General features: G+C 68.0%; 58 protein-coding genes and 11 pseudogenes (1 of these 69 cut by a window edge). 31 read left to right on the forward strand and 38 right to left on the reverse strand.

Annotation, left to right across the window (positions count from 1 at the left end):
• Positions 1-110: 110 nt before the first annotated feature.
• On the reverse strand, positions 111-566 hold the full coding sequence (locus ACFV8T_RS37635) for a nucleoid-associated protein (RefSeq protein ID WP_385336324.1): 456 nt from the start codon (positions 564-566) through the stop codon (positions 111-113).
• 791 nt (positions 567-1,357) lie between these two features.
• On the opposite strand from ACFV8T_RS37635, the gene ACFV8T_RS37640 reads away from it, so the two are divergent.
• On the forward strand, positions 1,358-1,723 hold the full coding sequence (locus tag ACFV8T_RS37640) for a hypothetical protein (protein ID WP_385336326.1): 366 nt from the start codon (positions 1,358-1,360) through the stop codon (positions 1,721-1,723).
• 328 nt (positions 1,724-2,051) lie between these two features.
• Here ACFV8T_RS37640 and ACFV8T_RS37645 read toward each other — a convergent pair whose 3' ends face one another.
• Positions 2,052-2,387 (reverse strand): hypothetical protein, encoded by a 336-nt coding sequence (locus ACFV8T_RS37645; protein ID WP_385336328.1) that lies wholly within the window; start codon positions 2,385-2,387, stop codon positions 2,052-2,054.
• 707 nt (positions 2,388-3,094) lie between these two features.
• Here ACFV8T_RS37645 and ACFV8T_RS37650 point away from each other — a divergent pair.
• The 3 genes from ACFV8T_RS37650 to ACFV8T_RS37660 are packed head-to-tail and all read left to right on the forward strand — an operon-like array spanning position 3,095 to position 5,097.
• Entirely contained in the window at positions 3,095-4,036 is a 942-nt protein-coding gene (locus tag ACFV8T_RS37650; protein WP_385336330.1) for a DUF6192 family protein, read from the forward strand.
• Entirely contained in the window at positions 4,033-4,533 is a 501-nt protein-coding gene (locus ACFV8T_RS37655; protein ID WP_385336332.1) for a hypothetical protein, read from the forward strand. Before ACFV8T_RS37650 ends, ACFV8T_RS37655 begins: the two co-directional genes overlap by 4 nt.
• A gap of 15 nt (positions 4,534-4,548) precedes the next feature.
• Positions 4,549-5,097 (forward strand): hypothetical protein, encoded by a 549-nt coding sequence (locus tag ACFV8T_RS37660; RefSeq protein WP_385336334.1) that lies wholly within the window; start codon positions 4,549-4,551, stop codon positions 5,095-5,097.
• 344 nt (positions 5,098-5,441) lie between these two features.
• On the opposite strand, the gene ACFV8T_RS37665 is transcribed toward ACFV8T_RS37660, so the two are convergent.
• From ACFV8T_RS37665 to ACFV8T_RS37680, 4 genes are read right to left on the reverse strand one after another with little or no spacing between them, the layout of a single operon-like run.
• Positions 5,442-6,842: a hypothetical protein gene (locus ACFV8T_RS37665; RefSeq protein ID WP_385336336.1), complete on the reverse strand. Its 1,401-nt coding sequence runs from the start codon at positions 6,840-6,842 to the stop codon at positions 5,442-5,444.
• The gene (locus ACFV8T_RS37670) at positions 6,839-7,660 is read right to left on the reverse strand and encodes an AAA family ATPase (RefSeq protein WP_385336338.1); all 822 of its coding nucleotides are present in this window, start codon (positions 7,658-7,660) and stop codon (positions 6,839-6,841) included. Before ACFV8T_RS37670 ends, ACFV8T_RS37665 begins: the two co-directional genes overlap by 4 nt.
• Positions 7,654-8,478, reverse strand: coding sequence for an AAA family ATPase (locus ACFV8T_RS37675; protein WP_375880080.1), 825 nt, complete (start codon positions 8,476-8,478; stop codon positions 7,654-7,656). The genes ACFV8T_RS37670 and ACFV8T_RS37675 overlap by 7 nt, the downstream gene beginning before the upstream one ends.
• Complete coding sequence (locus tag ACFV8T_RS37680; RefSeq protein WP_385336341.1) at positions 8,475-10,049, reverse strand: Mu transposase C-terminal domain-containing protein; 1,575 nt, start codon at positions 10,047-10,049, stop codon at positions 8,475-8,477. The genes ACFV8T_RS37675 and ACFV8T_RS37680 overlap by 4 nt, the downstream gene beginning before the upstream one ends.
• Positions 10,050-10,831: 782 nt before the next feature.
• On the opposite strand from ACFV8T_RS37680, the gene ACFV8T_RS37685 reads away from it, so the two are divergent.
• The 5 genes and pseudogenes from ACFV8T_RS37685 to ACFV8T_RS37705 all read left to right on the forward strand — a co-directional run.
• Positions 10,832-10,981, forward strand: coding sequence for a Scr1 family TA system antitoxin-like transcriptional regulator (locus ACFV8T_RS37685; RefSeq protein WP_385336343.1), 150 nt, complete (start codon positions 10,832-10,834; stop codon positions 10,979-10,981).
• A gap of 135 nt (positions 10,982-11,116) precedes the next feature.
• Positions 11,117-11,626 (forward strand): RICIN domain-containing protein, encoded by a 510-nt coding sequence (locus ACFV8T_RS37690; RefSeq protein ID WP_385336345.1) that lies wholly within the window; start codon positions 11,117-11,119, stop codon positions 11,624-11,626.
• A 244-nt stretch (positions 11,627-11,870) separates the two neighbouring features.
• Complete coding sequence (locus ACFV8T_RS37695; RefSeq protein ID WP_385336347.1) at positions 11,871-12,377, forward strand: RICIN domain-containing protein; 507 nt, start codon at positions 11,871-11,873, stop codon at positions 12,375-12,377.
• Positions 12,378-12,768: 391 nt separating this feature from the next.
• Entirely contained in the window at positions 12,769-13,521 is a 753-nt protein-coding gene (locus tag ACFV8T_RS37700) for an IS6 family transposase (protein WP_385336348.1), read from the forward strand.
• A gap of 69 nt (positions 13,522-13,590) precedes the next feature.
• Positions 13,591-14,202: pseudogene (locus ACFV8T_RS37705) on the forward strand (integrase core domain-containing protein); the annotation flags it as partial.
• Between the two features lie 93 nt (positions 14,203-14,295).
• Here the strand turns inward: ACFV8T_RS37705 and ACFV8T_RS37710 are convergent.
• The 5 genes and pseudogenes from ACFV8T_RS37710 to ACFV8T_RS37730 form a co-directional block, all read right to left on the reverse strand.
• On the reverse strand, positions 14,296-15,168 hold the full coding sequence (locus ACFV8T_RS37710; protein ID WP_351266533.1) for a universal stress protein: 873 nt from the start codon (positions 15,166-15,168) through the stop codon (positions 14,296-14,298).
• 146 nt (positions 15,169-15,314) lie between these two features.
• Positions 15,315-15,503, reverse strand: a pseudogene (locus tag ACFV8T_RS37715) (IS1380 family transposase); the annotation flags it as partial.
• A 76-nt stretch (positions 15,504-15,579) separates the two neighbouring features.
• Positions 15,580-16,247: pseudogene (locus tag ACFV8T_RS37720) on the reverse strand (IS6 family transposase).
• A 350-nt stretch (positions 16,248-16,597) separates the two neighbouring features.
• Positions 16,598-17,017, reverse strand: coding sequence for an ankyrin repeat domain-containing protein (locus ACFV8T_RS37725; protein ID WP_351268444.1), 420 nt, complete (start codon positions 17,015-17,017; stop codon positions 16,598-16,600).
• Positions 17,018-17,038: 21 nt separating this feature from the next.
• The gene (locus tag ACFV8T_RS37730) at positions 17,039-17,344 is read right to left on the reverse strand and encodes a hypothetical protein (protein WP_385336350.1); all 306 of its coding nucleotides are present in this window, start codon (positions 17,342-17,344) and stop codon (positions 17,039-17,041) included.
• A 203-nt stretch (positions 17,345-17,547) separates the two neighbouring features.
• On the opposite strand from ACFV8T_RS37730, the pseudogene ACFV8T_RS37735 reads away from it, so the two are divergent.
• Positions 17,548-17,676, forward strand: a pseudogene (locus ACFV8T_RS37735) (IS5/IS1182 family transposase); the annotation flags it as partial.
• A gap of 21 nt (positions 17,677-17,697) precedes the next feature.
• On the opposite strand, the gene ACFV8T_RS37740 reads toward ACFV8T_RS37735, so the two are convergent.
• The 3 genes and pseudogenes from ACFV8T_RS37740 to ACFV8T_RS37750 form a co-directional block, all read right to left on the reverse strand.
• On the reverse strand, positions 17,698-17,820 hold the full coding sequence (locus tag ACFV8T_RS37740; RefSeq protein WP_385336355.1) for a hypothetical protein: 123 nt from the start codon (positions 17,818-17,820) through the stop codon (positions 17,698-17,700).
• Between the two features lie 34 nt (positions 17,821-17,854).
• Entirely contained in the window at positions 17,855-19,138 is a 1,284-nt protein-coding gene (locus tag ACFV8T_RS37745) for a transposase family protein (RefSeq protein WP_385336357.1), read from the reverse strand.
• Positions 19,110-19,409: pseudogene (locus ACFV8T_RS37750) on the reverse strand (IS5/IS1182 family transposase); the annotation flags it as partial. The pseudogene ACFV8T_RS37750 and the gene ACFV8T_RS37745, both read right to left, overlap by 29 nt.
• A 61-nt stretch (positions 19,410-19,470) precedes the next feature.
• Between ACFV8T_RS37750 and ACFV8T_RS37755 the strand changes: the two are divergent.
• Positions 19,471-19,944, forward strand: a complete 474-nt coding sequence (locus ACFV8T_RS37755) for a GNAT family N-acetyltransferase (RefSeq protein WP_385336455.1) — start codon at positions 19,471-19,473, stop codon at positions 19,942-19,944.
• Positions 19,945-20,218: 274 nt separating this feature from the next.
• On the opposite strand, the gene ACFV8T_RS37760 is transcribed toward ACFV8T_RS37755, so the two are convergent.
• Positions 20,219-20,593: a sigma factor gene (locus ACFV8T_RS37760; protein ID WP_385336359.1), complete on the reverse strand. Its 375-nt coding sequence runs from the start codon at positions 20,591-20,593 to the stop codon at positions 20,219-20,221.
• The gene (locus tag ACFV8T_RS37765; protein ID WP_385323304.1) at positions 20,590-20,958 is read right to left on the reverse strand and encodes a YciI family protein; all 369 of its coding nucleotides are present in this window, start codon (positions 20,956-20,958) and stop codon (positions 20,590-20,592) included. The genes ACFV8T_RS37760 and ACFV8T_RS37765 overlap by 4 nt, the downstream gene beginning before the upstream one ends.
• Positions 20,959-21,158: 200 nt before the next feature.
• Between ACFV8T_RS37765 and ACFV8T_RS37770 the strand changes: the two genes are divergently transcribed.
• A complete protein-coding gene (locus ACFV8T_RS37770; RefSeq protein ID WP_385336361.1) occupies positions 21,159-21,803 on the forward strand; it encodes a dihydrofolate reductase family protein in 645 nt (214 codons plus the stop codon).
• A gap of 345 nt (positions 21,804-22,148) precedes the next feature.
• Here the strand turns inward: ACFV8T_RS37770 and tpg are convergent.
• Positions 22,149-22,442 (reverse strand): annotated as a pseudogene (tpg, locus tag ACFV8T_RS37775) (telomere-protecting terminal protein Tpg); the annotation flags it as partial.
• Positions 22,443-22,478: 36 nt separating this feature from the next.
• Here tpg and ACFV8T_RS37780 point away from each other — a divergent pair.
• On the forward strand, positions 22,479-22,724 hold the full coding sequence (locus ACFV8T_RS37780) for a hypothetical protein (protein WP_385336363.1): 246 nt from the start codon (positions 22,479-22,481) through the stop codon (positions 22,722-22,724).
• A gap of 17 nt (positions 22,725-22,741) precedes the next feature.
• Complete coding sequence (locus tag ACFV8T_RS37785) at positions 22,742-23,644, forward strand: hypothetical protein (RefSeq protein WP_385336365.1); 903 nt, start codon at positions 22,742-22,744, stop codon at positions 23,642-23,644.
• Here the strand turns inward: ACFV8T_RS37785 and ACFV8T_RS37790 are convergent.
• Positions 23,634-24,005, reverse strand: coding sequence for a VOC family protein (locus ACFV8T_RS37790; RefSeq protein ID WP_385336367.1), 372 nt, complete (start codon positions 24,003-24,005; stop codon positions 23,634-23,636). The two genes, ACFV8T_RS37785 and ACFV8T_RS37790, sit on opposite strands and share 11 nt — an antisense overlap.
• A 238-nt stretch (positions 24,006-24,243) precedes the next feature.
• On the opposite strand from ACFV8T_RS37790, the gene ACFV8T_RS37795 reads away from it, so the two are divergent.
• The 3 genes from ACFV8T_RS37795 to ACFV8T_RS37805 all read left to right on the forward strand — a co-directional run bounded on the left by ACFV8T_RS37795 (position 24,244) and on the right by ACFV8T_RS37805 (position 25,784).
• The gene (locus tag ACFV8T_RS37795; protein WP_385336369.1) at positions 24,244-24,684 is read left to right on the forward strand and encodes a hypothetical protein; all 441 of its coding nucleotides are present in this window, start codon (positions 24,244-24,246) and stop codon (positions 24,682-24,684) included.
• Between the two features lie 104 nt (positions 24,685-24,788).
• Positions 24,789-25,052 (forward strand): hypothetical protein, encoded by a 264-nt coding sequence (locus ACFV8T_RS37800; RefSeq protein WP_385336371.1) that lies wholly within the window; start codon positions 24,789-24,791, stop codon positions 25,050-25,052.
• Between the two features lie 126 nt (positions 25,053-25,178).
• Positions 25,179-25,784: a chloramphenicol phosphotransferase CPT family protein gene (locus tag ACFV8T_RS37805; protein WP_385336373.1), complete on the forward strand. Its 606-nt coding sequence runs from the start codon at positions 25,179-25,181 to the stop codon at positions 25,782-25,784.
• 126 nt (positions 25,785-25,910) lie between these two features.
• On the opposite strand, the gene ACFV8T_RS37810 is transcribed toward ACFV8T_RS37805, so the two are convergent.
• From ACFV8T_RS37810 to ACFV8T_RS37830, 5 genes and pseudogenes are all read right to left on the reverse strand, one after another.
• The gene (locus tag ACFV8T_RS37810) at positions 25,911-26,294 is read right to left on the reverse strand and encodes a hypothetical protein (RefSeq protein WP_385336375.1); all 384 of its coding nucleotides are present in this window, start codon (positions 26,292-26,294) and stop codon (positions 25,911-25,913) included.
• Positions 26,295-26,692: 398 nt separating this feature from the next.
• Entirely contained in the window at positions 26,693-26,971 is a 279-nt protein-coding gene (locus ACFV8T_RS37815) for a hypothetical protein (protein ID WP_385336377.1), read from the reverse strand.
• Between the two features lie 84 nt (positions 26,972-27,055).
• The gene (locus ACFV8T_RS37820; protein ID WP_385336379.1) at positions 27,056-27,334 is read right to left on the reverse strand and encodes a hypothetical protein; all 279 of its coding nucleotides are present in this window, start codon (positions 27,332-27,334) and stop codon (positions 27,056-27,058) included.
• Between the two features lie 214 nt (positions 27,335-27,548).
• Positions 27,549-27,897 (reverse strand): annotated as a pseudogene (locus tag ACFV8T_RS37825) (hypothetical protein).
• Between the two features lie 6 nt (positions 27,898-27,903).
• Complete coding sequence (locus ACFV8T_RS37830) at positions 27,904-28,038, reverse strand: hypothetical protein (RefSeq protein WP_385336381.1); 135 nt, start codon at positions 28,036-28,038, stop codon at positions 27,904-27,906.
• Positions 28,039-28,315: 277 nt separating this feature from the next.
• Between ACFV8T_RS37830 and ACFV8T_RS37835 the strand changes: the two genes are divergently transcribed.
• Complete coding sequence (locus ACFV8T_RS37835; protein ID WP_385336383.1) at positions 28,316-28,663, forward strand: hypothetical protein; 348 nt, start codon at positions 28,316-28,318, stop codon at positions 28,661-28,663.
• 49 nt (positions 28,664-28,712) lie between these two features.
• On the opposite strand, the gene ACFV8T_RS37840 is transcribed toward ACFV8T_RS37835, so the two are convergent.
• From ACFV8T_RS37840 to ACFV8T_RS37855, 4 genes and pseudogenes are all read right to left on the reverse strand, one after another.
• Positions 28,713-28,937, reverse strand: coding sequence for a hypothetical protein (locus ACFV8T_RS37840; protein WP_385336385.1), 225 nt, complete (start codon positions 28,935-28,937; stop codon positions 28,713-28,715).
• On the reverse strand, positions 28,937-29,524 hold the full coding sequence (locus ACFV8T_RS37845; RefSeq protein ID WP_385336387.1) for an RNA polymerase sigma factor: 588 nt from the start codon (positions 29,522-29,524) through the stop codon (positions 28,937-28,939). The genes ACFV8T_RS37840 and ACFV8T_RS37845 overlap by 1 nt, the downstream gene beginning before the upstream one ends.
• Before the next feature lie 182 nt (positions 29,525-29,706).
• The gene (locus tag ACFV8T_RS37850) at positions 29,707-30,507 is read right to left on the reverse strand and encodes an alpha/beta fold hydrolase (protein ID WP_385336457.1); all 801 of its coding nucleotides are present in this window, start codon (positions 30,505-30,507) and stop codon (positions 29,707-29,709) included.
• Between the two features lie 32 nt (positions 30,508-30,539).
• Positions 30,540-31,451, reverse strand: a pseudogene (locus ACFV8T_RS37855) (IS256 family transposase); the annotation flags it as partial.
• A 173-nt stretch (positions 31,452-31,624) separates the two neighbouring features.
• On the opposite strand from ACFV8T_RS37855, the gene ACFV8T_RS37860 reads away from it, so the two are divergent.
• The 3 genes from ACFV8T_RS37860 to ACFV8T_RS37870 are packed head-to-tail and all read left to right on the forward strand — an operon-like array spanning position 31,625 to position 34,622.
• Positions 31,625-32,704: a tyrosine-type recombinase/integrase gene (locus ACFV8T_RS37860; RefSeq protein ID WP_385336389.1), complete on the forward strand. Its 1,080-nt coding sequence runs from the start codon at positions 31,625-31,627 to the stop codon at positions 32,702-32,704.
• Positions 32,701-33,030 carry a helix-turn-helix domain-containing protein gene (locus tag ACFV8T_RS37865; protein ID WP_385336391.1) on the forward strand — a complete coding sequence of 110 codons (330 nt, stop codon included), beginning with the start codon at positions 32,701-32,703 and terminating at the stop codon, positions 33,028-33,030. The genes ACFV8T_RS37860 and ACFV8T_RS37865 overlap by 4 nt, the downstream gene beginning before the upstream one ends.
• Positions 33,027-34,622 carry a hypothetical protein gene (locus tag ACFV8T_RS37870; RefSeq protein ID WP_385336393.1) on the forward strand — a complete coding sequence of 532 codons (1,596 nt, stop codon included), beginning with the start codon at positions 33,027-33,029 and terminating at the stop codon, positions 34,620-34,622. The genes ACFV8T_RS37865 and ACFV8T_RS37870 overlap by 4 nt, the downstream gene beginning before the upstream one ends.
• Positions 34,623-34,673: 51 nt before the next feature.
• Here the strand turns inward: ACFV8T_RS37870 and ACFV8T_RS37875 are convergent, their stop codons facing one another.
• Positions 34,674-35,081, reverse strand: coding sequence for a hypothetical protein (locus tag ACFV8T_RS37875; protein ID WP_385336395.1), 408 nt, complete (start codon positions 35,079-35,081; stop codon positions 34,674-34,676).
• A 492-nt stretch (positions 35,082-35,573) separates the two neighbouring features.
• On the opposite strand from ACFV8T_RS37875, the gene ACFV8T_RS37880 reads away from it, so the two are divergent.
• Entirely contained in the window at positions 35,574-36,539 is a 966-nt protein-coding gene (locus ACFV8T_RS37880; protein WP_385336397.1) for a site-specific integrase, read from the forward strand.
• A 157-nt stretch (positions 36,540-36,696) separates the two neighbouring features.
• Here ACFV8T_RS37880 and ACFV8T_RS37885 read toward each other — a convergent pair whose 3' ends face one another.
• A complete protein-coding gene (locus ACFV8T_RS37885) occupies positions 36,697-37,473 on the reverse strand; it encodes a MerR family transcriptional regulator (RefSeq protein ID WP_385336399.1) in 777 nt (258 codons plus the stop codon).
• Positions 37,474-37,764: 291 nt separating this feature from the next.
• Here ACFV8T_RS37885 and ACFV8T_RS37890 point away from each other — a divergent pair, with 291 nt between their 5' ends.
• Positions 37,765-38,991, forward strand: coding sequence for a serine hydrolase domain-containing protein (locus ACFV8T_RS37890; protein ID WP_385336401.1), 1,227 nt, complete (start codon positions 37,765-37,767; stop codon positions 38,989-38,991).
• A 65-nt stretch (positions 38,992-39,056) separates the two neighbouring features.
• Here ACFV8T_RS37890 and ACFV8T_RS37895 read toward each other — a convergent pair.
• Together ACFV8T_RS37895 and ACFV8T_RS37900 are read right to left on the reverse strand one after the other, a co-directional pair.
• A pseudogene (locus tag ACFV8T_RS37895) lies at positions 39,057-42,024 on the reverse strand (Tn3 family transposase).
• A gap of 128 nt (positions 42,025-42,152) precedes the next feature.
• Positions 42,153-42,497, reverse strand: a pseudogene (locus ACFV8T_RS37900) (transposase); the annotation flags it as partial.
• A gap of 490 nt (positions 42,498-42,987) precedes the next feature.
• Here ACFV8T_RS37900 and ACFV8T_RS37905 point away from each other — a divergent pair.
• A complete protein-coding gene (locus ACFV8T_RS37905) occupies positions 42,988-43,713 on the forward strand; it encodes a nucleotidyltransferase domain-containing protein (protein ID WP_385336403.1) in 726 nt (241 codons plus the stop codon).
• A gap of 35 nt (positions 43,714-43,748) precedes the next feature.
• On the opposite strand, the gene ACFV8T_RS37910 is transcribed toward ACFV8T_RS37905, so the two are convergent.
• The 4 genes from ACFV8T_RS37910 to ACFV8T_RS37925 form a co-directional block, all read right to left on the reverse strand.
• The gene (locus tag ACFV8T_RS37910; protein ID WP_385336405.1) at positions 43,749-43,991 is read right to left on the reverse strand and encodes a hypothetical protein; all 243 of its coding nucleotides are present in this window, start codon (positions 43,989-43,991) and stop codon (positions 43,749-43,751) included.
• Between the two features lie 208 nt (positions 43,992-44,199).
• On the reverse strand, positions 44,200-45,015 hold the full coding sequence (locus ACFV8T_RS37915; protein WP_385336407.1) for a hypothetical protein: 816 nt from the start codon (positions 45,013-45,015) through the stop codon (positions 44,200-44,202).
• A 90-nt stretch (positions 45,016-45,105) separates the two neighbouring features.
• Positions 45,106-45,267, reverse strand: coding sequence for a hypothetical protein (locus ACFV8T_RS37920; protein WP_385336409.1), 162 nt, complete (start codon positions 45,265-45,267; stop codon positions 45,106-45,108).
• Positions 45,268-45,330: 63 nt separating this feature from the next.
• Positions 45,331-45,720 (reverse strand): hypothetical protein, encoded by a 390-nt coding sequence (locus ACFV8T_RS37925; protein ID WP_385336459.1) that lies wholly within the window; start codon positions 45,718-45,720, stop codon positions 45,331-45,333.
• Between the two features lie 426 nt (positions 45,721-46,146).
• Here ACFV8T_RS37925 and ACFV8T_RS37930 point away from each other — a divergent pair, with 426 nt between their 5' ends.
• Positions 46,147-46,503, forward strand: a complete 357-nt coding sequence (locus tag ACFV8T_RS37930) for a Tn3 family transposase (RefSeq protein ID WP_385336411.1) — start codon at positions 46,147-46,149, stop codon at positions 46,501-46,503.
• A 58-nt stretch (positions 46,504-46,561) separates the two neighbouring features.
• Here the strand turns inward: ACFV8T_RS37930 and ACFV8T_RS37935 are convergent, their stop codons facing one another.
• Entirely contained in the window at positions 46,562-47,587 is a 1,026-nt protein-coding gene (locus tag ACFV8T_RS37935; RefSeq protein WP_385336413.1) for an NADP-dependent oxidoreductase, read from the reverse strand.
• Between the two features lie 193 nt (positions 47,588-47,780).
• Here ACFV8T_RS37935 and ACFV8T_RS37940 point away from each other — a divergent pair, with 193 nt between their 5' ends.
• From ACFV8T_RS37940 to ACFV8T_RS37950, 3 genes are all read left to right on the forward strand, one after another.
• Positions 47,781-48,779: a GlxA family transcriptional regulator gene (locus ACFV8T_RS37940; protein ID WP_385336415.1), complete on the forward strand. Its 999-nt coding sequence runs from the start codon at positions 47,781-47,783 to the stop codon at positions 48,777-48,779.
• 166 nt (positions 48,780-48,945) lie between these two features.
• The gene (locus tag ACFV8T_RS37945; protein WP_385336417.1) at positions 48,946-49,545 is read left to right on the forward strand and encodes a GNAT family N-acetyltransferase; all 600 of its coding nucleotides are present in this window, start codon (positions 48,946-48,948) and stop codon (positions 49,543-49,545) included.
• A 317-nt stretch (positions 49,546-49,862) separates the two neighbouring features.
• Positions 49,863-50,117, forward strand: coding sequence for a hypothetical protein (locus tag ACFV8T_RS37950; RefSeq protein WP_385336465.1), 255 nt, complete (start codon positions 49,863-49,865; stop codon positions 50,115-50,117).
• 35 nt (positions 50,118-50,152) lie between these two features.
• On the opposite strand, the pseudogene ACFV8T_RS37955 reads toward ACFV8T_RS37950, so the two are convergent.
• A pseudogene (locus ACFV8T_RS37955) lies at positions 50,153-50,428 on the reverse strand (IS4 family transposase); the annotation flags it as partial.
• Positions 50,353-50,919, reverse strand: coding sequence for a transposase domain-containing protein (locus ACFV8T_RS37960; RefSeq protein ID WP_385336461.1), 567 nt, complete (start codon positions 50,917-50,919; stop codon positions 50,353-50,355). The gene ACFV8T_RS37960 and the pseudogene ACFV8T_RS37955, both read right to left, overlap by 76 nt.
• Positions 50,920-50,925: 6 nt before the next feature.
• Between ACFV8T_RS37960 and ACFV8T_RS37965 the strand changes: the two genes are divergently transcribed.
• The 3 genes from ACFV8T_RS37965 to ACFV8T_RS37975 all read left to right on the forward strand — a co-directional run.
• Positions 50,926-51,735, forward strand: a complete 810-nt coding sequence (locus ACFV8T_RS37965; RefSeq protein WP_385336419.1) for an amidohydrolase family protein — start codon at positions 50,926-50,928, stop codon at positions 51,733-51,735.
• On the forward strand, positions 51,663-51,860 hold the full coding sequence (locus tag ACFV8T_RS37970) for a hypothetical protein (RefSeq protein ID WP_385336421.1): 198 nt from the start codon (positions 51,663-51,665) through the stop codon (positions 51,858-51,860). Before ACFV8T_RS37965 ends, ACFV8T_RS37970 begins: the two co-directional genes overlap by 73 nt.
• A gap of 436 nt (positions 51,861-52,296) precedes the next feature.
• On the forward strand, positions 52,297-52,717 hold the 5' end (the start) of the coding sequence (locus ACFV8T_RS37975; RefSeq protein ID WP_385336423.1) for a GNAT family N-acetyltransferase. 503 nt of this gene lie beyond the right edge of the window; only the first 421 of its 924 coding nucleotides appear in the window; the start codon lies at positions 52,297-52,299; its stop codon lies off the right edge, out of view.

The following is a 52,717-nucleotide window of genomic DNA, read 5'->3' on the forward strand; positions in this document are numbered from 1 at the left end:
GCACAGCGCACTCTCCTACCTGTCCCCGATGGAGTTCGAACAGCAGCACCACAAGACAGCTAAACTCTCACTCGCCGCATGAACCCCGTGTCCACGCTCCGGGGGTCACCTCAATACTGCATGTCGAAGGTGCGCAGTCCGCCGGCCACGATCTCGTTGGCCTGCATACCGGTCTCGTGTTCCAGCTTGACCATCAGCAACGCGTTCCGGTTGTCGAGACGGGCGGCGGCCACCAGAAGGAGGCCAGATGAGCTGGTTCCGTTCTGGCTGTCGCGCAGCGCATGGGCCAGCTCCCCGGAGACTTCCACCAGATCCTGCTCACCGCTGAGGAACGACCGGACAGCGTCGGGCAGGCCGGACTTGAGTTCAGGGTCTTCTACGACCTCGCGGCCCAGGCGGTCCAGAACGTCACGGAGCTTCCCCTGCAGCGCCGTGCGCCCGCCGTCGTCAAGCCTGCAGGCTGTCTCGCTGAGCTTGAGCGGAACGGGATCCTGGTCTTTGGTGCGCTGAGGCACTGCATGGACGATGGCCTGGTCAATGACGAGGTCCCCGAAGTCGGTACGCACTTCCCCACCCACGCATCCCCGCCCGCACCCCCGAGGCCGGACGCTGCTGTCCAGGCGTGGTCCGGGCAGTGGTTGGTCCCTGTCCGTGACACGCGCTGTGCTGTATTGCCTGGCACCCAACCCGGCAGAGGGCGCAAGCCTGCTTGTCCGTGTCACATGCCAAAAACTGTGTTGCTCATCGTAACGGGGCGTGCAGGGGCTACGGCTGGGCTGCCTGTGGCGGTGGCCGAACTGCGACGGTGAGCGGGGCGCGGGGTCTACTCCCTCGCTCAGAGCGCCAGTCGTAGGGACGGCCCTGGCAGGCCGGTCGCTTCAGCCGGGCGCGGTCGCGCAGGACTTCTGCACGATCTGCCCGAACAGGCCCCAGACGGCGCTTCGATGACCGATACTGGCGAGCAGGTCTGGCGTGCCCGCAAGAGGATGCACGCGGCCGGCGAGTACGAGAAAGGCGGCGCGGAAGAGGCTAAATGAATTGGCTTAAGGGCTTTATCAGCATTCTTTTTGTTAGCTACAGCGTGTAGCCCACCCTGCCCAAAAAGCCGAAGAAAAGCTCCTCCGCAAGAACCGCCGAACCAAGCTTTTGAATCACCCCGCGGGACCAACGGACTGGTCCCCAAGGGTGCTAGCAGGCCTGCCGTAAAACACCACCGACCCGCCTCAGCGCGGCGTCGGCCCTCGGCATGCCCTCACACGGCGCACCTGTGCCGCCTCACTCCGTCCCAGTCGCTCTGCAGCGGCTCGTTCAGGCATGAGGCGGCCCAGCCGTCACGTGCTGGAAGGGCATCTACGCGATGAACTCGTCCTCCCCCGGCCCCATCGCCGGCTTCCTGGCCGGACTACCCGCTGTCCTCGCCGGTGCCCTGGGCGGCGCACCCTGGTGGGCCGTCGGCGCGATCGTCATCGCCGCGTACCTCGCCGTCCCCCTCACCAGTCTGGTCCTCGACCACAACCGCCAGCGAAAAGGAAATCTCGTCGATGAGAAATTCGCAGCCACGCTCGATCAGATAGCAGACCCGGAAAAGAGAATCCAAGCCATCATCAACTATCGTCAGGCCGCAGCCTCCACAGCCGTTCCGCAACCACCACCGGAACCGCCACCAGGAGCGCTGCCGCACCCGAGCCCAGACGGCACCAGCCAGTCAGCAGCATCCGCATAGACGACCATGGAGGGGGACCCGGCGGGGCGCGCCGCTCACAGAGCAGCCCGCGGAACGTGTCTCCTTGACTCCGGAAGAGAGCCGCTCGTGGACAGCACCGCCCTTGTTCAGTTGAGCATGCGCTGGTGACGGCCAGGAAGCGACGGGTGCAGCGTGGCTCACACGCGCACGCCTCGTCTTCATCCTCTGACAGCTGGTCGAACGCTGGGTGAACTGGCTTTCTCAGTCGGCGGTGGTGGCGGGCAGGCGTCAGCAGCGGGCGGCGGCGTGCCAGTCTCTGCGGGGTGCGGGTGTCTGACGGCCGGGATGTCGAGGCCGGCATCGCGAATCAGGTTGTCGAAGCGAATAGGGGTGCCGAAACAGCCGGCGAACAGTCCGAGGCGGTCGGTGGTACGCGGGGTACGGCGGCGGAAGGCGAGCGCAGGGGGCGGGCGCGGGGCGGGACGGCGTACATGTGCTGCGGGCCGGGCGGCATGCCGATGTAGATCCGCGAGTCGCGGTCGATGGCCAGGCGGGTGGCGTGCTCGTCGACGCTGGCGATCTGGGTCATGGACAGCAAGGACTGGCCGGTGCCGGTGAACAGCAGGGCGGCCGCTGCGGCGGCGCGCAGCGGATTGGGCAGGTGCGTGGCCAGGACGTGGGCCACGCGCGGGGTGATCGGCACGGTGGTGATTCCGGGCCCGCCCAGTTCGATGAGGTCCTCAGGGACGTCGGCTCCTTCCCGAGCCTGAGCGCCGCGGCCAAGGAGAAGGCCGACAGCCGCAAGTACATCGGCGTCCACTTCGAGCGGAACCAGCCCCGTCTCGCGGCATACGTCTGTGCGACATCACCTGGCCCGGGACAGGGCGAGCCTGTTACGGGCCTGTCCGTGTCACGCGCCAACAATCGTGCCGCTCATCGCAACGGAGCGTGCATAGGCCATGGCGGGGGTACCGGGAGCGGTGGCTGAACTTTAATGGTGCGCCGGGGTCTGTGTCCCTCTACGGCCTGCCCTGCGAAGCCGAGTAGCTGTTGAAGCGGCAGGGGTGCTCAAGACCACACGGGGCTCATCACCGTATCGAGAAGGGCGAGACAGAGCCGGCAGTCGTGAAACCGGGCGCGTGGGTCTCGAGCACCAAATCGAGGCGGACAAGCTCACCCAGGAGTAACTGGACGTGCTACGGAAACTGGGAGTTGGATGGACCTGACGAAAAGGTCACCAGCCGAACCAGAGACTCCTGCTGACTGAGACCACCGGGCCACCACTCCTCCACCAGGCATCCCTTTTGGGGCAATTAAGGACATATGCAGGTGTAGTGTTGATGGCAGTGGAGGTGGGGGGCCAGATACTCACGTCGCGATTCCCCTCGGGTGCGCGTCGCAGGAGGCGCTGTGGCCAAGACAAAGCTCATCAGCCCCTTCCCCCAGCAGTTCACCGACCGGCAGTGGGCCCGCTATATCAAGCAGGGACGCGACATGATCGGGGAAGACTCTTCGATCCAGTTCCGGTTGGGCGATCTGACGCTGAAGATGATCAGGCCCAAGGGACGGGGAGTGAACCAGGGGGTCTTCCGGGTACTGGACCGCTTCGCGGATGAGATCGGAAGCAACGTCAACACTCTGGTGAAGTGTCGGCACGTCGCCATGGCCTGGCCGCCGGACAAGAGGGTCCCGGGTGTCCCGTGGACGGTGCACTCCGCGCTCGACGCTCTGCCCGACCGGTTCGAGATCATCCGCCAGCCACCGGAGGGCAAGGAGCGCTGGACGGAAGACCTCGCCCTCAGCCGGGCAGGGCGCCTTCCCCACCGGCCGCTGACCAAGGAAGAGAAGCTGGACCGGGTCCGGACCCTTATGCGGGAGAACGAGAGCGCCAGCAAAGCGGTCGAGGAGATGATCCGCCGCCCCGACGTCGCGCAGCGGGTGATGTCCAGCCCGTCGAACCAGCGCATCCTGTACCGGGCCCACCATGAACAGCGTCAGCAGGCTGCCGCTGCCAGGTTCGCCGCCGCGCACGAAGTCGAGGCCGATGACGAGGCCGAGGTGGCGGAAGTCCGGCAGGTTCACCGCCGCGAGCCCGCGGTGGACTACCAGCGGGCTTCCAGTGAGGTGCTGGAGCTGATCGGCAGTGGCACGGCGTTCCTGGTCGATCTTCAGCGGATGATCCCAGGCCTGCACGTGGCGGAGTTCACCGAGCGTGAGGTGCAGGCGGTGCTGGACAACCACCGGCGGATCCGGGCGGCGCTCGACTGGTGCGATTCCGCGCTGTCCACCGGAGACAAGAGCATGGACGAGGAACTGGCGCGCATCCTGTCCGAAGGGGATGACCAGGTATGACCCGCACAGCCACCGGCGCCCCGCGGGCGGCCCCGGTCCCCACCCAGCACCTGGCCGAACTCGCCTGGAGACTGTGCGAGGAGAAGGGTGAGGACGTGATGCTCCCCCGTGAGGAGATCACCGGCCGCATCCACGCCACCGACGGGCAGTTCGAACGGGCCAAGGGCTACATCCGCGACCACATCACCATGGAGAAAGGGAAGGCGTTCCTGTCCTACCGCAGCGGCTACATGATCACGATCGACCCCGCGAAAATCTCCGAGTACGCCGCCTTGCGGATGCGCCGCATCAACACCGAACTGCGCCGCCTGCTGTCCGGCGCCATCAACCCTCTCGGCGAGGAAGTGAACAACTACGAGGTCCTGGCCATGTTCCAGGACGAGATCGCCCACATGACCCGCACCTACGACCGGATGAAGAAGGCCACCCTCGCCATGCCCAAGCCAACCCGGCCGGCCAAGCCGAAACGGCGGCGCCGCACCACCGCGGGCACCTGACGCCCGGGAGTGTCCATGACGGGACGTCCCCCCGCACGTCGCCCGGCCAGCGCGCGCACCCTCTACCGCGTGCTGACCGACCTCGGCGCTGCCCCGAAACTGGACCCGCGACAGCGACCGGACGGACCCAAACGCACCGACACCGCCCTGCTTCTCGGCGTGCTGCTCGCCAAAACCGAACTCGACGCCGCCCAGCGCGCAGACCCCGCACAAGAACCGCCACGCGGACTCACCCGGCTTCTGGCCGGCTACTGCTCGGCCACCGCCTCACCAGCCGACGAGACTCGTCTGCGGCTACTCAGCCTCCGCCTGGTCCGCAGTGCCATCGAAGCCACACTCGATGACGACTCCAGCCCCCTGTCCCGTGCCGCCGGCGACTCCGCACTCGCCGCCGCCGGCCTCATCGACGCCGACCGGCTCACCCGTACCGGCGCCAGCCCCACCGCGATCAACGCCTGCCTCGACACCGCCGCCCAGTCACTGACCGCGGCCACCACAGACATCGACAACCTCATCCCCCGACGCCACCGCACCCGCTGCTCCCCCACACGTACCCATGCGTGAGCGCGGGAGGCGGGCGAGGTGCCGGTAGGCAAAGAAGACCGCGGCCGTGCGGATGCTCAAACGGCATCTCGGACTCATCGTCGACGAAGCCAAAGGCATCCTCGAACCCGAGGTCGCTGAACCTGTCCATGAACGGGTCGGCCCCGGGAGAGCATCGCAGCGTGGTCGGCTGGTAACAGGCTTGGGTGGTGGGCCATGACAAGCTGCGCGTTTCCGGGCGGGGCGGTTCAGTCTGGGGCGGGCTGCGGTGTCCGCTCGGGCGGTTGGCTGTTCCGGCCCGCGCGGCGGCAGCAGCACGTGACTGGGGTGTGCACGACGTGTAGTTGATCGCCGCTCTGTGCCGGTCACGGGTGTGTGCTGGGCAAGCGGTCCAGAGTGGCTGGGGCGGGGATGTCGAGGTGTCTGCAATGGGCGGCTGTGTGCCAGTCCTCTTCCGGGTGCAGGTGCCGGGCGGTGGGAATGTCGAGGCCTGCGTCACGGATGAGGCAGTCGAAGCGGTCAGGGGTGCCGAAGCAGTTGGCGAACAGCCCAAGGTGATCCGCGGTGCGCGGGGTGCGGCGGCGGAACTGGAGGGCGGCTGTGAACAGAGGGCGGGCGCGGGGCGGGATGGCGTACATGTGCCGCGGGCCGGGCGGCATGCCGATGTGGACCCTTGAGTCGCGGTCGATGGCCAGACGGGTGGCGTTCTCGTCGACGCTGGCGATCTGGGTCATGGCCAGCAATGATGGGGCGGTGCCGGTGAACAGCAGGGCGGCCACCGCAGCGGCACGCAGCGGATTGGGCAGGTGGGTGGCAAGGGTGTGCGCCACGCGTGGGGTGATTGGCACAGTGGTGATGCCGGGTCCGCCGCGCTCGGCAAGATTGTCGGGGATGTCCAGCAGGAGCGCCCGGCTGAGGAATCCGGCCTGGGCTCCGCGGACGCGGGCGAGTGTGTGCTGGGGGCTGGGGCTCGAGACGGTCAGCCGGGCCAGGAAAAGACGCAGGCCCTCCATGTCCTGCCAGGCGGTGGTCTCGTCCGGGCCGGTGTTCTCGGCCGGGGGCGTGGAAACTGATGCGGAGCGGGCGAGCCAGGTGCGGGCGGCGGCATAGCCGGCCTGGTACTGGCCGTCGGCATGGGCGAAGTCGGCCTTGTTCAAGCTGCGCCGGCACTCGGGGAGGAAGGTGGCAGCGTCGCTGCGGGGCAAGTCAGGCAACGGGTGGACGTGATCGGGCGGTGGTGGACTGTGGTGTCGGCGGGTGGCGGGTGGGCCGATGGCGTTCACGATGGCGTCCGTGCCGCGCACTGCGGGCAGACCAGCCAGTTCGGCGTTGATGAGGCGCTCTCTCAGCCGTTGTTCGTCGGCCGGGGTGGGTGTATGGCCGATGAGGATGAGGTGGATGCCGGTCTCGGTGCGCCAGGTCGCCAGGCGACCCAGGCGTTCCGGTGTGAGGTGGTGGGCGCGCAGCACGATGGCTTCTTTGATTCCTGTGGTCAGGGTCCAGCAGGTCACTGCGCGCCACGCTGCGTCGGTGGACATCCGCTCGGCGTCGGGCCGGGCGAAGCTGTCGCGTCCCATGGCGCGCAGCAGGTCCAGGGCGAGGTAGGCGAGGCTGTTGGTGTGCGGGGTGGGATCGGTGGTGATGCAGCCGCTGCTGGGGTGAGTGCGCTGGTGGGCTGCGTGGTGGACGGCGTGGTCGTCGCTTGAGTCCAGGAGCAGCGTGACGGGCGGGGCTGATGCCAGTGCGGTCTGGGCGGGTGCGGTCATGGGCGGCGTGAGGTGTCGATGCGGCCGACTGTCTGCCGCAGCAGGTCAGGGTCGGGGCGCCGGGCGCCGGCAGCGGTCAGGGTGCGCTGGACATGGTGGGTGAGCAGGGCCCAGCGGCGCAGGCTGCCATGGGCGAAGTGGCCGTCCAGAAACCAGAGTTGGTCAGGTGCGGCGGTCTGCCAGAGCGGGTGCAGGGCGGGGACTGCGCGGAGAGTCTGGTCGCGGGTGAGCGGGTGGATGGTCAGCCACTGTGCAGTGCGGGTGGAAAGCATCTGCTGGGCGCGCAGCGCCTTCTCGCCGTGCTGGCCGGCGATCAGGACCACGCAGAGACCGTCGGGAAGGTCGTCGTGCAGGAAACGGAGATACTCGAAACAGGCCTCGGGCATCCGGTCGGCCTCGTCGACCACCACAATGCGTGGTGCAGCGGCGAGCGCGCGGCGGATGAGAGCGTCAGCAACCGCAGGTACAGCAGGCGGAGCGCCGTGAAGTCCGAGAACGTGGTGCAGGTGAACGCGCAAGTCGGCCGGCCTTGGCCTGGCCCCCAGGCGCAGCGGAACGTGTGCCTGAGGAAAGCGGGTATAGGCGGCGTGGTGGACGGCGAAGGTCTTCCCGACTCCGGCATCGCCCAGTACGCACAGGAAACGCCGCTGCTCGTGAGCGTCAGCGAGTGCGTTCTCAACTTCCGTCAGGCCGGGAGTGACGACGGTGCGGGCTCCGGCCAGGCCGAGAAAGTGCACTTCCTGGGGCGCGGCCTGGTCGGCGAGCGGGAAGAACCGTGTGAGAGCCGCTTCAGGCCGCACGGCCGGCACGGTCAGCATCGAGCCAGGGCCCAGTCGACGATGGTGTCGTCGACCTGCTCGGTGCCGAAGTACTCCATGCCCTTCAGGACGTGCTTGGTCACCTTGACCCACTCGCGGAAGGAACCGAGGGCGTACTGGGTGTCGATCCGCTTGAGCAGCGCCTCGTCGGCCTGACGCCATACAGGGTGGGAGTCGGGGACGGCTTTGAGGATCTCGTCCTCGGTCATGGCGAGAATCTCCAGGCGGATGTAGATCCTGGAGGCCAGCGCCGGGTCACTCTGCAGGGTCTCGTAGGCCTCGCGGCCGCCGACGAACACGATGGCGGGCTTGGGGTCGCAGTTGTCCCACAGCTTGCGCAGAAACTCGAAGTTCTCCCGCCGGTACTGCTGGGCCTCATCACACACGATCACATACGGACTCCTGGGCAAGGTCTCGCGCAGCAGCTTGTCGAACGCGGTCGGCGTGCCGGGCATTTTGCAGTTGATGTTCATCTGGTGGAACAGCTCTTCGCGCAGGTCCTTCGGGCCGGGGCGGGAGCGGGCGAAATCCAGCGGGAGGATCAGGTCCGGGTTCATCTCCTGGATCGTGGCGCGGGTAGAAAAGCTCTTGCCGAGCCCAGGATCGCCGTAGATGACGGACATGGCCCGCGACTCGACGGTGTCGATGACGGTGTCCTTGATCTGCAGCAGCGTGTCGGTGGCGACCAGTGCGGAGTCCTTGAGGCCGAGGAAGTACTGCGGGCTCAGATCGGGGCGGCGCCGGGACGCTTCGCTGGGCGGGGCTGTGGCCGGCTGGCGGCGCCGGGGAATGTGCTTACGTTTGGGAGCAGTCGTCATGAGGCGTCGTCCTTGGGTGGGGCGGGAGTCTGGCCGGGGCGTGCCCAGGTGGACGGGAGCGGGGTCAGGGGCCGGTACGGCTGTGTCCGCCGGCGCCGCGGCACGGATGAGGTGGTGCCTTCGAGTTCGGCGCGTGCCTCCTGCTCGGTCATGCGCAGGGCACGGACAGGCAGTTCGGGCTGCGTCGAGGGCAGGTAGCGCTCCCGCCTGCGCTCGCCGGAGCGTTTCAGGGCCCGGCGCAGCACCGCGCTGTGCTCCGCACGGTCGCTGAGGACCTTCTCGCGCAAGGCCTCGTCGGCTTCGTTACTGAGGAAGGCCCGGCCGAGGTAGCGGTTGGAGCGGAAGGTGTAGAGGTCGATCTCGTGATGGTGGTGGGGCATCCACCGCACGCGGACCTCGGTCCCGATGCGGCCGACGCCGTTCTCTGGCATGTAGCAGCGCCCCGCGAACTCCACGCCGTGGCTGGTGATCTTGCGGGGTCTGTGGTCGCTCTCCAGCATGAGGGCGCGCAGTTCGGCCGGGCCGGGCTCGGGACGGATCTCGGCCAAGTCGGTCTGCCACGCCTGAAGCGGCGTCATCCGGGTGCGTTTGAGGACGTGCACGGTGTTGCGTTCGTCGACCCACGTGCGAAGCAGGTCAACGAACGCCTCGAAGGTCAGGGGCGGATCCTGGTCGCCGACACGGCGGCGGTGATCGAGCCGCGGTGCCTGGGTGTAGCGGGGAAGATCGGCAAAGAAACGGGTCATGCTCGTGCGATTCAGCCGCTCGATACCGCCCTTATGACGAGGGCTGCTCACCCGATGCACCGGCACGCTCAGCAGCCCGAACGCGCGCCGGACAGTCTTGGACAGGAAATCCGCGCCGCCGTCCACGCGCACCAGGTGCGGCAGCCCGCCCGCCGGGCCGTACGGGGCTTCCCGCAGCACGGACGCGCGCACCGCCGCCAGGACAGAACCACGGTGCGCGGAACCCGCGGTGACCGCCCAGCCCATCACATAGCCGGTGCCGCGATCCTCGAACCACGTCACCCATACTTTCGACAGCTTCTTGTCGGGCATCATCACGGTGATCGGGACCTGCTTGTGGTCCCCTTCCCACACCTGGTTACGGGCCACCGCCGGCCGCTGGAAAGCAGGGTCGAAACCACGGGCAGCCGGAATCCCCTCCCGTAAGCCCGCCATGAAACCCGGATCAAGATCACGGGCGATGGCATCGTGCAGCGTAGTCAACCCCGGCGGCTTCTCCCCCGCCGCTTTGGCCACGCGGACCAGATGCTCGTGAGCACGTTTCACGTTGCCCTGGTAGTCGGCGAGAACATCGATGATCCCGTCAGTAATCCGGAACCGGCGGCGTTCCGGCTTCTCCGGCGTACCGATCTGCTCGGCCTGCGCCAGCCAGCGCCACACCGTCCTCTTGTGTACGCCCACCGCATCAGCGACCAGCCGCACATGCGCCGCCGTCAACTCCCCCGCCTCACGTAACCGCAGCAGCTGAACGACCGCAGCAGGCCGCAACTCATCCCGGTGCCGGCCCAGCCCCGCTTCGGAAGCGTCATCGTCCAGCGTGGTCACCGCTCACCGCACCCAGGAGGCAAGCAGACGGATAACGACACGGCGACCAACCTCAACCCTCCAACGACAAGCCATCACAGCCCAGTTCACAGCGCGCACCGCGTGAAAGGAGCGCTGGAAGAAACGCTAAAGGCGATACCTCGCGCAGCAGCCCAGCACATCACCACTACGGGTGACACCGCCACGTTCCACCCCTACCCGGACACACATGCGCTATAGAGCACGCCACATAGGAAGTCCGACGAACACGCCCCTACCAATCCGGAATCACGCCACCACCGAATCCGGAACACTGCCACCAAGATCAGTCAGCCGACACACCCACTGACCAGCACAAAAACAACCCCTCATCACTGACAAGCAAACCCGAACACCCCAGAGCCCTCTCCCCGAACCTCACAACGCGGGCAGCTAGCTGGGCGGAGGGGTGGACTCGATGGAACGAGATGTGACGGACCGTGAAGAGCGGGACGGCGGCCAGACAACTCGGAATCTCCCGCTCTCCCGACCATTCAGATGGTGCGTCAAAACCTGACTCCAGATGAGATCTGGATTCAGTACGCACCACCTGAGACACCTCACACACCCTCAAAAATTCCACTCCCCCGAACTCACCCATCATCAGAAATGAAATGCTTTGAGCACCGGAAAGGAGCTGGATTCGGAATTTGCGAACCCGAGTATTCCGAATTTGAAAGTGCGTCAAAAACCGACCTAGCTCTTTTCTGGAATCGGCACAGATCCCCACTCAATCTCGCCCGGTAAACACGAGAGTCCCCTCCGTGCAAGACAGCTTGAACCTCGAAGTCGACCGGTCCACCGTCATCCGCGCATGGGAAGAGTCAGTCATCCCCGGCATGCTCCAGACCGCGGACTACGTGCGTGCGATCTTCCTGCGGTACGCAGAGCGGAGCGGTGACTGCCGCAGTTGAGGGCTGCCTGATCGGGCGAGCCGAGTCACCCTCATCGTTGCGGTGCGTTGGCGGGGGGGGTATCCAAACCAATGCTATACATTCCGTGATCAATCGGACACGACGTGTGACCGCTTTGAAGTGGAGGAGTCCCTCATGCGCATCCGATCTGCCTGCGTCATGGTCGCCGCAGCGCTCAGCGCGACCGTACTCGGGGTGGGCACCGCCGACGCGACCGGGCCGCTGAGCGGCGCCGAGGTCCGCGCCTGGGCCAGCGGTCTCGTTCTCGGCGTCGCCAGCAACTCGACGGTCGGCGCTGCCCAGCTCCAGTACCAGACCGACACCGACGCCTTGGCCCAGAAGTGGGCCATTGACCCGGTCACCAGCACCACCTTCCTGCTGCGCAATCTCAACAGCGACATGTGCGTCACCGCTATGAGCGGCAGCACCGCGGATGCCCTCCAGCAGCGTCCGTGCGATCCCCGGTGGGAAGAGCAGACCTTCACTATGGCGGGCTCCAGCAAGCCCAACCGGCACCTGCTGCGCAACCTGGCCTACAACAAGTGCATGCAGCAACTGTCCTCCTCCGCCGTGCCCACCATCGCCGTCCTGAACGACTGCGCCCCCACCAACAACTACCAGGCCCACTCGTTCGACGTCCGCTGACCTCTTCGGACGGAGTGATACGAACGGCGTGACGAAACCGCCCTCCGTTCCGGCCGCAGCCGGAACGGAGGGCGTTGTTATGAGCGGTGATTGCCGCTGCTGGGGACTGCCTGATCGGGCGAGTCGGCAGACTCCATCGTCGCGGTGCGTTGGCGATTGCACCCCGGGTCGATGCAGTACGTTCGCAACGCTACGTGTTCAATTGAACGCGAAGTGTGATCGATTCGAAGTAGAGGAGCCCTTCATGCGCATTCGATCTGCCTGCGTCATGGCCGCCGCCATGCTGACTGCGACCGTACTCGGGGTGGGAACCGCCGACGCGACCGGGCCGCTGAGCGGCACCAAGGTCCGCAACTGGCAGACCGGCTTCGTCCTCGGCGTCGCCGGTAACTCGACGGTCGGCGGCGCGGAGGTCCAGTACCAGGCCGACACCGACAACCTGGCCCAGAAATGGGCAATCGACCCGGTCACCAGCAGCACCTTCTTGCTGCGCAATCTCAACAGCGACATGTGCGTCACCGCTGTGGGCGGAGGCAACACCGAAGCCCTTCAGCAGCGTCCGTGTGACCCCCGCTGGGACGAGCAGATCTTCAGCATGGAGGCCTCCACCAAGGTCAACCGGTATCAGCTCAAGAACCAGGCCCACAATCTGTGCTTGAACCCCGGCTCCACCGGCGCCCCCATCTACGCCCGAGTTACCGCCTGTAGCACCGCCAACTACCACAACACCCACTCGTTCGAAGTCCGCTGACCTCTTCAGGGCGATCAGGCTCACCGGTACGAAGTGGCATGACGAAAGCCCCCTGCCCCGGCCGAAGCCGGGCAGGGGGCGCTGTGACGATGACGGGAGTGGGACGGGTCGTAGATGGTGCCGCGCCCGGTGTGGCCGGAGCCACCGCACCCGGCACACCTGCCGTCAGCAGCCCAGACCGGCCCAACAGACCAGAGGTGCGAGCACCGGCGCGCGGCCCCGCCGACGCGCGAGAAGGCACTGGCCCGCCGCCGATCCCCGAAGCGCTCCGCCTGCCCCGCCCCCGCCCTCTCCATTTCGGCAGTTCGGGCGGCAGGGGGTGCGCAGAGGGGATGTCAGCACCCCGACCACGCCTCTACAGGGCGTTGTCACGTTGGCTGACCGGCGTGGGATGATCTTCGTGGAGGTCGTATCGGGGAGGGGCCTGCGCGTGTCGTCCGTGTCACCGTCGTACCGGGGGCACCGGTACCCGGTCGAGGTCATCTCCCACTGCGTGTGGCTGTACCACCGGTTCCCGCTGTCGTGCCGGGAGGTCGAGGAACTGATGCTCGAGCGCGGCGTGGTCGTCTCCTACGAAACCGTCCGGCAGTGGTACCTGAAGTTCGGTCAGGCCTACGCCAACGCGCTGCATCGCCGGCGTCCCCGTCCCGGCGACAAATGGCACCTGGACGAGGTCTTCATCAAGATCAACGGTGAGCTGAAGTACCTGTGGCGCGCGGTGGACCAGGACGGCAACGTGCTGGACATCCTCGTGCAGAACAGACGCGACAAGGCCGCGGCCAGGCGTTTCTTCCGCAAGCTCCTCAAGGCCCGCTCGGTGCCGCGGGTGGTGGTCACGGACAAGCCCCGCAGTTACGGGGCCGCCCACCGCGAGGTGATGCCTTCCGTCGAGCACCGCTCCCACAAGGGCCTCAACAGCCGGGCCGAGAACTCCCACCGGCCAACCCGGCAACGAGAACGCGCCATGAAGGGCTTCCGCAGCGTCGGCGGAGCCCAACGGTTCCTGGCCGCGCAGCGGCATCTCACCCACTTCCGACCCCGACACCACCTGATGACCGCCACCAACCATCGCGCCGAAATGACCGTCCGCTTCGCGATCTGGGAGCAGATCACCGGCACCGCCGGCCTGCCCGCCACGGCCTGAGCGCGGAGCCGGAACCGACCCCAGCACGCCCCGACGCCCCACCAAGCGCCAACACCCCCGACAACGTGACAACGCCCTACGAGCACATGGGCTCACTTCCTGCGCTCCCAAGCCGACGCCCTGCTGGCCTGCGACTTCCTGGAAACGGTCACCTTGTCCGGGGCACGGATGTATGTACTTGCGGTGATCGAGCATGCCAGCCGCCGGATCCGGGTCCTTGGCGCCACCGCGCACCCCACCGCATCCTGGGTGGCACAAGCTGCGAAGAACGTCGTCATGGACCTCGAAGACGCCGACTGCCGGGCCAGGTTCCTGATTCGGGACCGGGACGGGAAGTTTCCCTCCTTGTTCGACGCCGTCCTCAACGGTGCCGGGATCGAGGTAGTGCTCAGCGGAGTACGGATGCCGCGCATGAACTCGATCACGGAGCGCTGGGTGCAGAGCTGCCGACGCGAGCTCCTGGACCGCACCCTGATCTGGAACCAGCGACATCTGCTCCACGCGCTACGCGATTTCGAAGACTTCTACAACGCCCACCGGCCCCATCAAGGCATCGCCAACGCCCGCCCGCTACACCCCTTGCCGACGCCGATCACCGATCCAGAGCAGATCACCCACCTCGAGATACGACGACGCCAACGACTCGGCGGCATCCTCAACGAGTACCAACATGCCGCCTGAACTGGGCGGATGAGGTTTTCGGCAGGCGCACCGTTGGGCACAATCGCTGGAGCCGGCCCTGACCGCGGCGGAACCCGCGCTGGAGGGGCGCGGTCAGTCGTGTGGGACGACGGCGACCGGGCAGTCGGCGTGGTGCAGGACGCCGTGCGCGACGGAACCGATCCGGGCCCCGAGGGCGGTGCGGTGGGCGCGTCGGCCGACGACCATCAGCTGGGCCCGTCCGGCCAGGGACAGCAGCACCTGTCCGGCGCTGCCCATCTCCACGTGCTCGACGACCGGCACGTCCGGGTACCGATCCCGCCAGGGCTGTACCGCCTCGGCGAGTGCCTTCTTCTCGAACGGCTCCGGACCGCCGGCCTCGTCGAGCAGACTGAGCGAGGCCGGGCTGTATGCGAACACCGGCGGCAGCGTCCAGGCCCGTACGACCCGCACGCTCGCGTGGCGAGCGGCAGCCGTCTCGAAGCCGAACCGCAACGCGGTGGCGCTGTCCTCGGGATCGCCGTGCTGGCCCACGACGATCTCGCGCCCGGCGGCCTCCGCAGAGGGCTTGTCATCGGCGCGGACCAGGACGACCGGGCGGGTCGCCGCGGCGATCACCTGCTGGCCCACGGAGCCCAGCAGGAACCCGACGACCGGGCCGTGTCCGCGCGAGCCGAGCACCAGTAGTTCCGCCTCCGCCGCGACGGCGAGCAGTGTCTCAGCCGGGGCGCCCTCCAGGACGTCGGTGGTGACGGTCAGTCGTGGGTGCCGCGCGACGACGGTCGCGACGGCCCGCTCGACGCCTTCGCGCACCCAGGCCAGCTGGGCGTCCCGGCCAGCGACCTCGGGCGCGGTGTCGGGCTGGTGCTTCCACGCGTGCACCACCCTCAGCGGTACGTCTCGCCGCACGGCCTCACGGGCCGCCCAGGCGAGCGCTGCGAGGCTCTCGTCCGCCCCGTCGATCCCTGCCGTGATAGGGCCCGTCATGCCTCTGCCTCCTGTGTCGTGACGCGCTCGTACCCGACCATTGTTCACTACGTCGACGATCACGGTGACGGCATGGGAACAGGTGGTCGTGGACGCCCTCGAAAGAGGAAGATGCGTTGTGCTCATGAGGCGGGACGCCAACCGCACCGCCCGCAACCGATCGCGTGCAGGGCCCTCGGCCCGGCCTCGGCGAGGGTGTCGATGAGACGGGAGACCGTCGGGTCGGAGGCCACCGGACCGAACACGGTCGGCTCGGCCCGAAGTATCCCGATATCCGCGAGGCAGTCCGCGCCGAGCGCGACCGCGAGGGCAACGCCCAGCAGGACCTTGCCTGGAGGCGTTGTCACGTTGGTGGGGTGTTGATCGGTTGAGGGCGCGTCAGGGCGTGTGGGGGTTGGGTGGGGGCCTGGGTCACGCTGCGGTGGGCGGGGCGGTGGCGCCGGTGATCTGGTCCCAGATCACGAAGCGGACGGTCATCTCGGTGCGGTGGTCGGGGGCGGTCCTCCGGTGCCGGCGTGGCCGGAAGTGGGGTGAGATGCCGCTGAACGCGGACAGGAATCTCTGAGCTCCTCCGACGCTGCGGAAGCCTTTCATGGCGCGTTCGCGCTGCCTCGTTGGCTGGTGGGAGTTCTCGGCCCGGTTGTTCAGACCTTTGTGGGAGCGGTGCTCGACCGAGGGCATCACCTCGCGGTGGGCCGCTCCGTAGGAACGGAGCCTGTCCGTGACGATCACCCTCGGCACGGCCCCGATTCCTTTGAGGAGCCGACGGAAGAAGCGCCTGGCCGCGGCCTGTTGCGCCAGTTCTGGACGAGGGTGTCCAGCACGTTGCCGTCCTGGTCGACCGGGCGCCAGAGGTACTTCTGCTCGCCGTTGATCGTGATGAAGACCTCGTCAAGATGCCACTTGTCGCCGGGGCGGGTACATCGGCGGCGCAGCGCGTTGGCGTAGGGCTGCCCAAACTTCAAACACCACCGGCGGATCGTCTCGTAGGACACGATGACGCCGCGCTGCAGCATCAACTCCTCCACCTCACGGAATGACAACGGGAAGCGGAAGTACAGCCCACAGTGGGAAATCACCTCGACCGGGTACCGGTGCCCCTTGTACGACGGCGGCGTACTGCCCACGGACAACCCCCTCCACCGTGATCAACCGGAAGATCATCCCACCCGGTCAGCCAACGTGACAGTGTCCATTTGAGCGTCACGGCCGAAATGGATCAGCCTTGCTCGAACACCCTTTCCGCACCTACGCGGTCACCCGCCACATCGACCACAGGTCTGCCTACGCGGCACCCGACCCGCCGGGAACTTCACGCTTTGCGCAGAACAAACCCGTGAACAACCCCGGCCAGGGTCGACGAAGCACATAGGGGCACCCCCAGCAGCACTCGGCAAACCGGAGGTGCCGACCGTCCGGTGGGGACGGCTCAAACGGTGAGGTTGCGCAGCCGCGCCAGGACGGTTTGCCGCTCCTCGGTGTCTTCGCTCCAGCCCTGTGCCCAGTCGAGCGCCGAGCCTCCCCCCGACTCCCGCAGGTGCGGGTCGGCTCCATGACACAGCAGCAGCTCGACGAGGGGCAGGTTCGCCTTGGCAGTGGCTGCGGCAAGTGGCAGTCCGCTGCGCCACCCCCGGGATTCGGCGTTGGGCGAGGCCCCGGCCGTCAGGAGCAGCTCAGCGCAATGGTTTTCGCCTTGGACGGTGGCGAGATAGAGCGGTGTGGCTCCGTCAGGGTCGCGGGTGTCGGGATCGGCCCCTTGGGCGAGGAGCCGCTGGAGAAGGCCGACGTGTCCGTCACCGGCAGCCGCGGCAAGACGCTTCGGTAGCTTCTTACGCTTTCTATTGTTCACGTGTTTCCACGGGCGCGGGGCCTACCGCCTGGAGCTGCGGAAGGTGCAGTGGTGCGCCCGGTACCCCTTTCCATACTTCTTGCTGATCTGGGCCTGTACATCTCGCTGGGCGGCCTTTTCGGCCTCCGACTTGCTCTTCCCCTTTCCGGTGCCCTTGAGCTGCTTGTCGCCGTGGTCTCCACTTCCGATCTTCTCGACACCACAGACGGCGGTGGAGTACCACGTCTTGGGCTTGGCCATGGTGGCGTCGGAGGCTTTGGCGGTTCCTGTGAGGGCGAGCAGGGCACATGCCGCTGCTGCGATCCAGCAGGCGATGGACCTCTTCACGGTGCCTCGCTTTCGGTTGGTGGGGTGGGCGTGGTAGCGCCCGGCGGACACGATGGCATGCGCAGAGGATGGGATTGTGCGGCCGTTCAAGGCTGGAGTTGACGCGCGGAACGGTTCTTCGCCCATCGTCACGGGGGTGGGCGACTCTTGCGGGGCGTGGTGGTTTCACACCTTTGCGTGAGGTGGACCGAGGGGCCGCTTGCGAGGGCCGCAAGCGGGGACTGGCCGTGGACGTGCTGGGTCTGGTCATCGCCGTCATCGTCCTCACCGCGAGCGCGCACGACAGCGCCGCGGGCATTGCCCTGCTGGACCAGGCCGCCGAGCACAGCGGCGTTGAGGCTGACCCGCCGTGATCACAGCTCGCACCACTCACCCAGTTCGCCAGGCGAACCCTCCTGGATGAAGTTGCGCAGGAGTGCCCATGCGCGATCGACAGCCAGGACGAAGTTGCCACTGATCACAGCCAGGTCGTCCATGCCACCGAAAATCATCGGGGCGACCCGGCCGGCTTCAGCACCGCTGCCCGGGCCCGATGACCGTGAGTCCCACCTGCTTCGCGAGCCAGTGCGCGTACGGATCCCTCATCTGGCGACCGTCGACGCTGACGCTGCGGACGTGAACGAGGACGGTGTGGTCGTCGGCCGGCTCGTCGAGGTCACGCGTGGAAGTGTTGAAGAGGAGCGTCACCTCGGCATGCTTGGTCTCGCCGCGAAAGCCCAGCTCGGGCGCGTCCGGCCAATGCAGCGCCTCCCAGTTGACCTCGCCCCTGTTCGGACCGACCGCCGCCGTGAAGACGTCCTCGATGCTGCCGACCGGCAGGTCGAGCAGCTCGCACTCCACCGGCAGCCGTCCTTCGTACGCGGCCGGGTCGGCTGGCAGACCGGCCCCCTGAACACCGAGGACCAGCGCGGGCTGGTCCTCCAACGGCACCCCGTCGAACTCTCCGTACGCCTCCTGCCCCCGAAACCACCCCTCGGGCAGCTCCTTCGCCACCCGCCGCACCTCGGCGACGGAGCGGAGATCTGCGTACACGGAGACCTCGGAGTAGTCGCAGCGGCCGAACTCCATGAGGCGACGCGCGACGCTCAGTTCGGTGCTCGTGAGGCGACGGGTCGTGCGTCGGGCCGCGCGGTCGGAGACCAGGCCAGCGACGGCGAGGTGGGTCTGCTCGTAGTCCTCGCGGCGTCCGGTGTAGCGCTGAAGCGGATGCCACTGCTTGAACTCGGCGTTGGTGTGTTCGACCACGATGCGGGCCGATGACTGCCGCCTGCGCGCCTCGCGCCAGGCACGCATGTTGCCGTCGGGAGCGTCCTGGGCCGGCTTCTTCGGCGGGGCGCTGACCTGGGACGGGAACTCCTTGGCCAGACACCGGTAGCCGGAGTCGACCTCGGCGTGCACATCGGGGTGGAGGCGGAACTGTTCGGCGATTCCCTCGGTAAGCACAGCGGTCCGGTCGTGCACGCGGCCCGGGCGGACGACGCCGGAGAACAGGGTGCGGCCCTGGTGGTCGCTGAATGTGGTGGTCTTGATCGTGTTCTGCTTCTTCTTGCCCGAGACGAAGGCTTGGCGTCCGGGGCGGCCCGCGCGCGGGCGTCGGACCTGGACTTCCGTGCCGTCGAGCGGGATGTCGACGCCTTCGGCATCTGCGTAGGCGAACAGGTCGTCCAGGGTGCGGATGCGCAGACCAGGGCGGCCGGGGATGGCAAACCCGCGCGGCGAGCAAGGGTCTGACCTCGCGGATCGCGGCGGAGACGGTGGAGCGGTCCACCCCGTACAACTCGGCCAGGGCGGCATGTGGCAGCCCGAGCCGCAGGTGGACCAGGGTAGCCGCGAGCCGGTCGGTGAACACCAGGCGCGGCTTGCGTCCGGCACCCTCGGCCCGCTTGCGGGGCCCGCCCCTCATCACGTGCAGGGCCGACGCGCGGGCCGCCGCCCAGGGCGGGGCGAGTTCTTCGAGCAACTCCCCGAAATGTGCGCGGGAGACCCCGGACAGGGCAGGGTGGGTACAGGCCGTACGGGCCCAGGTCAGCTTCACAACTCGCCCAACCCGTGGGGCCCTTCCCATGTCACGGCCGACTCACTCCCGTCCTTCCCTCAAGGTCGTTAGGGTCGGGCCCATGGCTTCCATAGATGTCTCCCTGCGTCCCGTGCACCCCAGCGATCTGCCCGTGTTCTTCCGGCACATGAGCGACCCCGAGTCGAATCAGATGGCCGCCTTCACCGCCGAGGACCCGACGGACCGGGCCCACTTCGACGCGCATTGGAAGCGCATCCTCGCCTCGCCCGACGTCGTCACCCGCACCGTGCTCGCGGACGGCGATGTGGTCGGGCACGCGGCCGTGTACGGCGATCCGGGCGAGCGGGAGGTCACGTATTTCATCGATCGCTACTACTGGGGGCGGGGCATCGCGACCTCGGCGCTGCGCGGGCTGCTCGCCGAGGTCCCTGAACGCCCGTTGCTGGCCCGGGCGGCGGCGGACAACACCGGATCGGTGCGGGTCCTGGAGAAGTGCGGCTTCAAGGTCGTCTGCGAGGACCGGGGCTTCGCGAACGCGCGGGGAGCGGAGATCGACGAGCTGGTGCTGCGGTTGGACGGCTAATTTTCCCCACCCCGTTAGCGCTCGGACGGTCCCTCGGGGCCGGGATCGCGGGCCGGGATCTCGCTCCGGCAGTCCTTGCAGTAGACGGTCTGCGGCAGCGTCGTGAACCGGATCCCGGAGATGCCGTAGGAGCCGTCGACGCGGTAGCTCCCGCAGACCGGACAGGGCGTGGCTTGGAAGTCCTTCTCGCAGCGCAGGCATCGGTTTCACGCTGTCGTCGCTCGGCTTGACCACGGTGTCGGCGCTCCCGCGCGCGCAGTGTCAGCGCGATCTGCTAGGCCGGGCTCAGCGCCGGGTGGCAGCACAGGAACAGCAGGGTGAGGGTGTCGTCCCGGTCGGCCGGGATGTCCTCGCCGGGGCCGGGCGACGTCGGATCCGGCTCCCGGGCGGCCACCGCGTCCTCGCGTCGGCGCCGGGCCTGTTCGCTGCGAATCTGATCGACCAGGCGGCGGCCGGCGACTGTGGTCAGCCAGCCGTGCGGGTTGTCCGGGACGCCCTCGGTCGGCCAGCGTGTCGCCGCGGCGAGCAGCGCCTCCTGCACGGCGTCCTCGCTCAGGTCGAACTGCCCGTACCGGCGCACCAGCGCGCCGAGGGCCTGCGGCGCGAGCGCGCGCAGCAGGCCCTCGACGGTGGCGCGGTCGGAACTCACGCGGTCGGGCCGCCGGAGAAGATCACCTGGCGGACCTCGATGCCCAGGCCGTTGAACCGGGCGTCCGGGATCATCGCGGCCAGTTCCAGCGCGCGGTCCCTGCTCGCGACGTCGACCAGGTAGTAGCCGCCCAGGAACTCCTTGGCCTCCAGGTAGGGGCCGTCGGTGACGACCGGCACACCGTCGCGTACGCGGACCACCGAGCTCTGCGACGGGTCGGCCAACGCCTCGGTGCTGATCATCTCGCCGGACTCGCGGGTCGTCTTCATGAATGTGCCGTGGCCTTCCATGATCTCCTGGCGCTCGACCTCCGTCAGTTCCTCCATGATGGCCGGGTTGATGTGCATGATCAGCAGGAACTTCATGTCCAACTCCTCACCGTCGCGGCGCCCGGTCGGGCCCCGTCATGGGGTGGTCGTCGCGGACCGAACGGTCTTGACATACCGGCGACGGGTTCAGCAGATCAGATGATTCTGCCGGTAGAGGTCAAGATCCGTCGATCGGCTCCGACCTCACGGTGACGATCCAAGTCTCACCACCGTTATCGCCATCACAGGAGGAACACGTGGCTCAGCTACTGAGAGTCCAGAACTTCAACGTCTCGAGTGACGGAATCGGTGCCGGTGAGGACCAGACCCTCGAGAGACCATTCGGTCATGTCGAGCCCGAGAGGCTGTTCGCCTGGGCCGGCGCCACTGCGAGTTGGCCCATGCGCACCGAACCCGGGGGCAGCCGGGGCCTCGACGACTACCTCACGCGGGACTACGCACGCAACATCGGCGCCGAAATCATGGGCCGCAACAAGTTCGGGCCCCAGCGCGGGCCCTGGCACAACCACGAGTGGCGCGGCTGGTGGGGCGACGAGCCCCCGTTCCGCACCCCGGTGTTCGTCATGACCCACCACACACGTCCTTCGTACACGCTCTCCGACACCACGTTCCACTTCGTCGACGGCGACCCGGCCACGGTCCTCGAACAGGCCCGGGAGGCGGCGCAGGGCAAGGACGTCCGACTCGGCGGCGGAGCGACCACCATCCGGCAGTTCCTCGACGCCGACCTCGTCGACACCCTGCACGTGGCGGTCTCGCCGGTGAAGCTCGGATCCGGAGTACGACTCTGGAAGTCCCCCGATGAGCTGCTCGACCGGTACCACCTGGAGGTCGTTCCCAGCCCGAGCGGGGTGACGCACCACCTGTTCTGGCGAAAGTGACCGGCCCTCAAGGCTGGCCCCGGCCGGCTGTTTTGCCTCCCGGGGCTGCCTTGAGGCGGGCCGTCGAGCGATGGTTACTCAACGTTACTTGCCGGGCTGCAGCAGCTATACGAGAACCGGGCCTACTCGCGGCGCACGTCCCTCAGTGCGGCCTCGTACGACTGGCCAGTCTCCGCCGTCCTTCGCCGGGCAGTGTTCTCCAAGGGCTTGATGTGATGGGTGAATGCCTCGGCCGGTGAATATGCGCCTGGAGGCGAGGACCAGCGCGCGGCCCCTGCGGACACGCGATGGAGCCCCGGACGCTCGACCGTCCGGGGCTCGCGGATGCTCAGGGTACGACGGCTGCTACAGGTCGAACTCCAGGTGCTCGATGTCCCTGAAGCGGACCTCCTCCAGGGAGCCGGCGCGGCGGCCGCCGTCCTGGAAGTACACCTCTTTGAGCGCTTCGGCAGCGATCTCCCGCAGCTGCTGGTCGGTGGCGCCCTGCTCCTGGGCGTCGAAGAGGCGGGCGGCGTACATCGGCGGCAGCGCCACCGTGAGGTGCCGGATCCGGTCCTGGTCCGTCGACCCGATCGGGGCGGTGTAGCCGAGTCGGGCGCGGGTGTCGATGACGATGCCGCCGGTGCTCGCCGCCCGTTCCCCCTCAACTCCGAGTGGCGGTCCCTGATCGCGTCCATGGAGAACACCCTCCGCCTCCACCGGCACGAGCCGAACACCCTGGTGAAGCAGGCGAAATACCTGCACCAGCGCACGGGCGGCATGATCGGAAGTCTCTCCCACCTCGTCCGGGCGGCGGCAATCTCCACGATCCTGGATGGGACCGAGCGCATCACGCGGGCCACGGTCAAGAACATCCGCATCGACCACAGCAGCGAATCCTCCGGCCACAGCCGTCCCTCATCCCTGCCCCACACAGGATGAACGTGTTCCGCCCCGCTTTGATCCGTCCTCTGCCTATCCCGCTGCCGCCGTTTCCCGGTGAGTGCGAGTCGTCCTACTGGTCCCGACTGGCCCTGGCCAACCATGTCCCTCTGGCCCGGCTGCGGGCACCGTCACGCTGGCTGGAATCCCGCCTGACCAGCGTCGATGTCCTCTGCATCCTCAGCGGCCAGACTCGACAACACCTGGTCCGCACACTCCCTGACCTTCAGACCGACGACCGCCCTGCGGATCCGCCCGCCATCCCGGATGACCACGTCCTTCGCTGGGCCTGCCGCCGCTGCGTCGTCGCGCGCACCGGCGCGACACTTCCCGCCCAGATCTGGGCACCCATCCACGACAACGTCTGCACCCGCCACAAACTCTGGGTCGGTCAGCACGTCCACGCGCCCGAAGAGCAGCTCGATCTGTCCCGCACCCCCGATGTCGTTCGAGCACAGCACAAGTACTGGCGCCTTCGCCGACATCACGGCCCGGCCCTCATCGACCTCTGCGAGGAACTCACCGCAGGGCTCTGGGCCGGCCTCGCCTACCGCCACTACCGGCTCGTCCACCGAGCCGAGACCCTCCACGACCTGGTCCGAGTCAAAGAGCCCGAAGTCGAGCCGGACAGAAAGGCACTCTGGCTGACAGCAGCCGGATTCCCCGAACGCGTCGCGCTGATCCACATGTTCACGTCTCCCCACTGGAGGAAACTGGCGATGAGCGACGACTTCTACGTCTCCCTCAGCAGCATCGCCCAGTTCCACCAGCGCTTCCCCACCGAGAGCCCGCTCCGCGGCACCAGCCGCATCTGGCTCACGAAAACCGTCAAGTCATCGGCTGCGGAGATCAAGTATCGGCTCGGCAACCCCGACGGCATAGCCACACTCATTGCCGCGAGAACGCCAATCAGCGCGTGACGATGCAGAAGGGATGCCCAGCAGGGTCGGTGAGGACCCGCGCCTTGTCCCCATGCGGCTGGTGATCCGGCTTTCCCGCACCCAGCTCCAGCAGCCGGGCCTCGGCCTCGTCCAGGCTCTCCGCGATCTTGAAGCAGATGTGAAGCTGCTGGGGAACGATCTGGCCAGGCCAACTCGGAGCCCGGTAGTCCTCGACCCGCTGGAAGCCGATGAACAGTCCGTCCTCACGGTTGAGACCGGCGAACTCGGCGTCCGACTTCGGGTGTGGTTCAAAGCCGGTGACCTGCTGATAGAACGCCGCCAGAGCCAGCGGATCAGGGCAATCGAGTGTTATCGCGACCAGTTCCATCTGCAGGGGCATGAGACCTCCGAGCCGATCAGTGGACTTCCGTGCACGCCATAGAGGCGGCTGCCTACGGTTGAGCGGGACGGGGAGGGCGCGTTCGTTCCGCTCAACCGTAAGCACAGCAGGTCAGGGCCGCACCATGCCAACAGTTATCTGGGACAGGACAAGTCTCATCGAAGTTTGACCATCAGGGTGGAACGGTTTGTCCTGGCCGAGTACAGACGTCATGATCGCGGGATGGCTGAGGAGACGGTTGTCGAGAAGACCTGCCCTCTACTACCGGGCCAAGGCCCACCGCGACCTCGGCCAGAGCGCCGCCTCCCGCGACGGGATGCGCCAGGTCGCCGACGGCGGCGGCCGCCTCGCCCCCGACGCCGCCCGCGGACTCGCGCACCTCGCCCGGACCGCCGGCGACTTCCCCACCGCCCTCCCCACCGCCCGCACCCTCGGCTGGCCCGGCCGCGGCCAACGCGTCCTCGGAGACATCCACTTCGCCCACGGCGACATGACCCAGGCCGCCACCGCCTACACCGCTGCCCGCACCGAAGCCGGCACGCCAACACCGGCGAACAAGCCATCGCCCAGGCCCACCTCGCCCTCACCCTTGCATTCGCCGCCCCCACCCGCGCCGACCGGGAGATCGCCCACGCCGAACAGCTCCTGGCCGGACTCGACCAACGCGCCACCACCCTGACCACGAAGATCGCCGCCCTCGCCCGCGACGTCGGCACACCGGGCCCGGACATCACAGACCGCGCAGCGCTGCTGCGGGCAGAGATCACCACCACCGGAATCACTGTGGCCGCGCTGCTCCTCGAACTCGCGCTCGTCCTGCACCACGCCGTGCGCGGGGACGACATCGCAGCCCGGAACGACATTGCCCAGCTGGAAGAACTCACCCGCACCGGCGACTACGCCTACTACGTCGACATCGCCCACTTCATGACCGGCCTCCCCGCCGCCGGCCCCACACCGACACAGTGGCTGGACGAACCACACACCACCCGGCAGCGATGGCAAACCCTGGTCGCCACCCACCACGACAACCTGAACGCAGACTGACAGGCCGGACATCACGAACAACGATGGACCTTCAAGGAACAGGCGCGATCGGAGCTGTACTCGTCGCGGCAGCCCGATACGTTGGTTGGATGGGGAGCCTCTGTGCGGTATGACCGCCCTGGTCACGTGATCTTTCTCAACGGCACATCAAGTGCTGGTAAGACCACCTTGGCCCGCGCGATCCAGGAAGAAAGCGATGAGCCGTACCTGTATTGGGGCATCGATACGCTGTTCTCGATGGTGCCGGAGAAATGGGCCGGCGCCCGCGGCGGGCACTTGAGCTTCGAAGGGTTCCGCTACGACCGGTCGGAGCATGACGAGGACGGCCGTCAGCTGATCAGCATCCGGTACGGCGACGTCGGCCGCCGGATGCTTGCCGCCGCCTGTGCGTCGGTCGCCAAGCTGGCGCGCAAGGGCTGCAACGTCGTGGTCGACGAGATGCTGCTGGATCCCGATCTGCTGGAGGACTGGCTCCAGGCGCTCTCCGGCGTAGAGGTCTATCTCGTTGGGGTGTACTGCCCGGTCGATGTGCTGGAGGAGCGGGAGGCGGCACGGGGTAATCCGGCGGGCCTGGCGAGGGGGCACCTGCGGACGGTTCATGCCCATGAGGCCAGGTACGACCTGAAGGTCGACACCAGCAAGGTCCCCGCGCAAGAGCTGGCGCGCACGGTTCTTCGGGCTCGCTCGCTGGCTGTAGCAGCGGGGCACTACGGCGGCGAGCCGCCGCCATGACGGGCGGCGGCCCGCCGCCGTCATTTCTATGGGTGGAAGCCGCCAAGCTGCTACAGCTCAACAACGAGCTCGTCCACGGCGACCTGATGGCACCCCGAGCAGACGGCACCTTGGCTGCGGTGCCCCTCACGCGTCATAGCGACGGGTCAGCTCCTCCAGCAACGGGCCCCAGTCCTCGGACGTCCCGCGTCGGTTCACCGCCTCGATCATCGCCTGCGGAGGTAGGGCGGCGAACATGTCGGCCAGCTCTCCGCGTCGGCCCGGCTGGGCGTTCAGCCAGAGCGCCTCTGCCACGCGTGTATCGCGGCTCATCCAGTACTCGGGCTGGCTGTGCCGCCCGCCCGAGGGCCGCTGTCGACGCCTCGGGCCCTGCGGCTCGGCATCGTGCTGTGGGGGTGGCGACACCGTGATGAGGGCTCGCAGAGCCGCCGTCGCGGTCAACGCCGGTACCAGCGCGGCCTGGGCTGACGGCCCGAGCCGGGTGAGGGCGCTCACCAGCGTGTCGATCACCCCCAGCGTGTCCGTCGCTGTCGACGGTGACCAGCCAGTGGCGCTGGCCGTGTCCAACACCTCGCAGGCGGCATCCGACAGGGATTCGACTCGATCGTGGAGATTCACACCCGTCCAACGACGGAGACCAGGGCTACGTCCTCATCCGCGGCGGCCTCGGACCAGGTGCTGGAGGGCGGTTCGAGATGAGCCGACAGGCACATGGCTCTCTCGAATTCCTCGATCAAGCACGAGCAGCGTTCCCGGAAGTCGCACGCACACGGCTCGACACCACGCAATGAGGCCGTCGGGCCCGTCCAGAACGGGGCCGACGGCCATCGAGCGGCTCTGGTGAACATGCAGCGTGGCAGCCCCCGCATCGACGGCCATCAGCAGAGGCCCCTCCGGCGAGGCCAGGGTCAGCCGGCGGAGGCGTCCTTGCCGACGAGGCCCGAAAGCAGCTCGACCAGAGTGGCATTCACACTGCGCTGCTCCGACAGGAACCCGTCGATCTTCTGCTCCAGCCCGTTGAGGCGGCCCGGACCGTCGACCTTCTGGTCGAGATTGCCGACCTGGAGGCGCAGCGCGGTCAGGTCGCTCTTGACGATGCCGAACTCACGGTCGGTCTTCTGCGCAGTCTCTTCGTAGCGACGCGTCAGGGCGGACAGCTCGCTGTGGGCGATGGGGTCTTCAGGCACGGTCGGCTCCCGGGCGGGTGTCATAGCGGCAATGCCGCAGCTTCCGATTGTCGCAGTGGCCGGGGCGGAGTCGGTAGCCGGTGGTCAAGAAGCGTCCATGAGGGCTTCGAGTTCCGCAACCTCCTGGTCGTAGACCTTCAGATCGGCGAGGACCGGAGCGAAGGCAGTCTTGGCCTGTTCCGGCGTGATGGTTCCCTCGGCGATGAGGTCCAGGAGCTGGAGGACGACAGGCAGCTCGACGGCGGCGCCCCAGCCCGATGCGTCGGTGCGGGTGGCATGGTCATACAGGGTTCCGGTGGTCCATTGTGCAGCCGGAATGGTCACCGGCCCGGCGATGAAGTCGGCGCGGTTGTTCCACATCATGGGAATTCTCCTAGCGGTAATCGATCCGGCGGGTGGCGGGCCGGACGGTTCCTCCGGCCGGGATCAGCGGTAAAGAACCATCGGAACCGTGCCACACGGGACTCGTCAGCTGCCGAGTCTCGCGCACCGCACGCCGGATGTCTCGGCTTCCGTTCCAGGGCCACTCCGAAGCGCGAGCGCCGCGCCGCCGACGCGTGCCGTCAGAGACCGCTGCTCAGGTGTTGAGGTCCAGGACGCGCACCGTCTCGCCCTCCCACCGCTTCCGCGCGGTGGTCGCGATGATCGCCCCGTCCGGGCGGTCGGGGGTGGGCTGCGCTGCGAACTGGCTGTGGGCTGCCGCCCACGTTTCCTGCCGGGCGAGAGCCAGCGCGGCGGCCAGGTCCAGGTCCAAAACCGTGATGCCCCGGCAGCGCGGCCAGATGCTCGGCTGTGCCGGGCCGTGCCCGGTCGGCTTCGACGAGCGCGCACGCCGGGGCGTAGAGGAACCACCCGGGTTCGGCATGCGCCCGGTGGATCAGACGGGAGCGGGCCGCGTCTCTTCTGGAAGTCGGTGACCTGCTCAATACGCGTTATGGCTCTGCCGATGACGAAGAGCAGCGTTCCTCGGGCAGTTCGGGAGGCGTGAGCACCTGGCGGCGGGCCGGGATGTCGATGAAGATGGACGGCACTTCGCGGCGTCGGCCGGAGCCGTCCGCCGTCGGCATCGGGACAGGGTAAAGACGCCGGCTACGGAGCCGGGTGACACGGTGGTGTCGCTCCGTTGTCGACGGGCAGACCTCGGTCAGAGGCGACTCCCGTGCTCGCCGATGTCGAGGCCCGGGCACGGCGAGCGCCTCTCAAAGCAGTCGAGAAGTGACTTCGCGAATGGTCGATAAGGCCATCGGCGCCCTGCGGACCGCAGTGGATCTGGGGCCGAAGTATCGAAAAGGCATACGATGGGTGTAGGCGGCATTCGCGGCTGTCTTGGAGTTTTGTTGCCTCATGCGCGCGAACAAGAAGACGGGGTTCGTCCTCGTGCACGGCCGCTACATCGCGACGAACAACGTCGACATGAGCAAGCTGTACGCGTCCTTGAGGCTGCACAGCCTCGAAAAGCAGGCCGCCCGCATCCACAAGTGCTGCCTGGCGCACCTGCCGCCGGAGGCGCAGAACGACCTTGCAGTCATGCTGCTGGTCAAGACGTGCAAGGACGTCCTTGCCGCGCTGAGGTTCCTTGAGGACGCCGGCTTTTCGCCCCAGGCAGCAGCACAAACCGCCCAGGCCAAACCCAAGGCGTCTACGGCATCGGGAAGGGGCCGCAAGACGTCGGGGAGCGCGGGCAGGAGCTGACCGCCGAAGGGAACGAACCGGGCCCACGGGAAGGGTGGGCCCGGCCCGCTTATCGAGCGTCGCCGTGCCCGTCGCCTGCCGCAAATCGAAGCCCGGGTGTGTCGAACGAGGGCGGTGCCACGGTCGCGTCGGGCGGTGCGGTCTGCACTCGCTGCGAGCGGGTGGGCGTCTGCTCGATCCGTGCGGAAAGTCGCCGCATGAAGTCGTCGGTGTCGTATGTGCTGAGCATGTCGCGCAGCACCTGCGCTTCGGCTCGCAGGGTTTCTTCGAGCATCAGGAATCTCTTCCCTTCCCCGGTTCGGGGAGATTCATGAGGGTGTTCAGGGCTTTGAGTCCGAGGTGGATGTTGGTTGTGGTGGCGTTGGTCGTGATGTTGAGGTACTCGGCGATCTCCGCGATGGTCTTGTCTTCGAGAAATCGCAGGCGTACGCATTCGGCCTGCTTCGGTGCCCGTTCCTCCAGGAAGGTGCGGGCCTTGTCGAGACGTTCGTAGCCGCGCAGTTCGAGCAGGTCGTCGGCTGAGGGCGTGCGCGGCAGTCCCGAGCCCGCCAGGGGAATCTCGCGGTCGGCCAGGCGAGCCAGGCGCCGGTAGTAGTCGATGACGCTGGTGCGCACGATCTCCATCGCGAGGGCCAGCGGGTTGGCGTGCGCTTCGATGACGGTCCACTTGGCGTGCATCTTGACCGCGGCGATCTGGACGGCTTCGTCGGCGTCGTGGAGGTTGCGCAGTCGGCTCATCGCGTGGCGCATGAACTCTTTGTGGTGCTGGGCGATGAACTCCTGGAAGCTCTGCTGCTTGCGGGAGGGCTCGGGCATCTCGCCGGGCTCGGCAAGGCCGTGACACTCGGTGGAGCCGGTCACCAGGCCCCCTCAAGCAGGGTGTGGATGGTCGTCGCGGTGCGTGTGGGGTCGCAGTACGCGCGAGCCAGCGAGGCGGTGCAGGCGGTACGGGAACCAGAGGTCCCGTGGCCGGCAGCGGTCATCCGGTAGACGCTGGGATCTACCGGCACGTACCAGGCCTTGTTAAGCCTCACGGACTCTTCTCAGGCGAGGCCTTTGAGAAAGTCCGAGATCGCGGTGTGCAGGGCTTCAGGCTGTTCCAGGTGCAGATCGTGGCGGGTGCCGGGGATGCTCATGGCCCTGGTGGCGGGTCGCTGGCGGAGCATCTCGTCGGCTTCTTGCGCAGGAATGAAGCTGGATTGGGCCAGGACGACCAGGGTGGGGCACGCGACCTGCTCCCACTCGTGCCGGAAGGAACGCTGGGCATTCTCCGTCAGCGAGCGGACCATCACGTCCCGGTCGAAGCGAGGCCACCATTCGCCGTCGCGTTCCTCCAGCCCGGCCGCCCAGCCTGCGCCGACCGGTCCGCCACCGAGGAAGGCGGCTGCCGCTTCGCGTGAGGGGAACGGTGCCGGCCACGAGTCGAGCCATCCGCCGATATCCACGGGGCCGCTCGGGTTTGGACCGCCGGGGCCGGCCTCGATGAGCACGAGCGCGCGGACCAGTCCGGGATGTGAAGCGGCGGTGAGCATGGCCGTGTGCCCACCCAGCGACTGGCCGACCAGGACAGGCCGCCGCAACGCCAGCTGATCGGCAACGGTGATGACGTCGGCGACGTAGGCGGCGCGCGAGACGTCCTGCGGGCGGCGCTCGCTGGCGCCGTGCCCGCGCTGGTCGACCGCGACAACCCGAAACCGGGAGCTCAAGCACCGTGCCAGCGCGTCCCATTCACCCGCGTGACCGGCCAGGCCGTGCAGCAACACGATGGGCTGCCCCGGCCCGCCCCAGTCCCGGCAGGCAAGCCGGACGCCGTCTCGCACCACCACGTGTTCGGACCATGCCACGTTGAACCTCCAGAAGGATCGGCTGGCCTCGATCATGCCGCGAGGGTCTCGGAACGTTCGATGAGCTGACCGCGTTCGAAGCGGGCTCCGGCACGGACGAGGGCGACCAGGTGGGGCGCGTTCACCGCCCGCCAGCGGGCCTGGGCGGACTCAACCAGCTTGAACACCATCGCGAGGGCCGCGGCTGCGCTGCCGGCGCCGCGGGTGACCTTGGTGCGGAGCTTGACGGTGGAGAAGGTCGACTCGATGGGGTTTGTGGTCCGCAGGTGGATCCAGTGCTCGGCCGGGAAGTCGTAGAACGCCAGCAGTTCCTCCCGGTCCTCGGTGATCTTCGCGACGGCCTTGGGCCACTTCGCGCCGTAGCTCTTCGCGAAGGCCTCGATCGCCTTCTCGGCGTGCGCGCGGTCCTCGGCGTTGTAGATCTCCTGCATGGCCTTCGTCGCGCCCGGCTGCGCGGACTTCGGCAGGGCGTTCGTGACATTACGGGCCTTGTGGACCCAGCACCGCTGATGGCGGGCAGCCGGGAACACCTCGGCCAGCGCCTTCCACAAGCCCATCGCGCCGTCGCCGACGACCAGCTCGGGATCGCGCATGCCGCGCCTGCGGCAGTCGCGCAGCAGATCGGCCCACGACTCGGTCGACTCGCGCAGCCCCTCGGCCAGCGCGATCAGTTCCTTGGTGCCGTCCAGGCGCACGCCCATCAGCACCAGGATGCAGGAGTGCGCCTGCCCGAGCCGGACCTTGGGGTGCACACCGTCCGCCCACACGTACACGTAGTCGCTGTCGGCGAGGCCGCGCTGCTGGAAGGTGGCGTGGTCGTCCTGCCAGTGCTTCGTCAGCCGGGTCACGGTCGTCGGCGACAGCCCGGCCGCCGAGCCGAGGAACTGCTCCAGTGCGGGCACGAAGTCCCCCGAGGACAGCCCGTGCAGGTACAGCAGCGGCAGCTGTGCGACATCCCGTGAGTTCCCCTGAGCTCAGCTGAGTCGCTGACCCCGTGGCCAGGGCGTTCTTCCTCCTTCGTGTGTTCTGTCGGCCTGTGACGTAACTTCGGGATTCTTGAAGCTTTCTCATCTCGTCCGACCGTTCCGCAGTCGGGCCGAAGGCGAGGAGGCTCGGGTTGGCGGCGCTGGCAGTCGTACGGGACCTGCGTGAGCACTGGGCGCCCGCATCGGCGGAGGAGCTGGAGCGGTTCGAGACTGACGTGCTGTCCGGGTTCGTCCTGGCGCGGGCCTCGGCAGGGCTGGCGGACGGCACGATCCGCGGGGACGTCGGGCACCTGGATCAGATCAGGTCTTGGTTCGGCCGGCCGCTGTGGGACATGGAGCCCGCCGACGCGGACGCATACTTCGGAAAGGTGCTGCGACACTCGCCCAGCGGCACCCGGCTGGGCCGGTCGCAGGCGTTGAGCACGTACTTCGTGTTCCTGGAGCTGCGGCACAAGGTCGAACTGCACCGGATGACCGGCCGGGTGGTCGAGTGCCCGATCGACGAGATGAACCGGCCGCGCGGGGCCAAGGACGCCCAACTGCGGATCCCGCCGAGTGAGCCGGAGATCGGGACGCTGTTCACGGGCTGGGGCGGCGAGCTGGCGACCTGCCGGAAGTTCGCCCCGACTGCCCGGAACTACACCGCTTCGAAGCTGATGTCCCAGGTCGGCCTGCGGGTGAGCGAGGCATGTGGCCTCGACCTGGGCGACATCAAGTGGGACCTGGGCCGCTTCGGCAAGCTCCACGTTCGCCACGGCAAGGGCGCCCGCGGCTCGGGGCCTCGTGAGCGGATGGTGCCGCTGATCAACGGTGCCGACCGGACGCTGCGGTGGTTCATCGAGGACGTGTGGGGCCAGTTCGACGACGATCGCACCCGGCCCGGCGCCCCGTTGTTCCCGAGCGAGCGGAAGAATGCCGACGGCTCCGCCCGCCGGGTCGGCGACGACGCCCTGCGCAACGGTCTCGACAACGCGGTCGAGGCTCATCTGCCGGGCTGGATGGACAAGTTGACGCCGCATGTTTTGCGGCACTTCTGCGCGTCCCAGCTCTATGGGAATGGGCTGGGCTTGCTCGCGATCCAGGAGGTTTTGGGGCACTCCTGGATCGCCACGACGATGCGGTATATCCACGTGCAGCAGACCCGGGTGGAGGATGCCTGGGTCGCCGGGATGGAACGGGCCGCGAAGCGGCTGGAAGGACTGGCCCGATGAGGTGGAACCTGCGGCTGACCGCCGCGAACAATGGTATCTGGAAGGCGTCCGAGCTCCAGCGGAGCCTGGCCGAGCACGGCCTGGTGATCTCGGCCGGGAAGATGTCCGGCCTGTGGTCCGGCCAGCCGGTCTCGCTCAAGCTGGAGGACCTGGACGTGATCTGCGTCGTGCTCGGCTGCGAGATCGGCGACCTGCTGATCCCGGAACCGCAGAAGGTCATCCGCCCCGGCGAGGAGAACGTCACCCAGACCGCTGTCGGAGCCGCCGGACCGGTTCCGGCGGTGGTGCCCAAGCGCCGCGACGGCCGGTCGCTGCCGCCTGCATGAGCCGGTATCCGAAGGGCTACCGCAAGCCCACCGACTCCTGCGACGGCTGCCTGGCCTGGGGCAACTTCAGCGGACGGCTCTGCCCTGCCTGCTACATGTTCGGCCGCAGCCACGCGACGGCAGTCTGCGCCGGCTGTTGTCGCCGCACCCAGCCTCTGAAGTGGGATTACTGCCGTCTGTGCTGGTGCCAGGCCCGGCTGGGCACCCAGGCCGCTATCGACCGGTCGGCCGCCGAGGCCGACGTGAGGGCCCGCCTCAACGCGGCCCGGCACCACCAGCTGTTCTTCATGGGCATGCACCACCGGAACGGATCGGCATCCGCCCCTCGGCGGCGCGGCGGACGGCGGGGCGCCCCTCGAAAGCCGCCGCCCGCGCCGGCCTGGCGGCCGAATGCCGACCGGAGACAGCTACCGCTGTTCGCACAGATCCCCCGTGACTACAGCCGTCTCGCCCTGGCCGACGCCGACCTGGCCAGCCCGTGGTTGGCCTGGGCAAAGTACCTAGCCCACCGGCTCGCCGAGACCCGCGGCTGGGGACGCAACATCCGCTTCGCCGTCAACCGCGGCCTGGCCCTCGTCCTCACCGGCTACGTCGAGGGCGACGTCATCCGGCACACGGAGATCTTCGCCCCGCTGCGGGCCCTGGACCTGCCGGTCGGCCACACCATCACGGTCCTGGACGAGATGGGGATCTTCGAGGACGACAGCGAACCCTCCTTCGAACGCTGGCTCGCCGAGAGGCTGGAGGGTCTCGCACCCGGCATCCGCTCGGAGGCCGAGCGCTGGACCCGCGTCCTGCGCGACGGCGGCCCCCGCAGCCTCCCGCGACGGGAAGGAACGGTCTGGCTCTACCTCAACCGAGTCCGCCCGGCCCTGCTGGAATGGTCGAACCCCTACGACCACCTGCGGGAGGTGACACGCGACGACGTCCTCACCTACATCAAGACACTGCACGGCCACCAGCGCCACGACCAACTCGTCGCCCTGCGCTCGCTGTTCACCTGGGCAAAGCGGAACGGGCTGATCTTCCGCAACCCCACCAGTCGGATCAAGGTCGGGCAATACGAGTACGCCGTGCTGCAACCGCTCGTCCCAGAGCAGGTCGACCGCTCCGCCGCGGCGGCCACCACCCCGGCGACGCGGCTCATCCTCGCCCTCGGAGCGGTCCACGCCGCCCGGGTCGCCCAGATCGCCAACCTCATGCTCGACGACCTCGACATCGGCAACCGTCGGCTGACCATCGCCGGACGTGTCCGCCCGCTCGACGATCTCACCCTGAAGCTGCTGCTGGACTGGCTGGAGCACCGGCGAAACCGGTGGCCGAGCACCGCGAACCTCCACCTACTGATCAACAACCAGACCGCCACGAAGGCCAGCCGCGCCAGCAACCACTGGATCAGCGCCGCGATGCGCGGGCAGGACGCGACGCTGGAACGGCTCCGCGTCGACCGCCAACTCGAAGAGGCCCTGACCCACGGGCCCGACCCGCTCCACCTCGCCGAGGTGTTCGGGCTCGACGAGAAGACCGCGATGCGCTACGCGGACTCCGCACGGGCACTGCTGCACCAGGCCGCTGAACAGCCACTTCAGTGAAACCTGCTTGCCGGTCCACGCTTTTGCTGAGGATGAGCACGCGAGGCAGAGTCAGCATCCGGGGCCGATCGGCGGAGACGACGTCAGGGCGAGGGCAGCGTTCCGCAGCTGGGCCGCCCACGTCTGCTGGTCAAGCCCCAACGTGTACTCGATGCAGCAATCGCACTGCGGGATCAGCGCCACGAAGGCTTGCTCCGCCGCGGTCTCGGCCTCCGTCTCCCACCAGTCGTCCGTCGCCAGCTCGGCGGGAGTCATCTCTCCAGCGATGAGTCTCGCCGCCATCCGCCGCAAAGCGTGGCGCCGTGCCAAACCCCGATCCGGCAGCCCGATCCCGGCCTCGGCAAGTGCTTGCTCGAACGCTTCGCGAATGTCGCGGGCATCCGCGTTGCGAGGCCAACCGGCGAGCTCGCACAACGTCGGGGTGTCCAGTCCGGCTGCGAGCGCCTCAGCAGCGATCATCGGTAGCTCCTCCGGGCGTATCTCATCCGCCTGATATCGACACGCCACCTCACCCAGGGACGTGAGTCCACTCTGGACGGAGGTTTCCGGTTCCGGTGTCGTTCCTTCTGCTCTCATGACTCCTACGGTGTCAGCACCGTTTCCGGGAGGCACCCAGGGGTGGGTCCACTCCGCACCCACCCCGCGTGTTCGCCTGAACCCAAGGCGTGAACCCACGAGAACACGACCGTCCGTCCTCGAGTTCCCGCGAAAGGCCCTTCAGTTTCCGTGAACTCACGGGCCTCACGGGGGTTGAGGAACATCGGAACGAAAACCGGCGCTAAGCCTCGATCGGCCCTGGTGGATGGCTGACGGAGCGTCGACGGCGGGACCCGTCTGAAGTCGTCCCGCAGATCACGCCCTATTATCTGCGGGAAGGCTGATCGCGACCTGCGGGAACAGCCGCCAGGCCGTGCGTGAAGCGGCCCCGTTATCTGCGGCAAGGGGGAAGTGGTGCCAGCCGTCGTACAACTGCCCGCCGGGAAGGTGCTGACCGTCCGTACGGCGGCCGACGTCTTCCTCGACTCGCTCGGTAACCCGAACACGGTCCGCAACTACGGGATCGGGGTGGGCAAGACCGCCGAGCGGCTCGGTGAGGGCCGGCCGCTCGCGTCCGTCGCGGACGACGAGATCGGCGAGACCCTGGAACTGCTGTGGGGCAGCTCTGCGGTGAACACCTGGAACGCCCGGCGTGCGTCGGTGCTCTCGTGGCTGGGTTGGTGCGATGAGCGCGGGTACGACGGCCCGGCGGTCCCTGCCTGGGCGAAGCGGCTCACCCCACCGGACTCCGAAACCCCGGCCCGCTCGAAGATGGCGATCGACCGGCTGATCGCGCGGCGGGAGGTGCACCTGCGGGAGAAGACGCTGTGGCGGATGCTCTACGAGACCACTGCCCGCGCGGAGGAGATCCTGGGCGTCAACATCGAGGAGCTGGACCTCGCCGGGCGCCGGGCCCCGGTGAAAGCCAAAGGCGCCCGTCCTCGTACACGTCGCCGCGGCGCTGTCCGCAAGGACTTCGTCCTGGAGACGGTCTACTGGGACGCTGGTACTGCCCGGCTGTTGCCCAGGCTGCTCAAGGGACGTACGCGTGGCCCGGTGTTCGTCACCCACCGCAAGCCCGGCCCCGGCAAGGTCGTCAACCCGCGCGACATCTGCCCGGCCACCGGGCTCGCACGTCTCTCGTACGGGCAGGCCCGGATGCTGCTGGACGAGCACACTGCCCTCGGCTGTGAGCCGGGCACCGGCTGGGATCTGCATGAGTGGCGGCACTCGGGTCTGACCCATCTTGGTGAGGGCGGGGCAAGTCTGCTCATGCTGATGGCGAAGTCCCGGCACAAGAAGGCGGAGAACGTAAGGAAGTACTTCCGCCCTTCCCCGGAGGTGATCGCCGAAGTCACCAGCCTGCTCGCGCCGGGCTGAGGCGGGGGACCGGTACGGGGAATGCCATACGACGGCATCTGTGACGGCTGTGCAGGTCAATGGTTGTACGCGTGGCCGTCCGCCGAGCAGATCCCGGTTCGGACGCGGCGGGATGAGGCGGGCGTCTCGCCGCAGTGCCGGGTCTGCTGGGCGGCCGTCACTGACTCGGAACGGTGATGCCGGCCGCGCGCAGGTTCGCCTCGACCAGCGTGTTCAACCGGGCGATGGACGGTGACTGGTCTTCCCGGTGGTGGTTGACCATTGCGTACCGGGAGGCGGCGTCGGACTGGTCTTGAAACCCGGTCGGCATCGCCAGCAGCGCCCGTTGGGTCAGCAGCTTGTCGGCCAGCGTGGACGCCAACTCCTCGATCCGCGGGTCGTCCGGATCCCAGGCCCTCGCATCCCAACCGCGCTTGGTCAGCTCGACGGACTCGGGATCCTCCAGCGAATGTTCAAGCCGGGTCAGGAAGCTGTCGAAGATCTCCGGGACCAGTGCCTGGGCCAGCACCAGAGCCTCCCGTTGACCAGCCACGTAGTCGGGACCGAAGCCGAGTTCGGCGAGCCGCTCCAAGACCGCGCAGGCCCGGTCGGGCAGCAGGGCGCGGTCGCCGTGGTCGAGACGGTGCAGCCTGTCGCGGCGCGCGATCAGGTCTTCGATCCGTTCGGTGAGCTGGTGGTGGACGTCGTCCAGGGTGGCGGCGAACGTCGTTGGATCGGCGTCGAGCAGGTCACCGATCTCGGCCAGCGGCACGCCGGCCGCGGCCAGGGTCCGGACCTGGACCAGCCGGTACAGCTCGTCCGATCGGTAACGGCGGTAGCCGGAACCGTCGCGTTCCGGCTCGGCGACCAGACCGAGCCGGTGATAGTGCCGCACGGTTTTGATCGTGACACCGACGAACGCCGCCGCCTGACCGATCGTGAGCCCGTCTGTCATCGGCTCGGCGCACCTCCGGATCGTGGGCGGCTGCGGTCTCGCGCACCGCGTCGGTGACGGCCGGGAAGTCCGGATGATCACCAGGGTGAGGATAGCGCGCACCAGTTCCAGCCCACCCCCTGCTGCCAAGAGGACCGGGACGCCTGCGATCGGTGCCTGTCACCCCTTGATCGGTACAGGGGGTTGACCTTGACCTTGGGTCAAGGCTGCAGGCTCTGCACATGGCCGTTCGAAGGGCCAGGCAGCCACCAGGGCCACCGTGAGAACCACACCGTGAACAGGAGATTCATCATGGGAACAAGCAACAGCGGCTTCTCCGACGCAGGGCTGCGCCGGCTGCGCGAGGTGCTGGCACAGCACGTCGAGTCCAAGAAGATTCCCGGCCTTGTCGCCCTCGTCAGCCGCGGCGGCCGGACGCACGTCGAAGCGATCGGGACGATGCGTCATGACGGTGGCGCGCCGATGCGCCGGGACACGATCTTCCGGATGGCGTCCACGTCCAAGCCGGTCACGATGGCGGCGGCGATGATCCTGCTCGACGAGTGTCGGCTGCGGCTGGACGACCCCGTGGACCAGTGGCTGCCCGAACTCGCCGACCGGCAGGTGCTGAAGCGGCCCGACGGACCCCTGGACGACACCGTGCCGGCACACCGGCCGATCACCGTACGGGACCTGCTGACCTCCACGTTCGGGCTCGGAGTGGACTTCGAGTCGATGGCTTCCCCGATCAGGGCCGCGACCTTCGAGCGTCTCGACTACAGCGTGGCATCCGGGCCGGCCCCGGAGCCGGACGAGTGGATGCGCCGCCTCGGCGAACTGCCGCTGCAGTACCAGCCCGGAGTGCGGTGGCAGTACGACCTCAGCAACGAGGTGGTCGGTGTGCTCGTCTCCAGGGTCACGGGACAGTCGTTGGAGACGTTCCTGCGGACACGCATCCTCGATCCGCTGGGGATGAAGGACACCGCCTTCCACGTGCCCGCCGACAAGATCGACCGACTGCCGCCGCTGTACGGGCCCGACCCGCAGACCGGCGAGTTCCTCGTGTGGGACGAGGCGGCAGGGGGAAGGTCCAGCGTGCCTCCCGCGTTCCAGGGCGCCGGCGGCGGGCTGGTCTCCACCGCCGACGACTACCACGCCTACTTCCAGATGCTGCTGAACCACGGGATGCACGGGAGTGAACGGATCTTGTCCCGGGCCGCCGTCGAGTTGATGACCACCAACCGTCTCTCGCCCGAGCAACTAGCCGCCCGGGAGGCCATGTTCAGCAACGTCGCCCACCTGTCGTCCGGCCAGGGGTCGAACGGCGGCTGGGGCTTCGGGATGGCGGTGCGCACCTATCGCGGCGACTACGCGCCCATCGGCCAGTTCGGCTGGTTCGGCGGTACCGGCACCACCGCCTACGCAGACAGGACCAACCAGCTCACCGGAGTCCTGCTCACCCAGGTCGGACTGTCCACCCCGGATTCGCCGCGTGCCATGAACGACTTCTGGACCACGCTCTACCAGGCCATCGACTGACAACGAGCTCGACCGATACTTTGCGGCTGGGGTCAGAGACGAGAGCCCGGGACCGGCGCCGGGCGTCATTCCTCGTCGGTGGCGTCCGGCTCACGCAACGGACGCAGGTCCCCGGGCAGGTCGGGGAGCTGGAAGGAGTACCGGCCGAGCATGTTGATGTGGTGGCGGACGAACGGGGAGAGGCGGGCCACGTCCTCGTCGCGGACATTGAATCCGTCCTCGCGCAGCTGAGTGACGGCGGCGTCCATGTACCGCGTGTTGAAGAGCACCAGGGCATTGAGAACCAGGCCGAGCGCACCGATCTGGTCCTCCATGCCGTCCTGGTAGCGCTGGTAGAGCTGCCCGGCCCGCCCGGCCGTGGAAGATCTTCCGGGCGAGCGCGTGGCGGCCCTCCTGGAGGTTGGCCTGCACCTTGATCTGCCGTCGGTAGCCGGGCTCGTCGGCCAGGCGCAGGATGTGCACCGTCTTGGCGATCCGCCCGTAGTGGGTGATCGCGTCGCCGAGCGGGGTGGGGCGCCCGTCCCGCGACAGCATGCGGATGACGTCGTACGCACGCACGGCCCCGGTGTGGATGGACCCGATGATCCGCAGGATGTCCTCCCAGTGCCGCTCGATCCGGGCAAGGTCGACCCGGCCGCGGGCCGCGTCCTGGAAGGCGCCATAGTCGGCGGCGCGGTCGATGCGCCACATCTTCTGGTCCGGCAGGTCCGCAAGCTGGGGCGCGTACGCGAACCCGGCCAGGGTCAGGAGCCCGAACACGATGTCGGAGTACGAGGCGGTATCGGTGACGATCATCTCCGGGCGCTTGCCGCCGTCGCGGTCGTAGAGCACGTCCAGCACGTACAGCGAGTCGCGCGGGGTGCCTGCCACGACCTTCCCGCCGAGCCCGGCCGCCTGGTCATTGATCATGTTGAGCCAGGTGGCACCGCCCCGGCGCCCGAAGTACTTCGGGTTCGGCCGCGCATAAACCGACGGCACCGGGACGACGAACCGCATGCCGTCCACCGAGGCGACCAGACCCCCGCCCCACGCCTGCGCGAGCGGGATCACCGCCTGGTGCTCGATCAGGGTGGCGTTCGCCGCCCGGTACGTCGCGAGACGCAGATACGTCTGGTCGACGTGGGACAGCCGCCCGTACTTCAGCGCGTCCCCGGCCCCGATGACCGGGGTATAGCCGACATTGCAGCCGTGCGCGACCAACAATGCCGCGATCGTCACCGGCAGGTCCTTGAGACGGGCCTCGCCGCCGGTGACCGAGGTGAACGCCTGGTCGGCACCGGTCCAGGAGAACACCTCCAGCAGCACCTCGGGCAGATCCACCCGGGGCAGCATCGCGTTCACCGCGGCCCGCAGATCGAGCAGCGAGGCGGGTTCGGGCTCCGACTCCAAGGCGGCGAAGTGCAGCCGTCCGTCGTCGTCGAACACGATCTGCGCGTTGTCCGGCAGCCTCCCGGCGACCTCGCGATACGTCCCGTCCAGCAGCGCGGCCCGCGCGGTCAGGTGCTCGCTCGCCCCGGCGGGCAGGTTCAGCGAGGCCAGCACGGTGGGCTTGGCCTGCTCCCACGCCTCCCCGGCCAGCAGCTTCGCCCTCGGATCGCCCCACTTGGAGGAGTTCTTCGCGAACACCTCCCGCCGCCGCAGCATCCGGTGGAACTGCTCCAGGATGCAGAACGTGTACGCCTTCCAGTCCACCGTGCCCGGCTCCAGGTGCGGCGCCGAAAGGACCAGGCGCCGCCAGGAACCGACAAGCAGATCTGTGTCAATCTCCTGCGGGCCGACTTTCTTGCGGCCCATCAGGTCCGGCAGCGACTTCAGCGCGGTCAGCACCGGCATCCCTTCCGGGGTGGCGCCGAAGTCGACGACCTTGACCAGGAGCTTGAGGAACGGCCGGACGGTGCCGAACCGGCCCACCAGCATCGCCCGCCACGCTTCGTCCGCATCGGAGTCGAGCGGCGGGGTCAGCTCGAACAGCGCGGCGATCGCGGCGGCCAGCTCCGCGCGCGGCACCACCGCCTCGATCCGCTCCCACATCGCCGTGAGCGTCTCCACCTTCGGCGGGCTGACCTCTCCGGTGTCGGTGTCGACCTGCTCGCTCGTGGTGTCGAAGACGACCTGGAACGCGGTCGCCAGCTTCGCCCCGGCCCGCTCCACCCTCGGCAGCGTCTTGATCTTCTCCTTGACCGTCTCCCGCTCGGCCTTGGCCAACAGCTTCGTCGCGATCAGCACTTCGAGCAGGTCCAGGGCATCGTCCACGGCACGAGTCGTCAGGTAGACCGCGGTGGCCAGCAGCGTCGCCAGACGGCGCGAGTCGCCGTGCCGCTTGAGGAGCGACGCCTTGCCGTCCACCCCGTACCGCGACAACTCCGCCAGGCGCCGCGGCATCGGACCCCGGCGCAGCCGGTCCAGCTCCGAGACCCGCGCGCCAGACGGCACGGTCAACAGGGAGTCCAGCACCGCCCGCTGGCCGATGCTCAACATCCCATACAGGGTGTCCCACAGCCGCTGGTTCGCCGTCTCCCGCACCGAGGTGACCAACCTGGTCAGCGTCGTCACGCCGGGCAGCAGCACGCGGCGCTCACGCAGCTGGCCGACCGCCGCGTCGAACAGGGCCTTCGGGCCCTCGCCAGTCGTCCAGGCCCGCGCGTCCACCCATGTCCGCAGGTCGGCCTCCGCCTCGGCGAACTCCTCGTATTCCAGGACCCGCCGCAGCTCGCGTACGTGCTCCAGGCGGGTGTTCTCCCGCTCTCCGTATGCCTTCAGCACCGACGCATCGCCGATGTCGAGCTGCTCGGCGAGGTAGTCGACGACCTCCGCCGGCACGTCCGTGGGGTCATCAAGGAACACCCCCAGATACCGCGCAGTCGTCAGCTGTAGCGCGAAGCCCAGGCGGTTATGGGACCGCCGCTTGCCCTCGATCAGCTCCCGGTCCGCGTCGTCCAGGAAGAAGAAACGCTCCAGCTCCGTGCGGGAAGGCGCCCCGCGAAACGCCGCATACGCGGCAGCCTGCTCATCCGTCAAAAACTCGACCGGCACCCCGGACCTCCAAACAGTCGATCAACAACGACTGCCGAAGGTTCCGCTGCCACAGAAGCCCAGGTCAAAGCCTCCCTGAGCATCACCAGGGCTTAGCGCCGGTTTTCGTTCCGATGTTCCTCAACCCCCAGCACCTCGCCGGCCTTGGGCGAATTGCGGCACCAGGGCGGCGGGATCTTCGAGGAGAACCGCATCCGCTCGCCGGTGGCCGCGTCCACCCGCTTGTCGTTCACACGCGGGGCCGTGACTTCGACCGGTCCGGCCGCGGTGACCACGGTGCGGGGCCGGTGGTGACCATTGCGGACCACCAGGCGGCGCCCGACCTCGTCCTTCTCAGCAGCCAACTCTGCTATGTACTGGTTGACTTCAGCCTCCAGCGCGGCGGCGAGCATCCGCCGGGCGCCCTCCCGCACGATCTCGTCGATCAGGGAGCCGGACTGGGTGGTGCCGTCGGCGGTGACTACGCTGAGCATGGGCGTGCTTCCCCGACCCGCGCTGCGAACACGGGCCTACTCGGTGACCATCAAGGGATCATTCGGGAAGGTACGCCCTCCGCGTCCCTCCTGGAACCGATCCAGAGGTCTTGAGCATTGCTCACGATTTCGTCGTCACCGAATCCGAGGCGCAGTCCTGAGCGGGTGGGAGACCTGTCAGAAGGGCCGAAACGGACCACCCCGGCACGACCGGGCCGATGTGTCTGTGATGCGATCACGCCCGCATCGCACAAGGATCGGAGTACGGGAGGTGGCCCGGCCGCGCCCCTGTCTCCGCGCGGGGTCAGCGCGCCTTCCTTCCCGACGCGCTGGTCCGCTTCCCCTCCCACTACCCGCCAGGGGGCCTGGAGGTACGTATGTCGCGGCCCTTGTGGACTGGTGCCATTTCCTTTGGCCTGGTCACTTCTCTGAACTACGTGGCGCATCGGCCCCTGGTCGGCATCCTCTGGGGATGGCACGATGAGCGCCCATGGATGATCAGGGCACTTTTTCCGCCCAGGCTCTTCGGTTGGTCACTACGCGCTTCCCGCATGCTCTGGGTGCAGTGCTAGGAGGCTCGGTTGCCCAGGGTCGCGCTGCTTCGACCAGTGATCTCGACGTGGCGGTCCTTCTGCCGGACTCGGACACTAGCCGCCGTGAGGTGATACGTCATGAGGGCCGTCTGGCCGAGCTGTTCCTGAACACCCTTGCGGACGTGCCGGAATTCTTCGAGTGGGACAGGGCGCGCCGCCGAGGCACGGTCCTTTTCATCTACGACCAGGGCCTGCCCTTGATGGACCCGCACGGCCATCTGTCTCGAACGTGCGATCAGGCCCGCGCGGTACTCGCGGGCGGTCCTCCTCCCCTCACGTCGGCGGAAAGGGAACGAAGTCGCTACGGCCTTACCTGTTACATGGACGACCTGGTCGACACCCCGCCAGCCAATCGGTATGAACAGCTTTCCCTCGCCGACTTCACCCTGCGTGAGGCGGCACACCTGCTCACCGCCCACCACGGTGCTTGGACGGGCATTGGCAAGTGGCTGCCCCGCCGACTGCTGAGTGCGGACCCGGTACGTGGCAAGGCTCTGCTGGATGGCCATCAAGCCGTGGCCGATCGCGCCGACCCCGCGCCGTTGGCGACTGCAGCCGAGCAAGTTCTCGATCTGCTCGGCGGACCGCTACGCGAAGGATACGCACGCCCCTGGCGCACCTGATCCGCGAGCCACATTTCGCGCTCTGGGGCGGACGCTCAAGAATTTCGATCTGAGCATTGTCCCGCGACGTGCGGGAAGGTCGGCATGCCGAGGTCGGTGGGCCGGGTGGCTGTGGTGGCGTCAATCTGGGCGAGCTTGTCACGGGCGCCAGCGAGGCTGACCCGGAGTCCCTCGATCTCACCGAGCCAGCCCTCCTGCTCAGCTTCGGTGATGCGAGCGAGGAGGTTGTCGCGGATCTCCACCAGCCGGGGCCGCTGGGCGGGGTCGGGCCGGAGCATCGAGCAGCGGATGCAGGCTTATCCGAACTACCCAGTTCACGGACCGACGGGGCCGCTCGCAGGCGAGTTGCTAAAAGTAGTGGGCGACAATCTCGGCGCCCCGAAGTGTCCGGGCGTGTCGCGCCGCAGACTCCTGCAGGGGCGCCGTGACTGGGTGTCGTGGGACAGGGGTGGACGACGCTGACTGGGGTGCGGCGGCGGGCAGGGATCAGTCGAAGTTGAGGCGGCGTCCCCATTCGCTGCTCCACCCACCGCGCCAGACGGCTAGTCCCGCGTAGGTGAAAATGCAGCCGACGCCAATGCCCCATTCATCGCCTTCGTAGCGGATGGCGGAATCCGTGAGAGCAGTGCGGAGTCCGTCGAGGGGGATCACGGTGAAGGCATCGCTGCGCTCGTCGGGGCAGTGCTGGACCTCGATCCAGCCTTTGCGGACGAAGGGCAGCAGCGGGGCGAGTTGCCGGTCCACCCAGGCAAGGCGCTCGGCGCTGTCCAGGTCGTCCGGCGGATCCTCCCAGATGCCGAACGCCCCGGTGAGCATGCCGCTCGCCTCGGCCGCGCAGACCAGGACTTCGCGTTCCTCAACGCTCAGCTCGTCCCAGGTGGGAAGCGCGCTGGTGTCGGCAGTCGGATGTGCGCCGTCGAACCAGTGCTCGCGCACGTGCTGCGGGGCGGCGAGGCTGAAGCGGCGGTGAGGGCGGGCGGTCCACAGCCAGTTGGTCGGATCGGTGAGGACCTCGTGGAGTTCGGGCCCTGCCACCAGGACAGGGGCGACGGCGCGGTGGCTTTCCCCCTCGTGGACGGTCAGCAGCCTGCGTTCGGCGAGATCGAGGGCCACGTCGGCGAGCTGTGGGACCAGGGCGCGTTGCTCGTCCTCTGTGAAGCTGCGCAGGGGCGGAGCCTGTGCAGCACCGGCCCAGCGAAGTGCCACGCCATAGTTCTGGACTACCCCGGCCAGGGAGTACCCCGAGATGGCACGACGCATGAGTGTCTGTTCGGCGATCGTCAGCGAATCCCAGGCGTGCATGACGTGCATGCTCTCACTGCGAGCGGCCTGAGCCATAGCTGATTATCCGGCCGGGCCGGCCATCAGCCCAGGTGAGGGGCCTGGCTCCCGCTAGTCGTCACCCAGCGCGAGCAGTATCGCGAACTGCTCGCTGTTGGTTCCGGCAACCACGACATCGATGCCGTGTCGGGTGACGGGCGTCCATGCGCGGCCGTTGTCCATGCCCTCCAGGTTCGTGACCCAACTGGTGCCCAGGCCAAGCGGCTTCGCCACCCGCGTAGCCGCCCGCTTCGCGTGATCACGGTCACGGAGAAGGATTCGCCTGTGTTGGTGCGATCACGACCGAGATCGTTGGTGACGTTGGACGAAAGCTGCGGCAATCATCACTGCCAAGGTGGTGTTGGCGGCGCTCCAGAACAGGAGCTTGGAGTTCGCCCCGTTGACCGTCCGCAACTCCCCGTCGGCATGGCGACAGAACGAGTCGGGTGGGAAGTACTGCGAGACGGGAGTGCCGCGCGTGCCGTAGCAGGGCGAGGTCTCAGGAAACAGGCTCGGCTGAGCGCGCTGTGAGAGAGCCCAGCCGACCAACACGGTCAGCCAACCTGCCAGCAAGAAGACGATCAGGATCCAACTGGGCACCTTCGCGCGCCGTCCCAGCAGCCACACCAAGGCGGTTGGTATGCCGATGACGGCCGGCGCAGCGAGCAGCGAGATCAGAGCCGTGATCCTGTCACCATACTGATCAAGGATTCGGCGGACCAGGCCTGCGCGCTGGTACAGCGGGCATGCCTAGAAGGGTCGGCCCTCCTCGGCTGGACTCCAGCTGTCTGATCTTGTTCTCTGCGCCGGCGAGGCTGACCTGTAGCCCTTCAACTTCCCCGAGCCAGCCCTCGTTCTCTGCTTCGACGATCCGGCTGACCAGGTTGTCCCGGATCTCAACCAGCCGACTGTGCTGGGCAGGGTCGGGGCGCAGGAGGGAACACCGGACGCAAGCGTGTTCGTGGATGCAGGCGGTGCCATAGGCGCGGGCGCAGGTGCCGACGGAGAGCTTGCGGCGTCCGAAGTGTCCGAGGAAGTCCTCCCACTCGTTGTCGGTGGGGGTTCGGTACTCCTCCGCGGGGCGCAGGGCTCGCCGTTGGTGCCGCCGGACAGATGCGGCATCCGGCGTTAGCTGGAGGTAGAAGTCGAGATCGCGCCGGGGGCGACCGCCGCGGACGGCTAATCGGCCACAACGACCCGGACTACCAGGAGCGAGTCGTCAAATTCAACGAGCTGATTGCTAACTGTGCGATCTACTCCACCGCGCTGGACATTACCGATGCCGCTAACGCCCTCGCCGCCGAGGGCCATCTCGTGGACCCCGACGACCTGGCCACCGTCAGCCCGCTGATCACGCGCACGATACGCCGCTTCGGCGACTGGCACTTGGACCTCACGCCGCCCAAGGACGTCGTCGCCACCAGGTTGGACCTGGCCCCCGGAGCGCTGTTTCCCACCGCGCCGGTGTGAAGCCGCGATCGACCGAAGGCCCATGGTCGGCCCGGGACGCCCCCGAGCTATCCCGGCCTCAGCGCACCGTGATAACCAGCTTGCCTGTGGTGCGGCCCGTCTCCCCCAAAACGTGGGCCCGGGCACCTTCGGCGAGGGGGAAGGCGCCGGAGACGTGGGGGCGGAGACTTCCCCGGTCGACGAGCTCGGCTACGGCGCGCATTCCGGCCTGGTCGTGCTCGACGAGCAGGATGACGGCGCGGACTTGCGCCTTCTCCGCTTTGGCCTGGGTGTCCTTGTCGCCCGGCAGGAGGGAAACCAGGACACCGCCGGGCCGGAGCACGCTCACGGAACGGGTGGCGGTCTCGCCGCCGAGGGCGTCAAGGACGACGTCGTAGCGCTCATCGGTGTTGGTGAAGTCCTCAGAGCGGTGGTCGATACAGACATCCGCGCCGAGCTCGCGCAGGAAGTCATGCTTGGGTGCGCTCGCCGTCCCGGTGACGTGCGCGCCGCGCTCCTTGGCGATCTGTATGGCGAGATGACCGACCCCTCCGGCCGCAGCGTGGATCAAGACCCGCTGGCCAGCCCGGAGGTCTGCGGTCTCGACGAGGGCCTGCCAGGCGGTGAGCGCGCCCAGCGGCAGAGCGGCCGCCTGGACGTGGTCTATGCCGGCGGGCTTGGCGGCGAAGGCGCGGGCAGGGCCGGTCACATACTCGGCATGAGAACCGGCCCCGTGCGGGTAGGGCAGCATGCCGAACACCTCGTCACCGGGCCGGAAGAGGGTGACGCCGAAGCCGGTCTCCACCACGGTGCCGGAGACGTCCCAACCCAGGGTCAGCGGCGGGGGCGGCAAGAAAATACTCAGGGCGCGGTGCTTGAAGTCCGTGGGGTTGAGTCCGGCCGCGTGCACGGCGACGAGGATCTGCCCAGGCCCGGGCGCGGGCCGCGGAAGCTCGGTCAGCTGCAGGACCTCGGGGCCGCCGAGGGCCGTCTGGTGCAGGGCGAGCATCAAGGGGGTGCCCTCCGGGGCGGCAGGATTCGAGGAGTCCGTGGCGGCCGCCGGGTCAGGGGAGTTGAGGTTTTCAAGTGTCTCCGTTGAAGTCATGCCTCGATCCTGGCCGTACGGTCCGGCCCAGGGCGATGGCAAGAAGGTCAGCCTTCGATACATTCTTGCCATGCCCATCAACCCTGCTGCCCGCCGTGCTCCCGGTGGCAGTACTCCCAGCGTCCACCCCGCCTCAGCCGCGCCCTCCCGGGACAGGGACCTCGCCGGCCGTGCGGCAGAGCTGGAGCTCTTGATGCGCCCGGAACCGCGGCCCGGCGCCCACAAGGTGGTCGTCCTTGTTCTCGACGGGATCTACCCCTTCGAACTCGGCATACCTCACCGGGTCCTGGGCTCCGCCAATGGCCGCTACCAGGTGCTGTCCGCGAGCGTGGACGGGCAGCCCGTGCGTACCGACTCGGACCTGACCGTCACCCCCGCACACGGTCCCGAAGTGCTGGCCGAGGCGGACACCGTGATCATCCCTCCGTACGCGATCACCCAGGCCTCGGCCGCCGCTGCGGACTCGCGGGCCCTCGATGCCCTGTCCCGCGTCCGCCCCGGTACCCGTCTGGTGTCCATCTGCACGGGCGCCTTCCTGCTGGCTGCCGCCGGTCTCCTGGATGGGCGCCGGGCTACCACCCACTGGGCACTCACCGACCACTTCCGGGAACTGTTTCCCCGGGTCGAGCTTGACGCCGGCGTGCTCTTCGTCGACCACGGTGATGTACTGACCTCAGCGGGGGCGGCGAGCGGTGTCGACGTCTGCCTGCACCTGGTACGCCAGGACCACGGCAGCGAGGTTGCCAACCAGGTCGCCCGTTACTGCGTCGTGCCGCCGTACCGGGACGGCGGGCAGGCACAGTACATCGAGCGGCCGCTGCCGCCGGCGAGCGGAACCGGCACCGGGCCGACCCGCGACTGGGCCCTGCAGCGGCTGGAACTGCCGCTGTCGCTGGACGAGCTGGCCGCGCACGCGACAATGAGCACCCGTACCTTCGCCCGGCGCTTCCAGGAAGAGACCGGTCTGAGTCCCGGCCGCTGGCTGACCCAGCAGCGGCTGCGGCGGGCACGGCACCTGCTGGAGTCCAGCGACCTGCCGGTGGAACGAGTCGCCCACGAGGTCGGCTTCGCCACCGCCACCTCGCTGCGGCGGCACCTGGCAGCGGAGGCCGGGGTCGCACCGTCGGCGTACCGGCGTACTTTCCGTGCCCCGGGTCCGACCGCGGGCGATGTGGCCCCTGTTCTCCAATAGGCACGCCCATGCCCATCGGTCGACCCCAAACCGGCTCAGAAGCCCGTCAGAAGATCACTTCCAGACCACGTCGGCGGATCGAGGCTAAGACTTGTCCGGCCGATCGCTGGAAGAGCTGAGCCTGTGACCTTGACGTGTGGGGCCACCTTCGGCCGATCATGGCTCCATGACTCGCGCTCTCTCGACGCTGCCCGTCATTTCCTCCGGCTCGCTCGCCAGGTCCCCTCAGCCTGTGCTCACGGCCTTCGGTGGTCTGCTGCTGCGCCCCTGGGAAGGAGGCGACGCGCCAGGGTTCCTCTCCGCTTATCGTGACGACGAGATCCGTCGCTGGCACACGCGACGGCCCTTGACCGAGACGCAGGTCCAGGAGTGGTTCGACGCCTACCGGCAGGACTGGCAACGAGAAACGGGCGGCCACTGGGCGGTCACCCGGGACAGCGGTGAGGTGCTCGGCCGGATCGCCCTGCGCGGCTTGGACTTCGACGACGGCACCGCCAACGTCGCGTACTGGGTGCTCCCGGCGGCCCGAGGCGCCGGCGTGGCCTCCGGTGCCCTCGCCACGCTCACCGCCTGGGCCCTGCACGAGATTGGCTTCCACCGCCTGGAGCTGGACCACTCGACACGCAACGCGGCATCCTGCAGGGTCGCCATAAAAGCTGGCTACCTCCTGGAAGGCACCAAGCGCAGTGCCGCCGTGCATGAAGACGGCCGACACGACATGCACCTGCACGCCCGCGTGCTGGGCGATGAGCCTGACGGGCTATGACATGCGGAGTCAGCCGACGGCCGAGGCGGCGGTCAGGGTGCCGAGATTGACGAATCCACGCTTGCCGTAGCGAGTGGCCACAGCCCGGAACTTGTGGCCAGGTGATCGGCCGGACAAGTCCTCTAGGCGCAATACCGGTGTTTTAGGACTTCGCTCGTGGGGTTGGGGCTGTTCTGGTGGGCTCGGCGAGGGCGACGACGGGGGTGTCCGGGCGGGGTCGGTTGTTGTGTTCGGTGCGCTTGAGCGGCCAGTTGGACATTTTGCGTTTGATCACTCGCGGGTTGGACCGTAACCGTCTTGGTGCCAGGAGACGTTCGGTGATCTCACGCAGGGTCTGCGTCAGTGCCCGGGCGAGCCGGGAGGGGGGAAAATCCCGCCTGGCCGGTGGTCTGCCGGCGGACGACGCGCAAGGTGCGGGTGAAGGACATCCGGTCCGGGTCCTCTCTCTGCAGCTGGGCCGCCTGGTGCATGAGGTCGCGCAACGCGTGGTGCACGAGGAGGAACGCGAAGATCTCCAGCTCGACCCCGGCCGGATGCTGGGAGCGCAGGACGAAGCGGGGCCACCCAGGTGAGTCTTGATCTCATCGAGGGTGGTCTCGATCTCCCAGCGCTCGGCGTAGAGTGCGGCCAGTTCTGTGGCCGGCGCGGTGGCCGGGTCCAGGAGCGTGGTGACCAGACGGTAGACGGTGCCCTCTCCGGGAGGGCCCAGGATGTATTCGATGACGCGGACCGTTGCCGGGTCGGCTCGCCGGTTCTTGTCCCGGGCGGCAACGATCTGCGACAGGTACGAGCCATCGGACAACGCGGTCACCACAGGAAGGACCGCGTTGCTCCTGACCCGCCACAACAGGTCCGCGCCGGTCGCCGCGGCGGCCCCCGCCACAGGTCGAAGCCGAGGAAGCCCCGATCCGCCAGGAGCAGCATTCCTCTGGTCAGCGAGGGGAACAGGCGCCGGGACAGGACCGTCTCATGCACCGCCAGTGGCGCGGCCTCGGCGGCAAACACGGCATGGGTACCACACTCGACCAGAGCCACGGTCCTGGCCTGCGGATACGCGCTCCTGCCTTGACCACGTCCCGTTCCCGGCCGCCCGAAGAAGGTGGCGTTCGCCTCCGTATCGGGAAGGTCGAATGTCGTCCCGTCCACCGCCACCAGCCGCAGACCCCGAAACCAGGCGCCCTGCGTCTCCCGGACCGCCACCGGCTGGCAGACCCGGGCGAACAACGCTTTCAACGGTTCCGCCCCCAGCCGGAGCCGGGCCCGTCCGATCGCTCCGCTGGTGGGCACCCGCCACGTCTTCGACCACCGGCGTTCCTGCTCCAGGCCCTGCGTGAGAAGCCGTCCGACCTCCTCATATCCCTGCCCCGAGAACAGACATCATTGGGCGGCGCCGACTACGGCCTGGCCGAGGCAGTCGGCGAAGGGTACCTGCCCGGCCCGCGCCTGCTGTTCGGGGGGAAGGCAATCTCTCAGACCGGTGGACACGCCGACATGCGCCACCGCGGCCGGACCGTGGCCGACGAGCACCCCCACTGCCCGGCCGTCGGCGTGGTGTGCGACGGTGTGGACCAGATCCGAAAGACCGTCCGTGATCAGCTGCGTACCGGTGCGCACCACACCAAGCTCATGTTGTCCGGTGGGGTCGCGTCCCCGACCGACAGGGTGGACTCCACCCAACTGTCGCTCGACGAGATCCGGGCCGCAGTCGAGGAAGCGAAGGCAGCCAACCGGTATGTCGCGGGCCATGCCTACACCGCACGCGCCATCAACCGCGCACTGCGACTCGGCGTGCGCAGCATCGAGCACGGCAACCTGCTCGACGAGACCAGCATCGAGCTGTTCAAGCAGCACAAGGCCTTCTACGTGCCGACCCTGGTCACCTACCGGACACTGGCCGCCGAAGGACCACGGCACGGCCTGCCGACCGACAGTCATCGCAAGGTCTCCCACGTACTGGAATACGGCTTGCGGGCCCTGGAGTTGGCCCACCGCGGGGGCGTCGAGATCGTCTTCGGCACAGACCTGCTCGGCGGCATGCACGTGCACCAGGCCGAGGAATTCACGATCCGTGCCGAAGTCCAACCCCCCCCATCGACATCATTCGCTCCGCCACCTGCGTGGCCGCACGACTCGTCGGCCTGGAAGGCCTCATCGGCGAAATCACGCCCGGCGCCTACGCCGACATCCTGATGGTGGAAGGCGATCCGCTGGAGAATGTCACCGTACTCGCCCGACCGAACAAGCATCTGAGGCTAGCGATGAAGGCCGGCCAGGTCATGTACCGGTCAACGCTCGATCTTGTTGGTGGTCCGTAGGGTTTCGGGTCCTCAGTCGGGGCGCAGTGCCCCTGAGCCACCTCAACAGAGTGCGGCCCGCCGAACCGGGCCATTCCACTTCACAGATGTGCCGCTGACAGGCTTCTTCATGCGAGTCCGTTTCCAGGTTCTGCTTGTGATCCCGTATTCGCGGGCGTCGACCGGTTCCGGGAATCGGGGGTGGCGCCTACGCGGGCGAGTCCGGTGAAACGGCGTCCAGGTTCCGAACAGGGTCAGGGCGGCCGATCCGACCGCCGCCACCGAGGTGTGGTTGTCGGGTTGGCAGCGGTACTGCGGCTCGTGTTCCTGTGCGAGGGCGCGGCCTTCACCTTCACCTGCTGGCGCGCGGTCGGCTGGCCGCGTGAGGTACCATCAACGGCATACCGCATCGCATGGCGGCCTCCTTCTTCGCAGCAAATCCCGTTCGGAGTCCTCCATGCCTGCTCTCATCGTGCGCCCCTTTCATCGTGACGATCGCGACCAGTTGACCGAGCTCGTCAACGCTCATGTCGCCGCCGTCGTACCCGGCGTGTCCGTGTCCGTCAATACCGTTCTGGGGCAACTCACCCGGCGGCCCGACGAGTTCGTCACCGATCCGTGGGTGGCGGAACGGGTCACCCTGGTCGCCGAGCAGCGCGGGGCCGTGGTCGCCGCCTCGCATCTGCTGCGCTACCGCGGCGACGCCGAGGTCGGCCCGGACCATCGCGGCGCGGGCGAGATCACATGGTTCGTCCACCGCCCGCCCGCGTCGTTCCGGCCCGACTCCGAGACGGCGGCGGATCAGCTCATGGCCGCGTGCCTGGCCCGGCTGGCGCGTTGGGACGTGCGGGTCCGCTACGCCGACGGAACCCTGCCCG

Origin of the sequence: Streptomyces sp. NPDC059832 (genome assembly GCF_042731715.1) — a bacterium.
Classification (GTDB): Bacteria; Actinomycetota; Actinomycetes; order Streptomycetales; family Streptomycetaceae; genus Streptomyces.

Excerpts from the sequence above, each read along its gene's own strand:
- ACFV8T_RS37655 (WP_385336332.1), top strand. The coding sequence starts at position 4,033 with ATGACCCGCACAGCCACCGGCGCCCCGCGGGCGGCCCCGGTCCCCACC.
- ACFV8T_RS37765 (WP_385323304.1), bottom strand. The coding sequence starts at position 20,958 with ATGAAGTTCCTGCTGATCATGCACATCAACCCGGCCATCATGGAGGAA.
- ACFV8T_RS37820 (WP_385336379.1), bottom strand. The coding sequence starts at position 27,334 with ATGATGTGGAACAACCGCGCCGACTTCATCGCCGGGCCGGTGACCATT.
- ACFV8T_RS37875 (WP_385336395.1), bottom strand. The coding sequence starts at position 35,081 with ATGATCGCTGCTGAGGCGCTCGCAGCCGGACTGGACACCCCGACGTTG.
- ACFV8T_RS37675 (WP_375880080.1), bottom strand. The coding sequence starts at position 8,478 with ATGACGACTGCTCCCAAACGTAAGCACATTCCCCGGCGCCGCCAGCCG.
- ACFV8T_RS37870 (WP_385336393.1), top strand. The coding sequence starts at position 33,027 with ATGAGCCGGTATCCGAAGGGCTACCGCAAGCCCACCGACTCCTGCGAC.
- ACFV8T_RS37780 (WP_385336363.1), top strand. The coding sequence starts at position 22,479 with ATGGAGAACACCCTCCGCCTCCACCGGCACGAGCCGAACACCCTGGTG.
- ACFV8T_RS37790 (WP_385336367.1), bottom strand. The coding sequence starts at position 24,005 with ATGCCCCTGCAGATGGAACTGGTCGCGATAACACTCGATTGCCCTGAT.
- ACFV8T_RS37905 (WP_385336403.1), top strand. The coding sequence starts at position 42,988 with ATGGATGATCAGGGCACTTTTTCCGCCCAGGCTCTTCGGTTGGTCACT.
- ACFV8T_RS37670 (WP_385336338.1), bottom strand. The coding sequence starts at position 7,660 with ATGCTGACCGTGCCGGCCGTGCGGCCTGAAGCGGCTCTCACACGGTTC.
- ACFV8T_RS37830 (WP_385336381.1), bottom strand. The coding sequence starts at position 28,038 with ATGCCGACGGCGGACGGCTCCGGCCGACGCCGCGAAGTGCCGTCCATC.
- ACFV8T_RS37700 (WP_385336348.1), top strand. The coding sequence starts at position 12,769 with ATGATCTTCGTGGAGGTCGTATCGGGGAGGGGCCTGCGCGTGTCGTCC.
- ACFV8T_RS37840 (WP_385336385.1), bottom strand. The coding sequence starts at position 28,937 with ATGCTCGAAGAAACCCTGCGAGCCGAAGCGCAGGTGCTGCGCGACATG.
- ACFV8T_RS37710 (WP_351266533.1), bottom strand. The coding sequence starts at position 15,168 with ATGACGGGCCCTATCACGGCAGGGATCGACGGGGCGGACGAGAGCCTC.
- ACFV8T_RS37865 (WP_385336391.1), top strand. The coding sequence starts at position 32,701 with ATGAGGTGGAACCTGCGGCTGACCGCCGCGAACAATGGTATCTGGAAG.
- ACFV8T_RS37695 (WP_385336347.1), top strand. The coding sequence starts at position 11,871 with ATGCGCATTCGATCTGCCTGCGTCATGGCCGCCGCCATGCTGACTGCG.
- ACFV8T_RS37935 (WP_385336413.1), bottom strand. The coding sequence starts at position 47,587 with ATGACTTCAACGGAGACACTTGAAAACCTCAACTCCCCTGACCCGGCG.
- ACFV8T_RS37665 (WP_385336336.1), bottom strand. The coding sequence starts at position 6,842 with ATGACCGCACCCGCCCAGACCGCACTGGCATCAGCCCCGCCCGTCACG.
- ACFV8T_RS37885 (WP_385336399.1), bottom strand. The coding sequence starts at position 37,473 with ATGACAGACGGGCTCACGATCGGTCAGGCGGCGGCGTTCGTCGGTGTC.
- ACFV8T_RS37640 (WP_385336326.1), top strand. The coding sequence starts at position 1,358 with ATGAACTCGTCCTCCCCCGGCCCCATCGCCGGCTTCCTGGCCGGACTA.
- ACFV8T_RS37945 (WP_385336417.1), top strand. The coding sequence starts at position 48,946 with ATGACTCGCGCTCTCTCGACGCTGCCCGTCATTTCCTCCGGCTCGCTC.
- ACFV8T_RS37915 (WP_385336407.1), bottom strand. The coding sequence starts at position 45,015 with ATGCACGCCTGGGATTCGCTGACGATCGCCGAACAGACACTCATGCGT.
- ACFV8T_RS37740 (WP_385336355.1), bottom strand. The coding sequence starts at position 17,820 with ATGGACGACCTGGCTGTGATCAGTGGCAACTTCGTCCTGGCTGTCGAT.
- ACFV8T_RS37940 (WP_385336415.1), top strand. The coding sequence starts at position 47,781 with ATGCGCCCGGAACCGCGGCCCGGCGCCCACAAGGTGGTCGTCCTTGTT.
- ACFV8T_RS37835 (WP_385336383.1), top strand. The coding sequence starts at position 28,316 with ATGCGCGCGAACAAGAAGACGGGGTTCGTCCTCGTGCACGGCCGCTAC.
- ACFV8T_RS37910 (WP_385336405.1), bottom strand. The coding sequence starts at position 43,991 with ATGCTCCGGCCCGACCCCGCCCAGCGGCCCCGGCTGGTGGAGATCCGC.
- ACFV8T_RS37660 (WP_385336334.1), top strand. The coding sequence starts at position 4,549 with ATGACGGGACGTCCCCCCGCACGTCGCCCGGCCAGCGCGCGCACCCTC.
- ACFV8T_RS37690 (WP_385336345.1), top strand. The coding sequence starts at position 11,117 with ATGCGCATCCGATCTGCCTGCGTCATGGTCGCCGCAGCGCTCAGCGCG.
- ACFV8T_RS37930 (WP_385336411.1), top strand. The coding sequence starts at position 46,147 with ATGCGGCATCCGGCGTTAGCTGGAGGTAGAAGTCGAGATCGCGCCGGG.
- ACFV8T_RS37890 (WP_385336401.1), top strand. The coding sequence starts at position 37,765 with ATGGGAACAAGCAACAGCGGCTTCTCCGACGCAGGGCTGCGCCGGCTG.
- ACFV8T_RS37745 (WP_385336357.1), bottom strand. The coding sequence starts at position 19,138 with ATGCCGCCCTGGCCGAGTTGTACGGGGTGGACCGCTCCACCGTCTCCG.